Origin of the sequence: Neolewinella aurantiaca (genome assembly GCF_008014675.1) — a bacterium.
GTDB lineage: Bacteria > Bacteroidota > Bacteroidia > Chitinophagales > Saprospiraceae > Neolewinella > Neolewinella aurantiaca.
In genome coordinates, this window is sequence record NZ_VOXD01000005.1 from 57672 (window position 1) to 115342 (window position 57671).

A 57671-nucleotide genomic window follows, 5' to 3' on the forward strand; every position below is an offset into this window, starting at 1 on the left:
GCTGCTCCTTCCATCCCTTCTTCGCACCTGCTGCCGAGCCCTGATGCTGTCGGGAATAATTTTCGTTTTGTTTAACCTGAGCAGCTGTAACAAATGGCTGGGTAAAGGGCAGAACAACCTGGAATTAGTCTGGGCTGATGAATTCAAAGGCCAGGAACCGCCCAATGAGGACAAATGGACGTATGACATCGGTACTGGCAGTCAGGGATGGGGTAACGACGAGAAGGAGTACTACACCGACCGGGCTAAAAACGTGCGGTTGCTAGGCGGTAAACTGATTATTGAAGCCCACAAGGAGCAATATAAAGGAAGCGAATACACCTCCGCCAGGCTGGTCTCCCGTGGCAAGCAGAGTTGGGGCCCTGGCCACCGTATTGCGATCCGGGCAAAACTTCCCAGCGGCCGCGGCACCTGGCCAGCCATCTGGATGCTGGCGGATAACCTTACCGAAGTAGGCTGGCCGATGGGCGGCGAAATTGACATCATGGAGCACGTTGGCTACAGCCCGGATTCTCTTTTCGGGACCGTTCACACCCAGGCCTTTAATCACATCCTCGGTACTCAGGACGGAGGTTCGACCACGGCAAAAGACCTGGAAACGAATTTCCACATTTACAGCATAGACTGGTACGCAGACCACATCGATTTTCAGCTGGACGGACGCACCTATCATACCTTTCACAAACGCGAGAACGCAACTGTGGAACAATGGCCTTTCGACACGCCACAGCATCTTTTGCTGAACCTCGCAGTTGGCGGATCCTGGGGAGGCCGTAAAGGCATAGATGATACGATCTGGCCCCAGCGGATGGTCGTAGACTGGGTTAGGGTTTACCAGCACAAATAACACTGGTTCGGGTCAGCGGTAATGCTGATGCGCGTCTCACGCGAAACGAAACCCGCCTACCTTCCCGTGCCTTACCTTTACCCTGTGCTAAAAGACCAACACGGACGCCAATCTACTTACCTCCGCCTCGCGGTAACCGACCGCTGCAACCTGCGCTGCCGGTACTGTATGCCGGAGGAAGGCATTGATTTTGCGGCACGGAAAGACCTGCTCACGTTCGAAGAAATAATCTTCCTCAGTGAAGTCCTCGCTGAGCTGGGGGTCAACAAAGTTCGCCTGACCGGAGGAGAGCCGCTGTCGCGCAAAGGCCTGCCCAAGCTGGTAAAGGGCCTCGGCCGGATTTTCCCGGAAATGGCCATGACGACCAACGGTGTATTGCTCCCGCCGGTACTCGATGAATTGGCCGGCTACGGCCTCAACCATTACAACCTTAGCCTCGACACCTTGCGTGAAGACCGGTTTTTCCAAATCACCCGCCGCGATGAATTCAACGGCACCTGGCGCGCACTGGAAGCACTGCTGGAACGGGGTATCAAAACCAAGATAAACGTTGTGGTTCTTAAAGGTACCAACGACGACGAACTCGGCGACTTCGTCGCCCTGACCAAAGACCGTAAGCTCGATGTTCGGTTCATCGAAGCGATGCCGTTCAACGACGACGATGGCAACCATCACCTTTACCTTTCGCACGGGGAAATGCTGGCCAGCATCCGGGAGCGCTTCCCCGACATTGCCCCTGATGCGGGCGAAGCGCACAGCAGTTCCGTTGCTTACCGGGTGCCCGGTTTTACGGGCACGGTTGGTATCATCCCCGCTTACAGCCGCAGCCTCTGCGGCAGTTGTAACCGCCTGCGACTGACCCCGAAAGGAACCATGCTAAACTGTCTGTACTCCACCAAGGGGATCGAGCTTCTGCCCCTGCTGCGGCAGGGCATCGGCCGCCAGGACCTGGCGGATCTGATCACAGCATTTGTGATGGGTAAACACAAAACAGGGCATGATACCCAACGCCTCGAACAATCGGGTAATATCTTTGCGAGTATGACTTCCATCGGAGGATGAAAGCCCCGGAAGCCGGAGCATCCGCAGGCCCCAAAAAACTACTATTGCTATGGCATTATCACACATAAACAAAGAAGGTCTGCCCGAAATGGTAGACGTGAGCGACAAAGCAATAACCACCCGCATCGCCGAGGCGGAATGCACCGTCGTGCTCGGGGAAGAGATTATGTCCGAGCTTGGCGCGAACGACTTTTCCACGAAAAAGGGTTCGGTCACGCAGACGGCGATTATCGCCGGAACGATGGCCGTGAAGCAGACCTGGTCGGTGATTCCGTTGTGCCATGCGCTGGATATTTCTTCCGTCAAGTTCGACGTTCAGGGCGCAGACGCAGGTGCAATGAAGGTTAAATGTAAGGTCAAAACCGCCGGCCGCACCGGCGTGGAAATGGAAGCCCTCCACGGCGCATCCGTCGCCGCGCTCACGATTTACGACATGTGCAAGGCAATGAGCCACGACATCGAAATCACCGGCCTGCGGCTGGTATCCAAAACCGGTGGAAAAACCGATTACCAGGCCAAATAATTACTTCGCTGTCCTATTCCGCAACCAATGAACAGATACCAACGCCAGACCGTCCTCCCCGAAGTAGGTGAAGCGGGCCAGCAAAAGCTGGCCACAAGCCACGTTCTCATTATTGGGTGCGGCGGCCTTGGTGGTCCGGTTGCGGCCTACCTGGCGGGCGCGGGTGTTGGCACGCTTACACTGGTGGACGGAGATTCGCCCGAAGAATCCAACCTCCACCGCCAGGTATTCTTCCGGACCGGTGCGACGGACAACAAGGCGAAGCTGCTGGCTGAACACTGCTCTTTACTCAATCCCGGCACCCGCGTCCGCGCCCACGAAAGTTACCTGGAAGCCGGCAACGCGAAAGCCCTGATCGAAGCGGCCGACCTCGTTGTTGAATGCAGTGATCACGCCCTGACCAAACACCTCGTCAGCGATGCCTGTCACTTGCTCGGCAAACCGCTCGTTTACGCTGCCGTCCATAAATACGAAGGCTACCTCGCTGTATTTCCCAACGAAGACCGGGATGACCTCCACCTGCGCGACCTCTTCCCTGCCCCCGATCCTACCCTTCCCGACTGCGCCACCGTTGGGGCGCTACCCACCGCCGTTGGTCTTATCGCTATGATGCAGGCCAATGCAGCCCTTTGCTATTTGCTGCAAATTGGCACCCCGCCCGTTCGCCAGCTCCTGACCTACAACGCACTCGACAATCACCAGCATCGCCTCAAACTGAAAAAAAACTATACCCAAACCGTGCCCGAACCCTGGAAAAAAGCCCCGCTCACCCGCGCAGAACTGGAAACCGATGCAACCCTGGCCGACCTAGCCGACTACGATCTCGTCTTCAGCATGCTCGACGAGCAGCGCGAGCCGGAGCTCCCCGAAGGCGTCATCAGACTCACTAAGCGCAACCCCTTCGGGCAGTGCCTGGAACGGATGGAAGCCGGCGGCAAATACCTCATCTACTGTAACTCGGGCAAACTGAGCCTGATGCTTGCCTCCCAAATCAGGAAGCATGATGCTTCCATCGAAGCACTCAGCCTGCGAACGGGAAAACCGGTTTAAGGGCGGGCATTCACCCAATAGCTCCCGTCTTCCAGAAATTCTTTCTTCCAGATCGGGACGTGTTCCTTGAGTTCATCGATCACCTGCTCGCAGCCGGTAAAGGCGGCTTTGCGGTGGTGGCTGCTTACGGCGATGATGACCGCGATGTCACCGATGGCGAGGTTCCCGACGCGGTGGTGGAGCGTGACAGCCTGCAGTTTGTGCTCAGACTTAGCTTTTTCGGCAATCCGGGTCATCTCCTTAATCGCCATAGGAGCGTAGCTCTCGAAATCGAGGTGGGTGACAGTCTTGCCCTTATTGTGATTGCGGATGGTGCCGATGAAGAGTACGATGCCGCCGCAGGCAGGATCATGAACGGAAGCGTAGGCCGCGTCGATGCTCAGCTTTTGGTCGGATAGTTTGATGTCAGTCATAAAAGAACTTCAGAAAGAGATTATCCGCCGCTTACGGGAGGGATGATGGCCAGAACATCGCCATTTTCCACTACCTCATCAGGATCGGCGTATTCTTCGTTGCGGGCGATGGCGAAGCTGACCAGTTCCCCAAAAGCCGGATAATCAGCAATTAGCTGTTGGCGGACATCAGCGACCGAAGGGCGGGGCCGCAGGTGCAAAGAGACGTTTCCGGCACCGGTAATATCCCGGGCAACGCCGAAGCAGAGTAAGGTGATTTTTTCCATCGGGCCAAAGGTAGGCTGAAAGCCGCAAACTACTCCACCGTCTAACGGTCATTTCTCCGGGCCCGGTCGCCAAAGGACGAAAGGCGCATTTTACTTCACCCGGTGGTTACCACAGCCCGCTCACCTGTACCAACAGCCGGGCTCCCACAACGATAATGAGTACCGCCGCAACGCGGCGGATGGTGGTTGCCGAGAGACTCCTGAGCGTTAGCCGCGTACCGATCTGGCCTCCGATCAGGACCGCGACGGCCAGTACGCCAAGAAGCTGCCACGGAGGCTCAAAGCCACGGCTCACCTGCCCGAGTAACCCGCTCAGGGAGTTGACGAAGATGAACAGGCTGGTAACCGCCGCAATCGTCCGGGCCTCAGCCCATCGTTGCAAAAACAAAACCGGACTCAGAAAAATACCACCCCCGATGCTGACCAGCCCCGCCAGGAAGCCTAGCGCACCGCCCAAAATGCCGGCCTGCAGTTGTGTTCGCCGTGCTGCCTCCGGCAGCGGATCGTCGGCCAGGGGCTCCCGCTCCGCGCCCGGCCGCAGCCACATTGCCAGGCCGGCAAACAACAGCACCAGCCCCAGCAGGCCCAGGAACTGTTCGCGGGGCAGCTCGATTCGTCCGCCCAGATAGGCCGCCGGCACACTGATCAATACCAGCGGCAAGGCTCTTTGCCAGGGCATCGCGCCCGCTTTCCAGAAATGAAAAACACCACCGCCGGCCACAATCAGGTTGCAAACCAATGCAGTAGCCCGCATTTCGCCCGTTGGCAAAGCCGCCAGGGCAAGGACCGCCAGGTAGCTGCTTCCGCCGCCAAATCCTGCCGTAGCATAAGTCAGGGCGATCAGGAAGAAGACCGGAGGGAGGTATATTAGTTCAGGAGCCAGAGGGGAGAAATCAGAGTACAGAATGCAGAGGTTAGAACGCAGAAATCAGAGTACAAAAGGTAGTTGGCAATCTGTACTCTGATTTCTGCATTCTGCTCTTTGCCCTCTACTTATTTGGAAAGAACGTTATCGTAGACCTGAACCCGCTTGAATTTGGCTTCTTGTTCCTCAACGAATTTCAGATGGATGGGGTGTGTCTGATAAACATCGTGGCCGGCAACATCGTCGAACCACAGAATGAGGGCATAATCGAAGGAATTGTCGGTCACTCCGCGGGTAGGCGTAGAGGCTGCCGGGCCAAAGAAGAAGCGTTTAACGGTTGGAACGCCCTCCAGCCGGGAGACGCCCTCCTCGAAGTTCATCGCGGAAGCTTCGTCCACATCATCATTGAGCCAGAAGTAGACAGTATGGATGAGGCCGGGCTCCATATCGCCGTCAATAACGCGCTCTATCTCGATGACCTCCTCTTTTTCCTGATTACAGGTGGTGAGGAAGGTAAGAGACAAGAAAAGTAAGGGAAGAATAAAAAGTCTTTGCATGATGGGTTGCATTTAAAGGCTAAGATAAAAAACTACGGTCGGGTATATCCGGAGGATTTTCTGTTCAGTGCTGTCTCCCGGGCATTAACCCGGAAACCCCGGGTTTGCAGGAACAGAGAACGAACCTTCAGTTGCGACAGACCACGCCGAAGCGAGTTGAACAGCGGCGGCTGACCTTACAACGCAGATGAGTCGTACACCTTCACTACGGCAAACTTAGCAGCCTGCTCTTCGACAAATTTGAGGTGAACGGGATCGATCTGATAAGCGTCGTGGTCCGCTACGTCCTTGAACATCAGGTGGAGGGAGTAATCGAAGGAGTGATCTGTAACGTCGCGCTCGGGCGTGGCGGCCGGTGCACTTACGTAGCAGGCGGCTACGGTTGGGGCTTCAGCGAGGGCTTTTGCGCCGGCAACGAAGTTCTCTTTTTCGGCCTCTGAGAGGCCGGGAGTGAGCCAAAAATAAACGGTGTGGAGCATACCAATGGTCATAGTCAGATTGCTTTGGTTTGAATTGACCGCCAAGGTACCCCATCTTTACCGGTCTTAATCATGTTTACCCTAACGGACCACCGAACTAACAGACTAACGTACCAATTTAATGACTCCAATCATCACCTACCTCATCATTGGCATTACCGGCGTGGTGTCTTACCTGGCCTTCAACGATTCTTCTTTGCGCGCAAAGATGTTGTTTGTTCCCGCCATGGTAAAAAACAGGGGCGAGACGTACCGCTTCATTACCCATGGTTTTATCCATGCCGACTTCATGCACCTTTTGCTGAACATGTGGGCCTTGTACATTTTTGGTCCGTTTGCCGAGGTTTCCTTCATCATCATGTTCGGTCAGACTTTTGGCGGAGCAGCTTACCTTTTGTTTTACCTGGCGGCAATTGCGGCCTCGAGCTACATCACCTACACCCGTCATCAGGACAATTACGGCTATACTGCCTTAGGGGCATCCGGTGCGGTGGCAGCCGTAATGTGGCCATTCATCTTCTTTCAGCCGTGGGCCTGGTTTGTATTTCCTCCACTGCCGGCCATCATTCTGGGGCCGGCCTACATTGCCTACAGCCACTATGCCGACAAGCGGGGAACCGGCAACATCGGCCACAACGCTCACCTTTGGGGTGCTATTTTCGGCTTGGTGACGTTCGTCATTCTGGCCGCGACGTTTGCACCGTACATTCTTGCTGATTTTGCGGGCATGCTGATGCAGCCTACCATGCCGTTTTAACGACACCGGCTCACGGAAGGCGCGGCCGCAGGTGCAATAAACCGTTTAGGGCCCAGTCGCCAAACGGGCTCAATGTGCTGCTTTCTCCTCGCAGAAACGGTGCATTAACGGGTATCCACAGGTTCCTTGATTCTTTCCCTGCACCTGCGTTCGCGCCTAAATATAAATGCCGTACTTTTGCGCCCGATTTTCGGGTCAGTACTGCTGCCCGTCATCAATCTATTCTTCTATCAATCTTATCCTCCCATGGCTTTAAAGTGCGGCATCGTAGGCCTCCCCAACGTCGGTAAATCCACCCTTTTCAACGCTCTGACCTCGGCCAAGGCGCTGGCGGCCAACTACCCTTTCGCGACCAAAGAGCCCAACATCGGGGTAATTACGGTTCCTGATCCCCGTCTCGATAAGCTCTCCGAGCTGGTAAACCCACAGAAAGTTCAGCCGACTACCGTCGACATCGTCGACATTGCCGGCCTCATCAAAGGCGCCAGCAAGGGCGAAGGGCTGGGTAACCAATTCCTCGGTAACATCCGTGAAACCGACGCCATCATCCACGTTGTTCGCTGTTTCGACGACGACAATGTCGTTCACGTAGACGGATCGGTAGATCCCGTTCGCGACAAGATGATCATCGATACCGAGCTCATCCTGAAGGACATCGAGACCGTTGAGAAAAAAGTAGACAAGTTCCGCCGTACCGCTAAGTCCGGCGACAAGGACAGCAAGAAAATGGTAGAGGTGGGAGATGCACTCCTGGCTCACCTCGAAAGCGAGCAACCCGCCCGCAGTTTCGAGACCACAGAAGAAGGCCAGGAAATCGTGAACGACCTGTACCTGCTCACCGCCAAGCCGATCCTTTACGTTTGTAACGTAGACGAAGACAGCTTCCCCGACGGCAACAAGCACACCGAAGCCTTCAAGGCCGAAGCGGCAAAAGAGAAAGCGGAGGTTATCCTTGTCTCCGCCCAAATCGAAGCGGAGATTGCTGAACTCGACACCAAAGAGGAGCGCCTCGAGTTTCTCGGAGAGATGGGCCTCGAGGAGCCTGGCGTTAACCGCGTCATCCGGGCCAGCTACAAGTTGCTGAACCTACTGACTTACTTCACCGCCGGCGAGAAAGAAGTTCGTGCCTGGACGATCGTGGAGGGAACCAAAGCCCCCGGTGCCGCAGGTGTTATTCATACCGACTTCGAGAAAGGATTCATCCGCGCTGAGGTTATCCACTACGCAGACTACGTTGAATTCGGGTCAGAATCCGGAGCGCGTGACGCAGGTAAACTGGGCGTTGAGGGCAAAGAATACGTGGTACAGGATGGTGACGTAATGCACTTCCGCTTCAACGTTTAATACCGTTTACTGCCCGCAACAGCGGGAATTGATCTGGTGCCGTAGAAACGGTACACATTTGAAAACTTTAGCGCCCGGTACTCATTACAACATGAATACCGGGCGCTGTATGTGTGGTCGGAGGGCATCGTAAAGCCGATCTCTGCGGATTTTGCTTCGATTTTCGGATAAATGGCCGGTATATCCTGAAGTCTGGTATCGTTCATGTTCGTGTATTTTAGTGCAATCACAGGGATTTCGCACTGGAATACAAACGATCAGGCAACCCAAACTACGACCGGCAATGGCGTCTTAGCCGCTCAATTCCTGTTCCGACGTGAAAACTCAGCTTATTTAAGCTGAGCTTTCACGTCGGTCTCCTTTTTAGCCCGCACCATGCAGAAGGTTCCGGATTTTTCTCCGGCCAGGTCGTAGAGCAGTAATGCCCTGCGGAGCAGTCGTTGCCGGGTGCTGGGATCTTCCTCCCGACCAGCCCAGGCGGTCAAAACATCGCCCAGTTGGTCGTAGTGTTGTGGATGGAGGTGCAGCTCATCCAGCTTGATCATCAAATCGGCGGGGGGCAATTCGAGGACATCGTCGATCTCGAAATCAAATTCGTCCCGGAACTGATCCTGAGCAATCTCCCAGGCCTGGGCCGGGTTCATGTCTCCTCCCTCAGTATTGAACATCATGGCGACAAGCTTCCCCAGACCCCGGCCGAGTCGTTCGATTTCGTCTTTGATGATATCTCTTTGTTGCATAGCAGCAAGAACGGGCTACAATTTGCTCCGAAGAAATTAAATAGACCAAATTGAAGATCGGTACGACGAGCGGGCTATTCCTTCCGCAGGAGCCGCATGATTTCATTGACCGGGTAGCGGTCTTCGGGGAAAGCCCAGGTTTTCCGGTCTTTGGTTTGCACGAGTAATACCCGGCTGGAAGGCCCCAGTCCTCCGCTCTCGTAGTTCTCGAGCCGGACATTCGAGGCACTGGGCAACCGGTTACTTTCTCCGTTAATGATCATCTCGGTGTCCGAGATTTCCAGGGTCGGATATTTAAACAGCGTCCAGAAAGACCCCAGAAACCCCATCAGGGCCAGCAAGGCCATGAAGTAGGCGAGCATTGGCAATAATACCCTTTTGCGCGGGTCGGGATCTTTAATTTTGTTCAACCGGAAAGCCAGCCACACGAGGAGCACAAATATTGCTCCGCAAATGGCCAACATGCCGTGAATGTCTCCGAGTTGGGGACTGAATGTTTCAATTTTCTGCATTAGCGTTCTCCGGTTGATTTATCAGACTCTTCTCTCAGTTCACGCTGTTTCTCCAGGTTTTCGAGTAGTTCATCTAGTTGCTTTGCGGCGATTCGCTTAGATACGATTTCCTTATTCTCATCCAGAACATAGATCGTCGGCGTAGAGCGGACATCGTAATCCTTGAAAAACCGTTGGTAGCGGTCGGTGGCGTGGAGCCAATCCCCGATTTCGTTGTCATCGATGTATTCCCAGCATTTTTCCAGCTCGTTCTGCTTGGTACAGACCGAGAAAACCTCTACTCCTCTGTCTTTCCACTTCGCGTAGAAATCTTTCATGTACGGAGTGGACTTCTTACAGGAGGAGCAATCGTACTTCCAGAAGTAGAGTACGGTATACTTTGCGTCGATGTCATAGAGTTCCACGGGGGAGCCATCACGGCGGCTCATAGCAAGGTTGGGTGCTTTGCGGCCGATCAGAAGGGGACGAATCCGTTCAACGTCTTCGGTCATTGTCTCCAACTGTTCGGGATCAACCCAGTAGGCCAAACCGCTTTTGTAGTAAGCATCGACCATATGAACGTAGACGGCGTCCATACCAACGATCTTGCTCTTTGCGGCTTTATTGGTGAAGTGGACCACGTAGTACTTGAACAGTTCCGAGTTGGGGTCCATTTTTCCCAGAACTTTGTCGATAGCCATTGCCACCGTATCCGGGTGCTGAATGTGCAGACGGTCGACGTAATAATTGATGCGCTCGAAAAGGAAGGGGGTGCGCAGCAGCCGATCGTCTTTGAGGTCCAGCGGATCGAAGTAATGCTCGAGCAGCCATGCGAGGCGGGCGGGGTTTCGTTCTTCTTCGGCGAGGTGCTCATAGGCCGGAGGATCATTAGCGCGGTTGGCCTTAATGATTGCGGTGGTGAAGGATTGCGGGTACTCAGCCATTATTTTTTGCTGGTGGAGGTCTACTTCATCCGAGATTGCGTTTAGTTTTTCCATTAAAGGATCACGCTGCTCGTCGGTAAGGGTGGAATCCTGCAGGGCTTCGCGGGCTGGCCGGCTGGCTTCGCCCTGCCGGTCGAGGTAAGCGAGGTACTCGAAGAAGATTTCGTTTTCTTCACTGCTCTCCACCGTAGCTCCGGCAAGTTTGTCTTTCCTTGTTTTCAGGGTAAACACCTGGTCATCATCATCACCGACCACCATTTGGAAATAGCTGTTATCAGGTGCTAACACAACCAGATAAATACCGCGGGGTAAGGCACTTGTGTCGCTTTCGAAAACATAGGTACCCTCCGGAGACCGTGCGGCGGTGTCAACGATATACTGCTTATCCAGAACGTTGTTGGCGAGACTGAGGATCGGTTCTTCGTAGCCGTCAATTTCGATGGTGATTTTGTAGGATTCCTGGGCGCTCAAACCAAAGGTCAGGGCCATGAACAGAAAGAGATAGTACTTGCGCATATTTGTGGTTCGCTTTGTCGTAACGCAAAGGTAACGCCTCAGTCTGCGAAAGTATTAGAGCGGACGAAGGGTTTGCATTTTGTTTAACCTGAAGCATTTTCGTTTATCTTCGCCCCCCAAGCTCCTGCCCTACGGTATTATCATGACTCCACCCACTCCAAAAGACCAATTGAAGCTCCACGTAGCCGCCTTCGACCAGGTGAGCGAAGGAGCGTTGTGGGCCGATAAACAGGGACGGATCGTATACGCCAACGAATCGGCGTGTCGTCTTTTGGGCTACACCCAGAGTCAGCTCCTCCGGAGTTCTTACCTGGAGATCGACCCGAATTATAGTCTGCTGGGCTGGAAAAAGTTCTGGAAACAACTCGACCCGGCAGGAGCGACCCACCTGGAGACACAGTTTGTAAACAGTGGCGGCAACTTTTTTGGTGTCCGGGGGCACATCGGCTTCGATGCTGCGGCGGAAGACCAATCATTATGTCTGATTGTTTTTGGGTCGACAGAGGAAGGAAGCCGGGAGGCAGATTTGTTGGAAGCCGTTCAGCGCGACGGAAAAATCGGAAGCTGGGAATACCACCTTGGCACCGGACAGGTGTACGTGTCTCCGCTGCTGCGCGAATGGCTCGGCTGGTCGTTGGAGCGTGACTTTTACCCCTCCGGAGACCTGGCCGAAAAGCTTTCTTCGCACCTGCTGCCGAGCCAGAAAAAAGAAGCGGCTACTCTTCTCGGCCGGTTAGCCAATGCGGCACGTTCCGCCGAAGTAACCCTCGATTTGCAACTGAGCGACGGGCAGACGCGCAGCCTCTTGCTCCGTGGCCAATCGGTCGAAAATGAAGTAGAAGTACGTAAAATTTACGGATCGGCCGTGCGGGAAGAAGACCACCTTGCGGGCATGATTCCTGCCGGTGATGAGTCTACCTTTCAGTTTAGTCTCGACCAAAGCCGCGACGCCATCGTCTGGGCAGACCTTGCCGATGGCCACATTGCCTACGCCAACGCCCGCGCCCGCGAACTCACCCGTTATTCCCGCCAGGAAATAATTGGCCTGCCCGCAAACCTCCTGAGCCCGGATTACAGAGAAGCATTGGCCAAACTACGCTCCGAGCACTACCTGGAACTGAGCACCAACACGATCCGTAAAGACGGAACGCCCTACCCTACCCGGGCGGGCATGCACTTCCACGCAGCACCCGACGGAAAAGAGTACGCCGTGATCGTTAGTCACGACAGCGGACGGGAAACCGCTAACTCCGAAGACCTTCAACTTCATACCGCGACCCTGAACACCCTGCAGGAATGGGTCATCTGGCTCAACAACGATCAGTGCGTTGAAATGATGAACACCGCGGCGCGCAAAAAACTGAGCCGGCGGACCACCCGCGAACTGACCGGTTTGCCGCTGACCGAGCTTATGCCAGAGTTGGAAATACCCGCCCTCGCACAGGTACGTCAGGAACAACTCGACGGCCGGGTCCGCCCCGACACCGACTACGTTTACGCCGACACAAACGGCAAGGAAAGAACCCTGCAGGTGCGCTTTGTTCAGGTAGCCGCCGGAAGCCGGATGTACCTCGGCGTAATCTGCCGGGACGTAACCAACGAAATGGCCGGCCGCCGCCGGTTGCAGGAAGCAAAGCGCCGCGTAGACGAACTGCGCAAGCAACTGGAAAGCGAAAACGAAGCCCTGAAAGAAGAAATAGATACGGTTACCTCCTCCGGGCCGATCATTACGGTATCCAAAAAGTACATGAAAGTGCTCGGCCAGATCGGTCAGGTAGCAGGCACCGACGCCACCGTGCTCGTTACCGGAGAAACCGGAACGGGAAAAGAACTCCTGGCCCAGAGCATTCACAACTTCAGTAACCGGGGAACCCGCAGAATGGTAAGCGTTAACTGTGCCGCGCTGCCGGAAAACCTGATTGAAAGTGAGCTGTTCGGTCACGAGCGCGGCTCGTTTACCGGGGCATTCGCCCAGAAAAAAGGTAAGTTCGAGCTCGCCGATGGAGGGACCATCTTCCTCGATGAAATTGGTGAGCTTCCGCTCGAGATGCAGTCCAAATTGCTCCGGGCACTGCAGGAGGGAGAGATTCAGCGCATTGGTTCTCAGGATGTGATCAAGGTCGACGTGCGCGTAGTCGCCGCTACCAACCGTGACCTGGAGCGGATGATCGGAGAAGGCACTTTCCGGGAAGATCTTTTCTACCGCCTCAACGTATTCCCGATTCATAACCTGCCGCTCCGCGAGCGGCCCGAAGACATCCCCGTACTGGTGAAGCACTTCACCAAAATTTACGCCCAGAAGATGGGCCGGCCGGTAACGCAGATCAACCAGAAAGACCTCGAAAAATTAGTCGCTTACGACTTCCCCGGCAACGTTCGTGAGTTGATCAACCTGGTTGAGCGGGCGGTGATCACCTCTAAAGACTCAACGCTCAACCTCGGCGTATCGTTACGCGCACTGCGCCGTACCGACCGGGGAGACGGCAAGCTTTCGCTGTCTCCCAACGATCGCCTGGTTTCCTTCGAAGAAATGCAACGGCAGTACATTATGGAGGCTTTGCGCAGAACGAAAGGAAAAGTAACCGGCGCCGGAGGCGCCGCCGAACTGCTGGACGTAAACGGACGGACGCTGATGAGCAAAATGGTTAAGCTGGGGATCGACCGGGGAGACTTTACGTAAGGTATTTACCCGGCCGCATTCGCCTCCGATGAACAGCCGGAACGAACGACTTCAAGGCGCGTGAACCTGCCCGGAGACGATTTAAGCTGTGTGAAACTGCTACCGACACACTTAGATCAGGGCCTAAGTGGTTCAGGGATGAGGGGCGCGGCCGCAGGTGCGAGGTGCGTTTTTTGATAAAAGAACGGTCGGTAATAATTAGCACGCAAATGCCTCCCGCTTTGAAAACCATGCCTGCAAACTAACCCTGACAGGTAAGCCGACGGCTGAAGCCGTGCCTACTGAAAAGCTGTGATGTCCGTTCATCACAACAGAGTTACTGAGAGTTTAAACGGTATGTTTCGTACCTTCGCGATTATGAGCAGTTTTGTAGTATCCGCAAGAAAGTACCGCCCCGTCCGCTTCGATGAAGTTGTCGGGCAGCAGCACGTATCGCAGACACTCAAGAACGCTTTACAGACGGATCACCTCGCGCACGCCTTTCTCTTTTGTGGCCCGCGCGGTGTAGGTAAAACCACCTCGGCACGTATTCTGGCCAAGGTCCTCAACTGTCAGAACCGCACGGAAGACTTCGAGCCCTGTAACCAATGCCAGAGCTGCGTGTCTTTCGACAGCGACGCCAACATTTACATCAGGGAGCTGGATGCGGCGAGTAACAACTCCGTAGACCACATCCGCTCGTTGAACGAGCAGGCGCGCATCCCGCTGGACCAGGGCAAGAGCCGGGTATTCATCGTGGATGAGGTTCATATGCTCTCTCAGGCGGCCTTCAACGCCTTCCTGAAAACGCTGGAAGAGCCGCCCGAACGGACCGTCTTCATTCTCGCAACGACAGAAAAGCATAAGATCATCCCGACGATCCTGTCGCGCTGTCAGGTGTTCGATTTCAAGCGGATTCAGCCGAAGGACATCATTACGCACCTGCAGGGAATTTGCGAGCAGGAAGGCATTGATGCCGAAGAGGACGCCCTCCACATCATCGGCCAGAAAGCCGACGGCGCCCTGCGGGACGCCCTCTCCATCTTTGACCGGATGACGAGCGCCGACGCCAATAAGATCACCTACGAAGGCGTAATCGAAAACCTGAACGTACTCGACTACGACTACTACTTCAGAGCGGTAGACTTTCTGCTGACCGAAGACCGAGGTGGTATCATGCTATTGTTCGACGACATCCTCCGCAAAGGGTTCGACGAAGACCTCTTCCTCAACGGGCTGGCGGCTCATGTCCGCGACCTTCTGGTTTGCAAAGACCCCGAAACCCTGAAACTGCTGGAAGTAGGAGAACGCCTCCGGGCACGCTACCACCAACAAGCCGCTATTGCCCCAACGGATATTTTGCTGACGCTGCTCAACATAGCGAACGACTGTGACCTTGGTTTCCGGCTGGCGCGCAATAAACGGCTGCACGTTGAAATGGCGTTGCTCAAGATGGCCGCTGTTCAGCGGGCATTCAGGAACGAACCAGTCGCCATTGCGCCTTCAACTTCCCCCGCACCTGCGGCCGCGCCGGAAAAAAAAAGTCCTGACCCCACCACTACCGTAAACGCGGAGGGTCCGGCGGGCGGAGAACTCGCCGCGCCACAAGTCGCAAAGCCCGAACTCGAGTCTCCTCCGAAATCCGCAGAGACTCCTGCGCCGGCAGCCGTAACTCCTCCGGTAGCACCGACGGCCTTTGGCACCATCGACATTGGTGACATGATGGCTGAAATTGAATCGGAAGAATCGGAGCTTACCGCCGCTGAAGACCTGCCGGAGCTTACTGACGAAACACTCACAACTGCCTGGGAGACGTTCAAACGCAATAATTCCGGCACCACCCTTGCCGTTAATATGAAGCGTGCCATCGGTAGTGTTGCCGGCGAAGAGATCCACGTTCGCATTGGTAGCCAGCGCGTTATGGCTTCCTTCCGGGAGGACACCAGCCTCATCATGTTCCTCCGGGAAACCTTCAAGCGGCCCGACCTGGTGATGCTGTTGAAAGTCGACGAAAGCCTGAGGCCCCAGAAATCTGAGGTAAAGAAACGGCTGACCGCAAAGGACAAATTCCTGGCCATGCGCGAGAAAAACCCTGCGATAGACAGTTTACGCAAGCGGTTTGATCTCCGGCCGGAAGAGTAAGCATCTCAGATCGTAATTCGCCAAATTTCGTCGTTTTGCAACAGTTCCTGCCCCAGGTTGCACCACGCTCCTCCGTCATCAAGAATCCAACTGTCTGAAGAGACGATCACGTTTTCTGCGGGCATCGCGATGAGCTCTTTGTCCGGATTGTAGACTAACTCGACCTGCCAGTTGAAGGCATGCGTTTCGGCCATTTCCCTAAGCATCGTTTTCAGCCGGCCGGAGTTGGAAACCGGCTGGTCGAAATACCAGATCACCCGCGCTGCCACACGCAGCGCCTCCCCCACCCTGAGCAGGGCCGGCTCAGTATGGCGGACGTGCTTATAGGTGCCATGTACACCGGCCAGGTCACGATAAGTCCCGTCGCGGGACTCAAGGATGAGGCCTCCCCCAAACGCGCTTTCAAGCAGGATCAGCAGGTTAAAACCATCGATGGCTACCGTACGCCCGGCAATTTGTGTCAAATCTACCCGCCGCTCCTGCCGGGAAGCGATGGCTGCCTGCGAAGCGGAAGCCCGACCGACGGCCATCCGCTGCCGTTTGTTGAGCCGGTAGCGGTTACCAACCAGTTGCAGAGCAGAATCGGTTCCGTAATCTCTGCTAAGCAGCCAGCAAAGATCGTCGGTTGCGGCCCTCAGGGCCGGCAGGTACCGATCAGCAAACAGGGAAGGGTCGTTAGGTTGCGGGCCTCGGTTACGCATTGATGGTGGCAGTAGTTAGAAGTTGAACGGCAGGTTTAATCATTGCTCCGGCAGTTTCAACAGTTCTACGTTACGAAAGTCGATCGGATGGCTTTCGGCCTGCAGTGCGATGTAGCCCTTGGTGAGGATTTCGCCATCTCGGGCGATCCACTTGTCCGCAGCTTTACCGAGGCCCCATTTTCTGAGTTGTTTTGCATTCCCACCCCCAAGCTGAGGGTTTTGGAAACTCAGCACCGTATCTCCTTCGATCAGAAAGTGCATCGCTTCGCCGCCAAGGACAACCGCTTCGGCGTGTACCCACTGGTCTCCATCGTAGGTTTCAGACGAAGAGCTGATGCAGTGGCGGTTGTTCAGGGTATCGCCCATCATCACCGTCGTTCCCGGCGTACATACGTTTGCGGTGGTACGGGGTTTCCCGTCGTTGAGGCCACCCAGCAGTTGCAATTCCACCGATACGGGAAAGTGCTGGCCATACTCGTTGCTTGCCGCAGACTGGCTATGAAGCATCACACCACTGTTACGCACATTCCAGCTCGACCCGCCGGGTGTTTGCTCGCCCGTGAAGCGGTAGTCGAAGCGAAGTTTATAGTATGAATAAGGAATTTTATAATATATGTGGCCGAACAGGTCTTCGAACTCATCGTACTCATCGTATTTGATCCGGAGCATATCGTCCTCCCATACGAAGGTGTTTTGGAAGTTGTCGTTTACGTCTTTGCCGGCTATTTTGATGTCCCAGCCTTCGAGGTCTTTCCCGTTGAAAAGCGGAATCCAGTTTTCAGCGACAGCATCCGCTCCTACCGGTTCTTCCAGATTAGTGGAGTTTACGTCGGAGTTACCACAGCTCATAAAAAGCAGCAAAACAGGGAGGAGGCAGATCAGGTTTTTCATGCGGTGAATATAGCCCAAGGGGACAGATGTGCGGAAGGTTTCTTCCGGGAATCAACTTCGTGAAGGCAGAATGCCTTCTGGCTATTCTACCACAGCAACCGCCAAAGAATGTTACTCCGGCATCTGAAGGGCAAACAAATCACCTTATTATGTCTGATAAAAAGACGCGCCGGGAGTCTCCCGCCGTGAACGCCGGCTCTATGGCCGACATTGCCTTTCTGCTCCTCATCTTCTTTCTGGTTACGACCACTATTCAGGAGGACAAAGGCGTGCTTGTCCGGCTTCCCGTTTGGGACGATGCCCCCATTTCGGAGCCTATCAACGAGAACAACGTCCTCACCGTAATCATCAATAGTGCAGATCAGTTGTTGGTAGAAAACGAGCCAGCTACCATAGCCAGCATTCCGGTGTTACTTGCCGACCACGTAATTTCCCCGCTCCGTAAACCGACCAATGCCGTTGTTAGTCTCACCCACGACCGGGGTACCAGCTACGCCAGTTACCTGGCCGTATACGATGCTCTGAAACTAGGGTACAAAAACATCTGGGACGAAGCCGCCAACCGCGAATTCGGCAAAGCTTTCGACCTCCTCGAAATTGAGGATCAGCGTAATATTCGTAACACTCTGCCTATGGTAATTTCGGAGGCGGAACCGAGCGATATTCTGGGTAGTTAAGGCTTTGCGTACCTGCTACTAGTAGCACTGCTCAACTACTGCTTTGGCGAGTAATTTATAGCCCTGCTCATTGAAGTGAATCCCGTCGGTGCTGTACTTCAGCAGTTCGTCGCCTGGTTGTTTCTGGAAGTCTACCAAACAGAGGCCTTCGGCGGCGGCAATTGCTCTTACTTCGTCTGACAGGTCTTGCAGGCAGGCTTTCACGCCCTGAAATTCGTCGCTCACTGCATCATTTTCTGCGGCGGGGGGCGGGGTGATCAGTACAATGCGCGGCACTTCCTGACCACGGTCACTGAAGAAGGCGCGCGTCCGGGTAAGCAGTGTTTTCAGGTGGGTGGCGGGTTCGCTCCGCCGACCGGCGTATTCGGCTTTACAGTCGTTCGTTCCCAGGCTGATCAGGATTTCATCGATACTTCCCATTTCGGCGTATCCTTTGCGCAGGTAAGCAGTAAGGTTCTCCATAGTATTGCGGCGCAACTCGCCCATTCCGTTGAACCCGAAGGTATTGCCTCCGATGGCGGTATTCACCAGCGGGCCACCTCCCCGGAGCTCCTGCAGTTGAAAAACCCATCCTTTGCCCGCGCCGTTACTGTCGCCGATTACGAGTATATTTTTCTTATTCAGAGGAGTGGTACACGTCGTTAGGAAAAGAAAACCGAAGAGCACAAGAATACGCATAGCAAGATTGGGTTTGAGGGTTGCAAGGTAAAGCCTACGCACGACTAACGAAATTATCGTGCCAAAGCTTTTGTCGGCCCACCACTTCAGCAGGCTTTTGTCTTTTCCGTGCCGCACTTACTGTAAACACGGGTTGGGAAAATGGGAAAACACGACCAGAGAGGCTCCGGTCAGGAAGTGATTCGGGCGCGGCCGCAGGTGCCAAGTTTGTTTTGGGTACGTGGCCAACAGCGATGAAAGTATTTCAGCTCCTCGACCGGTGTACACAAAAGATGGAGCCACGGATACAATGTTCCCGTGGCTCCACTTCCTGCGGGTCGGTGTACCCGCTCTTCTTAAAAAACCGTTGTTGCACCTGCGGCCGCGCCCGTATACTTTACGCACGCGTGGGCTGGCATCAATTCCAGGGGAGATCGTTCACCCGCTGGCCGACGGTAAATCCGAGTTCGACGCCAGCGTCCGAATCGGACGCAAAGTGAACCCCGAGAGGAATCCGGCTGTAGCCATTCTCGATCGCCATTGCCCGGAAGGAAGTGAACGTTCTGGGCGTTCCGTTAAACTCCGTCCGGCCTTCGTGGCTCCGATCGGTAAACGTGTAATCGGCGCCAAAAATCTCTTCCAGAACCACAGCAGCAGCTCCTCCGAACGTAGCGTGACCAGAAGGGTAAGCCGGAAAACTGGGCGTAAAGAACCCTCCGGAACCATCAGGACACATAACCGTGTTCCAATCCGGCTCGCCCATGTGCTCACGGATATAATCGATGGGACGAAGGTAATTGTGGCGGTATTTTTCACTCCAGCACCTCACGCCCGCGTCCGAAATAGCCATGCTCACCTTTGCGTAGGCAGCAACCGTCTCCAACATATCGAGGCGTTCGATGGCAACGAGTTGGTTGGTGATGCTCAGCTGTCTTCCCGCAGGAGTGAAGGTGAGGATCGGGCAATCATCGCTCCAGAATTCACCAATCCAGTGTTCTTCGTGGCTTCCGCCAGCCTTGATGGAATTCACCAGGGTCATGACTTGCTCAGCCTCCTGGTACAGCTGCGAGCCACTGACCACACTGAAGACCGGCGGTGCTTCCACCACGTCTGTAGGCAGAGCTGCGAAAGTCATCGCTTTGCCCCAGTGCGGCAGCAGCGCCGGCGCATAATCCGGGTAGGTGGGTTTCCAGAGATGAGGCGCGACAGGCGGAACAAACTCAGGGTCGTTATTATTGAGGTAGCCTTCGTGGCCCCAGGTATCTGTTGCGGACCATTCGTAAATAGTTTCCGCGACGTAATTTCCGTACTCGACGGAACGGTAGAAAACTTCCGGCTCTCCGGACAGCTGGAGCTGCGCCCGAAGGTCACCACCAATATCCAGAATTTGAAACTGCTGCGCAGCGGGCGCCGTCGGGAACAAGTACTCGAAGCCTTTTTCGTAAGCTGCATTCACAACTACTTCCCAGTCGTACACTTCGGTAAAGTCCGGTTCGTCAATCTCAAGGCCATCAAAGTATCCCGAAAAACTCTGATAACGTCCTTCGCTGCCGTGAACGATGGCCTCGTAGGCCATCAGATTGATGAGCCCCATGCTCCTTGCCGAGACCGGTGGCCGGTAACCCGGGCTGTAGCGTTCTACTTCCAAAAAGAGTTGGTTCCAGATCAAAGGAACCCTGTGTGTGTGAAGTTCTTCGCAGCAGAACTTTGCTCCAAAACGACTTCGTCTTTCTGACAGGCACTAAGGGTCAGGGCCACAAAAAACAGAAAAATGTAATGCTTCTTCATGTGAATCAATTGGTGATTTGATTGAATATTATTTGCAATCTGCATCGATTACCTTCAGGTAATTTGCTTGTAATTCATGATAGACCTCTTTACCCTTTGTTCTTTTTATTTCGTCGAACAACGCCATCTTTTCATCCTCGATGCGCTGCTTTTCTTTTTTCATCGTTACCACTTTACTGGCCATTTCATCATCGTAGGCTTCTGTTTCGTCCAGCAATTGTTTAATCCCGCTACTCACCTCTTCAAAAGATTCGAACATCCTGATCAGGCTCGCATTTCTGACTTTCAACATATTTGCTTTCTCCGCTGCGGGCATACTCTCAGGAAGATTTTCTTCGAGAACCATATTGACTTTATCCCACTTTGCAGTGATGTCCTGTTTCATTGCCTTCAGATCGCAGAGCAATTCCTTTTCTTCATCAAACAATTGAATCAGTGCCATTTCGGCTTGAGCATCATTTCCGCATCCCATTGTCAGCAATAACAGCAAACCAGAAACGGAGGCTACGCATACAAATATAAACCTTTTGTAATCACCTGACACAATGGACCCTACGATATTTAAATTAAAGAGACGAATTTGTGTATTCATAATAACTACAGGGTGATTACACCCGATTTTAGAAGTTAAAAATATTCTTCTGTTAATCTGATATTTACACAGATAGTGTAAATATCTCCAGGCGAAACCGAACCAAATAAGTTCCGTGCTTCATCTGCTTAAAAGTACTGGCTAGAGCCAGGGCTGGCCACTCAGCTCCATTAAACCGATGTAAGCCTGAGTTTGCTCATATTCTGCCTGAGCGAGCCGGCGCTCAATGGCCAGGCGTTGAATGCGTACTTGCCGCAACTCAAACTGATTGATTACACCGCTACGGTATAGTTCGTCGGCCAGCGCGAAATTTTCTTCGGCCAGCATCAGGTTCTCCTGTTCTACCCTGGCCTGTTCAACGTAGTATTCGTACTGTTGGTAATTCAGGTACATTTCATTTTTCGTGGAGAGCGAAGCCTGGTCGTAGCCCAACCGGGCGACGGTGGCGCTAAATTTCGCCACCTCAATGTTTCTGTTTACGCGGTTACCGTCAAAAATATTCAGACTTGCGGACAGGCCGATAAAAGGGCTGAATGACCGGTTACTCGTCAGGAAGCCAGAGTTCGAGCTGAGGTAGCTGAAGTTGTATCCTGAACTCAGGTCGAGCGTAGGCTTACGTTCTGCTTCGGCGAGGGCGATCTCTCTTTCGGCGATGGCGACCTCCTTGGCGGAATACTGCAGATCAGGGTTTGACGCGAGAGCCAGTTCTGTCCATTGTTCGTAAGCCAACATCCCCTCCGGCATCAGGAAAGAGGTATCGACCGTTACCGGCATGGTAGATTCTCGGTTAAGGTCCCGGTTCAGTGAACCCGCCACGATATCATACTGCAAAAGTGCCAGGTTACGGGAATTGATTAACTCGTTGAGATCGGTCTTTGCCTGGAGTACATCGAGGCGGGTAGCAGATCCGATGGTCAGCTTAGCTTCGGTCAGTTCAAGTAAGTCCGTCAGGTAATTGAGATCCTCTTCAAGAATAGAAATCAATCGTGCCTGAAGGACGAGTTCCTGATACGCGCGGGAAATGTCGGCGGTAAGCTGCAGTGCTTCTCGGTTCCGGGCCAGAACGGCCAACTCGAATTCGTCCTGGAGCTGATCTTTCCGCAGAAACATCGCCTTACCGTCGTACAACGTCCAGTCTGCCTGAATGCTGGCGTTTAGTCTTTTATCAACCCCACCGGTAATCACGTTTTCCCGCCCGTCGAGGAACGTCTGGGTTGCATTATCCAGGCTAAAGGTTCCACCTCCGGCGGCAGTGATGGAGGGGAGCATTCCCGCAGCCCCTGCTCCGGTATTGGCTTTAGCCGATAGCGCAAGCGCGTCCGCGGTCATGAGGCCGAGGTTTTCTCTCAGGCCAATTTCCACGGCTTCTTCCAGGCTGAGGTACTGAGCACCGAGTATTGTTGGCAACAAACCGAGGCAAGCTGCGAGAAGCAGCCGTGAGACAATGGTCAGACGTCTGAATTTTAATATCATTACGCTTGGCTTTCTCCCACTTTTTTACGGGAAATCAATAAATACATAGAAGGGATCAGGTACAGGGTGAGCAACAGCGAGAACATCAACCCACCAATGATGGCAACCCCCATAGGAATCCTCGATGTCGACGCGGAACCCAAAGCGAGGGCAATCGGTAGTGTTCCCAGCACCGTTGCCAGTGAGGTCATCAGGATGGGCCGCAAACGGGAAGCCGATGCACTCAGGATCGCCTCTCTTTTTGAGGTGGCGGTCTCTAGCTGCTGGTTGGCGAATTCAACGATCAGGATGCCGTTTTTGGTTACGATACCGATAAGAACAATGATTCCAATCTGAGAGAAAATATTCAGGGTATTGCCCAACAGGTGCAGGCTCAGCAACGCTCCCAGAATAGCAAGTGGTACCGTGACCATAATGATGATCGGGTCGACGTAAGATTCGAACTGAGCGGCCAGCGTCAGGAATACCAGCAATAAAGCCAGGCCGAAGGCAAAGAGCAGGCCACTGGAGCTTTCCTCTAATTCTTTCGAACTTCCGGAAAGAGAAGTGGAGAACGACTCGTCCAGCAGGTCATCGGCAATTTTGTCCATTTCCGAGATACCCATCCCAATGGTGTAACCATCGTTCAGGCCGGCGTTGATTGTAGCAGACACGTAGCGGTTGTAACGGAACAACTGTGGTGGAGAGGAAGTCTCTTCCAGGTTAACCACTTCCGAAAGTTTCACCAGCCGGCCATTGTCGGCACGGACATTAGACGTGGTCAGGTCAAGCGGTTCATCCCGGAACAGCCGTCCGGCCTCACCGATGACTTCGTACTGTTTACCGTCACGAATGAAATAACCGTAGCGCTGCCCCGCAAAGAAGAGTTGCAGGGTACTGGCAACGTCGAGCACGGAAACTCCAAGCGTCCGTGCTTTTTCGCGATCGATCGTAACCGTTAACTCCGGTTTCGTGAACTTGAGGTTTATGTCCACTACGCTGAAGGCGGGGTTATCCTCAGCTTTGCTGAGGAAATCCGGGAGTACTTCTTTAAGCTTTTCCAGCGTGGGTGCTTGTAGTACGTACTGTACCGGAAGGGCTCCACGAGACCTGGTGACCTCAATGGTTTGAGCCTGAACGGCAAACGCGCGGGCAAAGTTTTTCTCGGCCAGCAAGGGTGCTACACTGCTGACGATTTCCTGCTGCGAACGCTCCCGCTCTCCCGGACTCGTCAGGTTCGTGAATACAAACCCGGAGTTTACGGAAGTGGAAGACCCGAAGCCGGGGGAAGTAACGGAAATGTAAGCTCTGATTTCCGGAATAGTATCCAGAATATTGAGCAATTCCAGCATGTACTCATCCATTAATTCATAGCTGGTTCCCTCAGGTGCGGTGGCAATTACCCGGAAAGCTCCCTTGTCTTCCATCGGTGCGAGCTCAGACGGGATGGCCATGGCTACGAAGTAAATCCCCACGAAGGCAGCAACGATGACCAACGGAGAAATCCACTTCACCCGCAGGTAGGAAGCAAGACTGGATCGGTAGATGCTGGTCATCCCCACAAAGAACCGTTCCGTGACGCGGTAAAAAGCGTTGTGCTTTTCCCTTTTCTTCAGCATCCGCGAAGAAAGCATCGGAGTCAGCGTCAGGGAGACAAAAGTGGATATTACAATGGCCCCGCCCACCACAAAGCCAAACTCCCGGAAGAGCCTTCCCGATAAACCGGAAAGGAAAATCACCGGCATAAACACCGCAATCAACGTAACGGAAGTAGCTATAATCGCAAAGAAAATCTCCTTGGCTCCTTCGTGTGCGGCAGCCATCGGTTCCATTCCTTCTTCAATCTTCTGGTAAATATTTTCCAGCATTACGATGGCATCGTCTACCACCAATCCTGTGGAAAGTACGATACCAAGCAGGGTGAGAATATTGATCGAATAATCCATCACGTACAGGACGAAGAAGGCGCCCAACAGGGAAATCGGCATCACGAGAACCGGAATGAGCGTTGTCCGCCAATCCCGCAGGAAGGCGAAAATCACCAATACTACCAGACCAAAAGCGATGAAAATGGTGTTCTGAACTTCGTCGATCGCAGCTCTGATGGGTTCTGTATTGTCGAATGCATATCCAACCCTGATGTCCTCTGGCAACTCTTTTTCAATCCGGGCGACCCTCTCGTAGATGTCATCGGCGATTTCAATATAGTTGGCACCTGGCTGCGGGGTGATCGCAACTCCAACCATGGGGATGATTCCCTTGCCCCGCAATACCGTTCTTTTGTTCTGTGCTTCGATCTTCGCAACCCCGACGTCTTTGAGCCGAATGATTGTTCCTTCCCGTTCGGTGATGATCAGATCGTTGAACTGCTCCTCGGTTTCCAACCGGCCGTATGTTCTGATGGTCAGTTCCTGGCGGTAACCTTCAATTTTACCGGTCGGCAACTCTACATTTTCCCGGCTCAGTGCGTCGCGTATATCTGTGGGTGCGATCTCCAGCGCAGCCATTTTACCGGGGTCCAGGTTCAACCGCATCGAATACACTTTCGAACCCCATATTCTGATGCTTGCAATTCCCTTCACGGTCTGCAGCCTTTCCTTAAAAAGCTTATCGGCCATATCCGTAAGGTCGAGCAACGATCGGTTATTAGACTGAAGGGTCAGCGCCATAATGGTTGTTGCATCCGCATCCGCTTTATTTACGATGGGAGGTTCCACATCCGGAGGTAAAGACCTGATGGCGCGGGAGACCCGGTCACGCACGTCGTTAGCGGCTGCTTCGAGGTCAACGTCCAGTTCAAACTCCACAGTTACCGTAGAGCGGCCGTCGGAGCTCACCGAAGAGATTGTACGGATTCCGGAGATACCGTTGATGTTTTCCTCGAGAGGCTCCGTAATCTGCGATTCCATCACGTCTGCATTCGCTCCCGGGTAGTTGGCGACGACAGAAATAATGGGCGGATCTACAGAAGGGTATTCCCGGACTCCCAGGTAAGTGAAACCGATGAAGCCAAAAATGATCACAACGATCGATAAGACGGAGGAAAGTACCGGCCTTTCGATATTAAGGGAAGAAAGATTCATCAACGGGCTTCTTTTAGTTTGGCTTTAACCTGCATTCCGTCCGTAGCCCCCAGAATTCCGGTGACCAGTACAGAATCTCGTTCGGTGATACCGCCAAGAATTTGAACTGAAGTAGAAGTACGCATCCCGACTTCAACCGGCCGGGATTTCACCAGTCCGTTTTCGACCACCAGTACTTTCTGCCCTTCCAAAACCGGAATAATGGCTTCAGCCGGGATGAGCAATGAACCGCCTTTACTCTGGAGGCTGTACTGGACTTCGGCGTAACCGCCGGGCAAAAACAGGTTCTTTTTGTTCGACAAACGACACCGCATCCGCAACGAGCGGTTTTGCTCGTCCAGCGTCGGTGACACCAGGTAAACTTCAGCCCGGAAGGTATCCTTACTGGCGGGGATGGTGAAGGTTATCTCATCTCCGGTGGTAACCGTACCTGCCTGCTTTTCGGGAATAAAAAACTCCAGTTTTATGGGGTCCAGGCGGTGTAATTCCGCCATTCCTGTGCCCGGAGACACATAGGCGCCCTCACTCAGCATTTTAACCCCTACCCTGCCGGAAAACGGGGCATAAACATTGGTTTTGGCAATCTGGGCATCCATCACCATGATGTCGGCAGCAATTACATCCGCAGCATTCTTCAGCCGGTCTACTTCCTCTGCCCTGATGGCCTGCAGGTCGCCCAGTTTCCGGGCTCGGGCGAGCTCAGATTTGGCGTAATCCAACTCTACTTCCAGTTTCTTTTTTTGCGCCTGAAGTTCCGCGTCGTTGATCTTGGCGAGCAACGCCCCTTTGGCTTTGTAAGCCCCTTCGGTGAAGTACAGTTTCTTGAGGTACCCCGAAGTCTCCGACGAGATCTGCACCTGATCTTCCGCTACAAAAGTTCCCGTAGAAGTCGACTGTTGTTGCAGGTCAGAGACTTCTGGCAAGACAACTTCGGCAACCAGGGTTGCCGGGCCCTTTTTCTCCGGTGCCGCAGTTTTGGCATCCTCGCTGCCGCAGGAAACCACTGCCAGCAGCCCCGCATACATCATCAGTAAACAAACTATTCTGGTAGTCATTGGATGTCGTTTTTAATAGCATCATTCAGTAGATCAACTGACGGCAAAGCGCTGGAACAAGGTTTTCTTCCGGGATGTTTAAGCCAAAAAACTGAAGGCCGGAATTTTCGCCGTGTATCGCTGACATTTTGGAGTCGCGCCAAGGTATTCAACTTATTGGCTTTGTACCGTAGTGCTAAAAAAAATAACAACACGTTTGCAATATGACCACCACAACGTCAGCAAATCCTGCTTGATATTACCTGTCTGAACAGGCATTGCTGACCCGGAAGCTGCAGGTTCCTGTTCGAACATCTTGCTTCAGGAGGCGCAAACGCAGGTGCAAAGAAAGGTTACGTCAAAACCACATTAACCATCCAACAATACGTACACTTGCCTGTCCTTACGCCCCGGCTAAGTAACTTTTACCTCCCACAACGCTCCAATGGGAGTGATTACAGGGTGCCATTCATCCGTCGGTTACGGGCGATCAAACGGTGACGTGAGTCATAAACGTCTTCCACTTAGGCGGTTTTGACGGTGTAAATGCGGGGCTAAAATTTACCGGTCTCTGCTGCACACTCATGCAACTTTCACCTTAGGATTTGTTGTGATGCCTCCGCCGCCGGAGCGGCAATAATTACATCTGTTCTTTCAGCCATCCTTCAGTAAAACCTCTAATTAAATTCCGACATGGAAGACAATCTGACTTTTGCAATAACTGTGTTCACAGGCTTCTTTGCCATCACTAATCCTATATCAAACATGACGATCTTCTTATCGCTCACCGAAGGCGCAGATAAGGAGACCAAGCGAAGCATCAATAAAAGAGCGAACATAACCGCTTTCATGATCGTGGCCATCTTCGTTCTGCTGGGGAAATTCATCTTCGAGATGTTTGACCTCAGTGTGCCTGCATTCAAAATAGCCGGAGGCATTCTCGTGTTTTTCATTGGCTTCGAAATGCTTCAGTCTAAAAAGTCCAATGTTAAAAACCTGAAAAATGTGAACGTCGACGAGAACATAGCTTTTTCCCCATTGGCCATCCCAATCCTGGCCGGACCAGGCACCATTGTTACGGCCATGAACTACGTCTCTGATCCGACCTTCCTGAAAATCTGTATTGTTATCTGTATTTTTGGTCTCTTGTCTCTGACTACCTACTTCACGTTCCGCCTAAGCGATTTTGTAGTAAAGACCCTGGGGACCAACGTCATTTCGGTAATCGGTAAGGTGATGGGTCTCATCATTGCTATTATCGGTACGGGAATGGTAATTGCCGGAATAAAGATCGCTTTCGATCTCTCAAGCTAAAGCAACCACCGCGCCTCTCTCCCCCTACAGGAAGTTTAGCTCCTTCCCCTAATTCTATCGTAAACCAGCCTGCTGATGAAAAGAATATTAATCCTGTTTGCACACCCGAAATTCGAACAGTCGCGGGCAAACAGAATGCTCGTAAACAAAATCCAGGGGGATAGCACGTTGACCTTCCACGATTTGTACGAACGGTACCCCCATTTTCACATCGACGTGAATTTCGAAAAAGAACTCCTGCTCGAGCATGACGTAGTAATCTGGCATCACCCGTTGTACTGGTACAGTTGCCCGCCGCTCATGAAACAGTGGATAGACATGGTACTGGAATACGGCTGGGCTTACGGCCCCGGAGGCGATGCACTACAGTCTAAAAAGTGCCTTCAGGTCATCACCACCGGCGGCACCAAAAAAGTGTACTGTTCCGAAGGGAAAAACGTTTACTCTGTCAACCAGTTCCTGCGCCCCTTCGAGCAAACCGCCCGACTCTGCGGCATGCAATACCTCCCTCCTTACGCCGTAATGGGAACCCATAGCCTCTCCGAAATCGAACTGGAATCTCACGCCGATCAGTACCTGCAAATCATAGATTGCCTGAAAAACGGTCAGCCCGTAGCCAACCTGAGCGAATGTGTCTTTCAGGACGATATCCCCCAGTTTAACTCCAATACTTTATCATGACCGGCAGCATACTTTTCGAAGCAATCGTTTTCCTCGCCGGCGCCGTCATCTGCGTTCCTCTCGCCAAGCGATTCGGCCTCAGTTCCGTGCTCGGTTACCTGATTGCGGGGATCGTGATAGGGCCATTCCTCTTAGGCTTCGTCGGGGAAGAAGGTGAAAACATCATGCACTTCGCAGAATTCGGAGTAGTCATGATGCTGTTCCTAATCGGACTCGAGATCGAGCCTAAGAACTTCTGGCAGATGCGAAAAACGATCGTAGGAATGGGCGGAGCCCAGGTCGGCGGAACCATGCTGGTCTCTTTTCTTCTGTTTCAGTTATTTGATTTCGACTGGACGGTCTCTCTGACTTTTTCCATGGCTGTTGCCCTGTCATCCACCGCAATAACGCTGCAAAGCCTCAAAGAGAATGGTCAGTTCAATACGACCTACGGTGCATCGTCTTTCTCGATACTACTGTTTCAGGACATTATCGTTATTCTGATGCTCGGTATGCTTCCCCTGCTGGCCGATACTGACAGCAATACTGTTACCGACGACCATGGCACGGCTTCCAGTTTGCTCGACAACCTTCCTATGGGCTTCCAAACCCTGGCCATCGTTGCCTCAGTGATCATTGTAGTTCTGGCTGGCCGGTACCTGTTCGTTCCTATGCTGAGAGGAGTAGCTAACACCAGAGTCAGAGAGCTCCTCACCGCATCTGCTTTGCTGATCGTACTGGGGATTGCCTTTCTGATGGAAATGGTGGGGCTGAGCCCTGCCCTGGGGGCTTTCCTTGGGGGTGTAGTACTGGCAAACAGCGAATTCAAACACGAGTTGGAGAGCACCCTGGAACCCTTCAAGGACCTGCTGCTCGGTCTCTTCTTCATGGCGGTAGGTGCTTCGATCAATTTCATCGTGATCAGCGAAAACCCCGTAATGGTAACCAGTCTCGTTATTGGGGTGATCGCCCTGAAAGCAATTGTACTGTACGCGGTCGCGGTAATCTTTAAACTGAAAATGGACCAGCGGCTGCTCCTTACCGTCGGCCTTGCCCAAATCGGTGAATTCGCCTTCGTGCTGCTTTCCTTTGCTTTTCAGATAAAAATCCTCGATAAGGTTCAGTTAGATCTCATGTCGGTAGTTACAGCAATTACGATGACCCTCACACCGGTACTTGCGATTGTAAACGAACGTTTCATCCTTCCCCACTTCGGGACCAAAGCCATAGACGACCGGCCGATGGACGAGATCGGAGAAGCAAACAAGGTAATTCTCGTAGGTTTTGGTCACTTCGGGAGCACCGTAGGCAGATTCCTCAGAGCGTACGGTGTTGAGCCTACCATTTTGGATTTCGACTCCAACCGTGTTGACCTCCTCCGGAAAATGGGCTTCAAAGTCTATTACGGTGACGCTACCAGGCTCGACTTGCTGAAATCAGCAGGAATTGAAAATGCGGATATCCTGATCAGTGCTGTAGACAGCCCTGAGATAACGTTCAACCTGGTTAAGGGTGTCAAAAAATATTACCCCAACGTAAAACTGATGGTTAGGGCAAAAAACCGCTACGACGCCTACGAATTACTGGACCTCGGCGTAGAAAACATCTACCGGGAGTCGCTCGACACCTCCGTCAAAATGGCAAGCGACGTTCTGGCACAAATGGGATTCAGAAGGTACACCATATCCCGACAGGCTGAAATCTTCAAAACCCAGGATGAAGAAAGTATGAGAAGACTTGCCGCGCTGCCCAACGACGGCGAATCCTACATATTCAAGGCCCGGGAAGAAATGGCCCAGCAGGAAAAGTTACTCGAAGAAGACCTCAAGCGCGGGCAGATCACCAACGATAACCACTGGGACAGCGAGCAAATGAGGATGATCATAGAATAAACACCCACCATTGCCGGGGGGCTCCGCCGGCGGATAAAGCGAAAAGCTGCCTTGCCCGGAAACAGCAACACAGCGGTTACTATACCTAAGTCAACCCCTACCGGATCAATCGAAAACCAAGGTGATTCAACCCGCTGTCGGCGGGAGTGAACTGGCGTTGTTTAAAGTCAAATCCGGTACAATAGCTGGTGCTGCACAGAAAAGAACCTCCCTTAATAACCGATTCCTGAGTGGCCGTTTTTTTGGTTGCGGTCCACTCCCACACGTTTCCGCTGATATCGTATAGCCCGTTCGCTGCCGGAGGAAAAGATTTCACCGGAGCAATTCCCGGAAAGCCATCCAGCACATTGTCTTCGTAGGGAAACGGTCCTTGCCACCAGTTACCGGGGTATTTGCCGTCTGGCACCATTTCCTCTCCCCAGGGGAAGCTGGGGTACTGCCCCCCCTGGCTGGCCGCCCAGATCCATTCTTCTTCGGTGGGTAACTTTTTACCGATCCAGTCGGCGTAAGCATTGACGTCGCGCAGCGAGAGCTGAGTAACGGGGTGGTCGGGGGCAGCAGGCATCGAGTCCGGCCCCAGCGGAAAGCGCCAGGTTGCACTGTCGACCGGCATCCAGCTGAGGCTGTCTTTATTGAACACCCCGGACCATCCGAAGTCTTCTGCTTCGGTAACGTACCCCGTTGCGTCCACGAATTTCGCGAACGCGGCCGTAGTTACTTCGGTAGCATCCATCAGGAAGCCGGGCTGATCTGCGCCGTCGCCTGCAATCCAAACCATTCCTTCGGGAACATCCGCCGGAGGCAGCTTTTTCACTGCTCCTTCGCAACCAGTTATTGTACCTGCGGCCGCGCCCAAAATGACGCACATCGTAACAAGCCTTATGCTGTATTTAATGATTTTCATAGCGCAAAGTTAGCAATTTGAGAAGTGCCGTTAAGCATCGAACGGCTACAACACTCAACCAAATCTACCCTAACATAAGCACTGCACCACAGCACAGAATCCAAAAACAAAAGACAAAAACGAAACCTGGCCGACAAACTATTTATTCTATAAAATCCGAATCATACCCAAGTTTTATTTGTCTAAATGACAAATTTCACTACATTAGCCCTTACAGGGCGTCAATCACGAAACATCCCAAATTATTTGGCGCAAATAAACCTAGCTTCTTCTCATATTATTACACATACTTTTTATGCTAAGATTTTTACTCCTGGCGGCCGCGTGCCTCCTATGGACTTCCACGTCCTTTGCCCAGAGCCAGCACTACTTTGTTGACCAACAGAAAGTGAACCTCGCTCCCACCACCACCCAATTCATCGTAACTGCCGACGAAAGCATAACCCTTCAAAGTGTCAAGGCCGACGACATCAAGAAATACGAAAGCTGGCCTTACAAACCATACGCCGTGCTGGAAACCACCCGTGCCATGACTACTGACGAAGTAGTGGCCAGCCTTGGTTTCGATACCGACGAAGTACAGGTGAGCACAGCCTTCTCACTCGACGACGGCTTTGTCATCTACCCCACCCGCAACATTGCCTTCAAAACAGGAGACAAGAACGACATCGTTGCTATCCAGCAAATTCTCGGCCAGTACGGCATCAAAAGCATCGAGAAAAAATACGGTACCTACCGCGTGGAGCTCAACGAATTAGCGCAGGTATTCGACGCCTCCAATGCACTGTACACCAGCGGATTAGTTGAATTCTCCCACCCTGATTTCTACGCTCCGATTCAACGCTTCCAGATCAACGATCCGCTTTTCGGAGAGCAATTCCAGATGCATAACACGGGGCAAACCATCGATGGCGTTTCGGGAGGAAACGACATCGACTGTAATGCACTCGAGGCCTGGGGCCTCACCCTGGGCTCCTCTTCCATCACCGTAGCGGTGATCGATGACGGACTCGAGGATCACGAAGACCTCGAAACCGCCAGCGGCGTTAGCCGCTATACCAATGGTTTCAGCCCGGTGAACAATGGCAACGGCGACGCCGTCAGTGGAAGTGCTCACGGTGTAAGTTGTGCCGGCTCTATTGCGGCGAGCCACAACAACATTGGTGTGCGCGGAGTAGCTCCCCTCGTCAATCTGATTTCCGTAAACATCTTCGTCGGCGGAGAGTCCAATCAGGACCTGGCCGACGCTATCAGCTGGGCCAAAAATAATGGCGCTGACGTGATGAGTAATTCCTGGGGTTTTGGTTCCTGTACATACAGCATTTCTGTGCTGAACAACGCACTTGCTGATGCTAACAGCAACGGACGGGGTGGACTTGGCTGTGTGATCACCTTTGCTTCCGGCAACGATTACCAGAGTTGTGTAAGCTACCCCGGTGACAATGTAAACGTAATCGGTGTTGGCGCAATTGCCAATACCGGTGCGAGATCAGCCTACTCTAACTATGGCCCGGCTCTCGACATCGTCGCACCTTCCAACAACGTCGGCGGCCCCGGCGCCGGAGTTCGGACTACCGACCGCATGGGATCCAACGGCTACAACGGTACTAACTATACCAACACCTTCGGTGGTACTTCTTCCGCCACACCGGTTGTTTCCGGAGTAGCTGCGCTGGTACTCGGGTTCAACCCCAACCTTACTTCTTCCGAAGTAAAATCCATCCTTTATTCCACAGCTACAGATATGGGAGCCAGCGGGTACGACACCCAATTCGGGAACGGACGAGTTAACGCTCTGGCGGCCATTCAGGCTGCCGGTGGCACCGGCGGTCCTACCTGTAGCGATGGCATTCAGAATGGTCAGGAAACCGGAGTTGACTGTGGTGGCCCTACCTGCCCGTCTTGTCCACCGGTTGGCTGTAACGGCACCGACGTAACGCTCAGCATCACCCTCGACAACTACCCTGAGGAAACCAGCTGGACGCTGACCAACGACGCAGGCGTCACCGTCGAATCTGGCGGAACCTACGGCAGCCAGGCCGACGGAAGCACGGTTACCATCGACCTCTGTCTGGTCGATGATTGTTACACCTTCACCATCCTCGATGCCTACGGCGACGGCATTTGCTGTAGCTACGGTAGTGGCTCTTACACCCTCTCCCAAGGCAGTACCGTTCTTGCTTCCGGCGGATCATTCGGCTCCAGCGAAGCAACCGATTTCTGTATCGGAGGCTCCCCAGCGGACACCGCTCCCCCAAGTACCCCAACCGGCGTTTCGGTGAGTAATGAGGCCGAGACCAGCGTACTGCTGAGCTGGAATGCTTCCAGCGACAATGTAGGCGTTACCGGCTACAACATTTTTGTAGACGGCGCGTCCGCAGGTTCAGTGAGCGGTACTTCAGCCACCATCAACGGCCTGACTGCGTGTACAACTTACAGCTTCAGCGTTTCAGCCTTTGATGCCGCGGGGAACACTTCCGGCACAGGATCAGCCACCGGCACCACCACCGGCTGCTCTTCCGGCGGTGGTGACCCCATTGATATTGACGGGGCTTATTTTGAATCCGGTCTCGACGGCTGGACCGACGGAGGTAGCGACTGTTTCCGCTACAGCGGCACACGTAGTTATGAGGGCACCCGCTCTATGCGTTTACGCGATAACAGTGGCGTGGCTTCATCGATGACTAAAGGTTTCAATCTCAGCGGACTGAACAACGTAGAAATCAGCTTCATCTTCTACCCTAACAGTATGGAGAACGGAGAAGATTTCTGGGTGCGTTACAACAGTGGTAGTGGCTGGCAAACAGTGGCTACTTACGCAGCGGGCTCCAGTTTCAGCAACGGTAGCTTCTACTCTGCCACCATCGTTCTTGATGCAGCGCAGTACAGCCTGAACGCCAACAGTCAGTTCCGCATCCAGTGTGATGCCAGTGCCAACGGCGATCAGGTCTACATCGACGCAGTAACAGTTCGTGGTAACGTAGCCACCACCACCAGCCCGGGCCAACTCGACCTTCAGCAACTCCCAACGGTCACTCTCTTTGACGAAGGTCCGGAAAGTGAGCAGGAGGTACGCATTGCTCCGAACCCGGCTGACGACATCATCATGGTTAGCGCAGACGAACCGATTCTTGAGGTAAGTGTACTGACCATCGACGGCAAGCAACTCATGGTTCGCACCTTCGAAGGGGTTGAGCAGGCTACCCTACGGGTAGACGATCTGCCTACCGGGCTGTACCTTATCAGCGTACTCACCAACGAAGAACGAAACGCCGAACGGGTCGTAATCCGCCGGTAAACACTGTTCCTGGTTTTTGATTTAAAGCAAACAGGCTGTCGCAGATATCTGCGACAGCCTGTTTGCATTTTACCATAAATGCCCCCCCGACTCACACTACTCCTGAACGGCGAGCTCGTTTACTGCCCCCCACATCCGGTCGAAGTCTGCATAACCCCTTGCGATAGCGTATAACTTGTCTCCATTACGGTAAATCACCGTTGGGTAACCGGTTACGCCCCACTGGCGGTTGGTTTGGAAGTCCGCCAGGGTTTCAGCCTTGATGGCGTCGCTGGCAAAGAGTTCCGAAAACCGCTTAAAGTCTAATCCCAACTCCTTACAAATCGGTTCGTAGAAACTGGTCTCCGCCGGATCCTGATTTTGTACATAGAAGTGGTGTTGGGTAAGTTCGAAGAAACGGCTTTCCGCCTCCGGCTTCATCTTACGGGCCGCTACAACCGCCCGACAGCTTGGCTCGGTATTGTACTGAAAGTGCTCGCGCTCGAACAGGTCGTATCCGAAAGGTTGTCCACTACGCTTCGTCACCTCTTCCCAGTGATGCTTGAGAAAACCCCTGAATTGTTCGTTCCACTCCTCCGAATCATCGGGCCGGAGGCCACCGAGGACGATGCGGTAGGAAATTCCGTTGGCCGCTGCTGCGCGCTCAAGGCGGTTCAACTCAGGTGAAATGCCCCAGCACCAGGAGCACATCGGGTCACCAACATAAATAATTTCCTGATCGTCGGAGAAGTTGATAGGGTTCGCGGTCTCCGCTACGGGGGCGGGAGTACAGAGTCCGGTTTCGGGATCGCAGAAAGCGCCGGCAGGTGCAGTCATTTTTTGAGCTTTTGCGGTCACTGTCAACAAAACAGTAACCAGAATTAGAAGGATGCGTTGCATGCTTCCCCCAACCCGTCAGAAACATCTTTAGTTGAAATGACTGTTGCAATTTGTTGGAATAGGGTCGTCTCGCGTCGTTTTATCGGACATCTGCAAGTTCTGCCCAAAGGCGATGTCAATGAACGAAAAACCGGCTGACACTTTACCTCTGAGTTTGTGGTACAAGCCCTGAGCCAGCCCCAAACTAAAAATCCACGCCTTTGGCGTGGATTTAACGTCCGTAACGCGAGGAGAGGACAGTTCTCTTCCTCCGGAACGATAGTAATAAAACGCAAAAAGCCACCCCCGAAGGAGTGGCTCTTGTGCGGTCTGGACGGGACTCGAACCCGCGACCTCCGGCGTGACAGGCCGGCATTCTAACCAACTGAACTACCAGACCAGTAGTTCTTGCTTTTCAGGATGTTTACTGCGTTTCAGTAACCGTGTTCCCAAATGCTGCGCAAATATACATGCATCGCAACGACCCTTGCAAGTGTTTGGGCAAATTAAATAGATCGTTTTTGGGCTCTTTTTCCTTATCCACTTGATTATCAACGTGAAGGAGCAAAAACTTTTTTTCCTTATTCGAGCATAAATTTCACCGGGAGGTTAAAACGGACCCTAACCGGGCGTCCGCCCTGGATTCCCGGCCGGAACCGTTTTCCTTCATTATTGATCGCCAGAACCGCTTTTATAGCCGATTCCGTACAACCAGCGCCTACCTCCCGGGCGGGAGAGACGTCTGTAATCGTTCCATCTTTCTCTACAATGAAGGAAATGACAACCGTCCCCTGGATTCCGTTCTCGCGCGCCAGCGCGGGGTACCTGACCCGTGATTGCACAAAACTCAGCAGTGCGCGGTCAGAACAAGCCTTTCGTTCATCCCCGGACAAGGGAAAACATTCTTCTCCAAAAACCGGCATTCGCTCAGCAAACAGCAGTGGTCCTTCATCGACAGGAGGAGGTGGTGGCGGAAGAGGTGGCGGCGGAGGCGGGGCCGCAGGTGCAACGGGTGTTGGAGGAGCAAGGTCACGGAGGATCGGCTCATCGGCGGAGATATCCTGGCTTTCGAAAGTTTCCGGCTCGGATTCAGGTTCGGCGACCGTCTCAATCACCGGCGGGGGCGGCGGGGGCGGTGGCGGTGGCGGCGGATGATTGGTTGGGGGAATCACCTCGTTGATTTCCAGGTCCGGCTCAATCGTGTAGCCCGCTAACACTTCCTGCGGTTGAAACTCGGTGAAGTTGATGGTAATAATGCTTGCGGCGATGGCAAGACAAAGGGAGAGACCATGTAAAGGAGTCGTAAAGCGAAAGGCGGCGTTTTTAGGGCGCTTGCCTTCGGGGGTGTTTGAACGGAGCGCACGGCGGAGAATCAAAACCGTTAGCCCTGCCAGCAAGCATAAGCCACCCAGCCCCAGCAGCACAACTGTGCCACTGAAAATAAAGATCAGCATAATGGTAAAGTTGAGGAAAAACCTCAGTGGGTTTTCCCGGATGGAGAATTCACGGCCGGCCGGCTCGTCTGCTGACAAGATGCCAGCGTGGTGCTTTTTGGTGGTTGGTCCGGACTTTGCTGTTCAGGACATATTATTCAAAAGAACACTACTTTGCACCTGCGCTGCGGCGCCCGGATTAGCCGTATGTACATCTCCCTGGCTAAAGCCAGCATGTTATGCCTCGGTCTGCGTCGAAATACTGCTTTTGATCAAAGCGATGATTTCCTCCCGGTTGGGGAAGTGCTCCACCTTACTCAACAAACCCACTGCCTTCTGCAAGTTCATGTTACGTTCGGCATTTTCTGCTTTGCAGCGCTCAGCGATACTTTTCTGCTTTTCGTTGTCGGCAATAGCCTTTTCGATATGGCGGTAGAGGCTCGAGATATTATCCTTCAGGACGTAGCCATTGGCGCCCTGTAAAATTGCGGCGGCAGATTTCTCCTCACTGTTCAAGGTCCCGGTGAGAAAAATGAAGGGTAAATGAGCAAAGTGTTCTCTGACGTGCAACAGTGCCTGCAGGCCATTATAATCCGGCAGGTTGTAATCGGCAATCACCAAGTCATAGGTCGACCAACTCAGTTTTTCCAAAAACTCAGCTTCATCGGCCGCTCGGGTAAACATGGCGTTCGGGATTTCCCGTAGAAGGTGCCTTTTACAAAGTTCAAAATCGGCTTTCCTATCTTCAAGCACAAGGATTTTGAGTAAGCGATCCATCTTTTAAAATTTAACAGTGTTTTTGGATTCAACGTTTACAGGCCGGCAGGAGGTATGTCGTTTCGGCCGTAAACAGTTGCAATATATAGTTGAATTTGCAACTAAGTACAGAACCGATAATAGTATGCTGTTAATCGCTTTCTCTGACTATACACTTACGTATCGTTTTTATTTTCAACTTAAAGATGGCGTGCCATCCTGGCCGAAAGTTTTCGGCGTGGTAAGATTCCGTTTATGTGGTCAACGACTTCGTGGTCTCTGAGCATAATTATGGAAGGAATCTGGTTGATCCCAAAAGAGAGTGAGAGGTCCTTATTGGACTCAACATCTACCCAATACACCTGAACCCCAGGCATTTCGATCAAAATCTTATCGATAAATCCTTTAAGAATAGCTACACCTCCGGCCCAGTCTGCTTTAAACACAACTAAGACTAACTGTTGGTCACTCTGATTGAGCCATAGATTTAAAGAAGAATCGCTCAAGGATTTATGTTCAGATAGATGGGACACTGGGGGGAAATGATGTGGCTATAATGCGGCCTTAATTACGCAACGGAGTATTTGGAGACAATGTTTGGTCTTTGGGGTGAAAATCCTTGACTAAGTGCTCTCGGAGAGCTTTCCGGACAGAACTTCGGCGCTTGAAAGTACGCCTGTACCATCGAAATTATCGGCTTTATCATTCATAGGCCTTGAGGTAATCGATTTTTTTGATGTCGAGTTTTCTCATCTTCGAGACAAGAGTCCGGTCGTTGAGGCCAAGGATCACACCTGCTCCGTTCGGCCCTGTAACCCGGCCTTCGGTCATGATGAGCGCGTTGATGATGTGCTGGCGCTGCATTTCCTCGAACTGCAGGAACGGAGCTTCGCCCTTCACTGTTTTTTCCTGTTGAACATTCAGCGGAATCGACAGGGTTTCGGAATTACAAAGCACGACCGCCCGTTCTACCAGGTTTTCGAGTTCCCTGATGTTGCCGGGGAAAGAGTATTTCTTGAGTTTTGCCAGATCGGAACTGTTGATCTTGGTCACCTTCTTATTCTGCCGCTTGGCGAACTTTCTGGTGAAGTGTTCCACCAGGACAGGAATATCCTCGGGGCGTTCCCGCAGGGCCATGTTCTCGATCGGAAAGACGTTGAGCCGGTAGTACAGGTCTGCCCGGAAGCTTCCTTGCCGGACCATTTCCTGCAGGTTCCGGTTCGTCGCGGCCACCAACCTTACGTCTACGTTTAGGGTTTCGGTACCTCCCAATCGCTCGAACTCACCTTCCTGAAGAGCACGGAGTAATTTAGACTGGAGATCTAGAGGGAGCTCGCCAATTTCGTCGAGGAACAGGGTTCCGCCGTCGGCCATTTCAAAACGGCCTCTTTTGCGCCCCACGGCTCCGGTGTAAGCTCCTTTTTCGTGTCCGAACAACTCGCTCTCGATCAGATTTTCGGGCAAAGCGGCGCAGTTCACTTTGATCAGGGCCTGATCTGACCGCTCACTCAGCTGGTGGATCGCACGTGCGAGTAACTCTTTTCCCGTTCCGGTCTCTCCCGTAATGAGAACGGTTGTATCTACGTCTGCGACCTGGCCAATCTGGTGCAACACCTTTTTGTACTTGGGGCTGACGGTAATGATGTTGTTTACGTTATAACCTGATCCTACTTCTTCGCGCAGGGTTACGTTTTCATCCTCGAGGTTATCTTTTAACCTTCTGATTTCTTCATAGGCTGTTTCGAGGCTTTGTTCCCGTTCTCGCTGCCCGGTCATGTCCCGGCCTACCAGCATGAAAAAAGATTGGTTATTATCTGTTATCCGGCTCACGTTGAGGTTTATCGTGAGTTCTTCGCCGGAGTTCGAAATGACATCGATGTTTAGTGTCTGCTCTTCGAAAATACTTTTTTGGTCCAGCTGCGGAAACACCTTCGAGTATTTAGCCCCGATGATGTCTTCTCGTTTACGACCAATGAGGTCGAGGAGCGTACCGTTGATGTAATTGATGCGCAAGTCGACGTTCAGCCAGAGGATACAATCAGCAGCAGAATCGAGCGCCTCGGCCGACAACTTCAACTGTATATCGCGCTCGCGCTTGGCCGTCATGTCCTGCAGGTAAATACAGCTGTACACTTCTCCTCCGTAGGTGAGGTTACTGATTCTGATTTTTACCGCCAGTTTTTTGCCTGACATCAGCTTTAGCTCCATTTCCCCGGTCAGGGTTTCTCCAGATTCAAGCCGGGCTTTCGCTTCCTGACGGATATGCTCATCGGGCAAGTCCAAGAACATGCTGATGTGTTTGCCTTCGATATCGCTCAAATCCGCTCCGGTTCTTTCCAGGAAGGTTTCGTTGACGAAGTGAATGGTTCCGTCCTCCTTCAGCCACAGGATAAGTTCCTTGGAGTGGTCCAGGGTGAATTCCAGAATGGCCTGCCTGCGGCGGGCGATCTCAAGCTCTGTGATGTTACGACAAAAGCCGACGGTGTACTCTTCTTTCCCAAACCGGAGGTAAGTAATACTGGCATCCAGCAAATAGTGGTTCCCTTCTTTATCGACGACTTCCCAGATAGACTGATCGGCGCGTTCGCTGCGCATTTTCTCCCACCAGGCTTCGACTCTTTCACCTTTAAAGCCGATGGTATACGCCCCGGCGTGCATTTTTTGCAGCTCTTCGCGGGTATAGCCTAGCAGGTCACTGGCTGCCTGATTGGCGTAGGGTACCGTACCGTCCGGCCGGGTCCAGAAAATGAGGTCTTTTGCCTGGTCGATACTGAAGGCAGCGAGCTCTCCGGAGATGGAGTCAACGTGGTCCGTCGCAATCAGGTCGTTTTCCTGGCGAATCATGCCAAAAAGCCTGGTAACGTGCAGGGCATTACCAGACGACTGAGCGAAAAACCGGAGGTTCATAGTGCCTCTGCTTCCGGTAAAATGCAGGAGTTGATCGAATGCGCCGGCTTCATCAAGCAGTTCTTTCACCTGTGGGCGAATCCGGTCCCAGTCTGATGGCAGTATTCTCTCCTGAAGCTGGTAAGCTACTTCCCGGGCCGATTTACTTTCGTCCAGGCCTGCCAGTTCCCTCAGATACGGAGACATATAGAGGACATCATCTACCCGGTTGTACATCCAGAAGCCGACGTTTCCATCATTGCTCATCAACTCCAGATCCGCTTCGTCGATTCCTTCGGCGAGCAGATTATGGAGGTAGATAAGGGTTAGCCCCTCTCCTGTGCGCACCATTTCCACTTCAACCGGGCGCAGCAGCTCATCGGAAGTGACGAGGTCTGTGTTATAAACGAAACTGCCTTTATCCTCCAGTTCACGGAGGCGTTTTTTCCAGATGATTTGGTTCAGTTGCCCGTCGAGGCCCGACCAGAACTGGCCTTCGAGCTCTTCTGGCTCCATCTTGAACAGTCGCGCAGCTGCCGGATTAAGGGCAATTACTCTGCTGCTGTCCTCAATCAAGAGCATCGGGACGGACAGCTGGCTAAACAAGCCATTAAAATCTAAAGCAACTGTTTGTTTCTCCACTAGGGGGCTTAAAGAATTATCGTACCTGTGGCAAGGTAACGCAAATGTATGGAAATATGCAGCGTGCTTCCCGCTTGAACAAATAAGCAGCTAAACACGTAAATTTAAACAATCAATAGCTTTGCGGGGTACACCCAGCTGTAAAATCTGCGTTAACCACAAATAAACTACCTTGCAATATGCGCTGGTTTCTCTACTTCCTCCTCTTCCCTTTGTTCTTACTTACTCAGTCACAGGTAAGTATCTCGGCGCAAAAGGTCCTGGCACCACAGCCGGTTTCGCTGATTCCTGCTTCCGGTTACCCTTCTTACCCGGAATACATAGCGATAATGGAAGGCCTCGCAAAGCGCTATCCAGACAAATGCGCGTTGGAGATATGGGGAACATTACCTTCTGGCCGTCAAATTTTAACATTACATTTAACCAAAGAAATTGATAGTCCGATGGCGCGGCCGCAGGTGCTGTGTTCCGCTACCATGCATGGCGATGAGACGGCGGGCTACTGGTTGCTGCTCCAGCTGGCCGAGCAACTACTGATGAACAACCCCGGTAACGTTCTTGAAGACCTCGACATTTTCATCAATCCGCTGGCAAACCCCGACGGAGCCTACCGCCGCGGCAACGAAAGCCTCCGCGGCGCCAGCCGCGGCAATGCCGCCAACGTTGACCTGAACCGCAATTACCCTGACCCCGACGACGGCCCCCACCCCGATGGCTTCGACTATCAGCCGGAAACCCGAATATTCATGCAAGCCGCCCGGGAACACAGCTTTGACCTTGCCATCAACCTGCACGGAGGAGCGGAGGTATTCAATTATCCCTGGGATACTTACCGCGAGCGCCACCCCGACACGGAATGGTGGAGCCGCATCAGCCGCGATTTTGCCAGCAGGGCCCAGACCGCCAGTGGCCGTAGCGGGTACTTCAACGACCGCCACAACGGAGTTACAAATGGTCATGACTGGTACCCCATCGCCGGCTCCCGGCAGGATTACATGAACTACTACCATCGTTGCCGCGAAGCCACCCTGGAGGTAAGCGACCGCAAACACTTCCCACCCGATGACCTGCCCCAGCTCTGGGACTGGATTTCGCCAGGCCTCCTGGGCTTCATCAATGAGGCACGCCTGGGCCTCCACGGCGTAGTAACCGACCGGGAAACCGGCAACCCGATTGCAGCTCAGCTGACTGTTCCTGGTCATGACCGGTCAAACTCCGACGTCTTCGCCGATGGGGCCTACGGCAACTTCCACCGCTACCTGGCCGAAGGCGACTATCAAGTGCTTTTCTCGGCTCCCGGCTTTGTACCACAGTGGCGAAACGTTACCATCCGTAATGGCCGGCGGACAAATATTGAGGTGAAGATGGAACGCCTGGAAGCCACCAGAAAATAACCTCGTTGCTAAGGCCGAAGAGCAGTCCCTCCGAAACCCCTCTTTGCACCTGCGGCCGCGCCTCAGTCTCTCTCAATTCAGAAGTAAAGATGGCAAGGACGAAGCTCATCACTGCCCTCAGCCGCCAACGATGGGCTGAATTAAAGCGCCCATCAATCAACCAATTGCCTGCTCAAGGCATTCGCCTTACATTCGCACCAACCAAATAACCACCAATGTCTAACGCCATTTTCAATATAGCCGTGCCCTACAATGAGCCCGTGCTGAGTTACGCCCCGGGAAGCCCGGAAAAGAAGGCCCTGCTGGCCGCCATCCATAAAGCCAAATCGAAACAATCTGAACTGCCCGCTTTCATTAACGGAAAGCGCGTGCTCGACGGAGAAAAAGTCAGCGTTCATCCGCCCCACGAACACGCCCATACCCTTGGCCACTTTTACCGGGGCACAAAGGAGCACGTTCACCAGGCTATTGACGCAGCCCTGGCGGCCAAGCAAAGCTGGGCCGACACGCCATGGCACGAACGTGCCGCTGTTTTCCTGCGTGCAGCCGACCTGCTGGCCGGCCCTTATCGTGCCCGTATGAACGCCGCCACGATGCTCGCTCAAAGCAAGAATGCTTACCAGGCAGAGATCGACGCCGTTGCTGAGATGTGTGATTTCTTCCGCTTCAACGCATACTTCCTGCAGGAAATCTACCGCGAGCAACCTCTCATTAGCCCTGCTACCATCTGGAACAAGCTGGAGTATCGTCCGCTGGAAGGCTTTATTCTCGCCATTACGCCGTTCAACTTCACCAGTATTGCGGCCAACCTGCCCGCCGCTCCTGCGATGTGCGGCAACACCGTTGTCTGGAAACCAGCCGAAACTCAGATTTACAGTGCCGTCGTGATTATGGAACTGTTCGAAGAGGCTGGCCTTCCCCCCGGAGTTATCAACCTCATCTACACCGATGGCCCCGAAGTGGGAGACATCGTATTTAAGCACCGCGACTTTGCGGGTCTGCACTTCACCGGCAGCACCGGCGTTTTCCAGCACCTTTGGAAAGAGATCGGGACGAACATCGACAAGTACCGCTCCTACCCCCGCGTGGTTGGGGAAACCGGCGGTAAAGACTTCATCATCGCCCACAAAGATTCCGACGCGGAGCAGGTCGCTGTCGCGATGTTGCGCGGCGCTTTCGAATTCCAGGGGCAGAAGTGCTCTGCAGCCAGCCGAGCGTACATCTCCGCCGGCCTCTGGCCGGCCGTCAAAGAACGCTTGCTTAAAGATATGAACACCCTGAAGATGGGTTCCGTCGAAGACTTCGGCAACTTCGTCAACGCCGTCATCGACGAGCGCTCGTTCGATAAGATCGCCAAGTACATCGACGGCGAAAAGAAAAATCCGGATGCCGAAATCATCGCAGGCGGAGGCTACGACAAATCTGAAGGCTACTTCATCGAGCCAACCGTGATCGTAACTAAAGACCCCCACTCCACTACCATGGAGGAGGAAATCTTCGGCCCTGTCCTTACCGTCTACGTCTTCGAAGACAACTGCTGGGAAGAAGCACTTCACCTCGTAGACACCACCAGCCCATACGCGCTGACCGGTGCCGTCTTCGCAACCGACCGCAACATCATCGACCACGCAACGAAGGCCTTGGCCAACTCTGCGGGTAATTTTTACGTGAACGACAAGCCCACCGGCGCAGTTGTTGGCCAGCAGCCCTTCGGCGGAGCCCGTGGCTCCGGTACAAACGATAAAGCAGGCTCGGCCCTCAACCTCACCCGCTGGATGTCGCCACGCCTGATCAAGGAGAACTTCAACGCTCCGCGTGATTACCGCTACCCTTTCCTGGGGGAGTAAGTTGTGACGTTGCCGAGTCCCTCGGTTATTTCCTTCAGAACAACGGCCCTATCCGGATTTTCCGGATGGGGCCGTTGTCGTTTCTAAACGTCGAAGAAAAAATATATGCGTCAGTAGCACCACAAACGGACCACATCAGGCAATTAAACAACAATACGAGGCCATTAACACGCATAATAATTCCGTCAATTGATTACATTACCGAAGAATTATGTTAAGACTTAAAGATCATGCCAACACCAACAAATGAAAATCAATCCATCCGGACTGCCTATTGGCGGGAGAACCTGACCTATTTAGTTGTTCTCCTTTTCGTGTGGTTCATCGTCAGCTATGGCTGCGGGATTCTGTTCGTTGACCAGCTCAACAACTTCAGAATTGGAGGAGCCAAGCTGGGTTTTTGGTTCGCGCAACAGGGGTCGATCTACGTCTTCGTGGGGCTCATCTTTATCTATGTCTGGCTAATGAACCGGCTGGACAAGAAGTACGGCTTCGAGGAGTGAGTTGGGGGGTGTTGGGGTCACTGAGTTGCTACCGCACGAGGCAGGCACAACAACGCCTGCCAAGCCTCCGACGCCTCCAACATGCGGCAGCAACTCACCAACTCAGTAACTCAACAACTCACCTTTTGATATCATGACCGTACAAACCTGGACTTTCCTTATCGTCGGCCTGACCTTCGCCCTCTACATTGCTATTGCCATTTGGGCCAGAGCGGGATCTACCCACGAATTCTACACTGCCGGCGGAGGCGTTCACCCCATAGCCAACGGCATGGCTACTGCGGCCGACTGGATGAGCGCGGCGAGCTTTATTTCCATGGCCGGCATTATCAGTTTTGCCGGTTACGATGGTTCTGTCTATCTGATGGGCTGGACCGGAGGCTACGTTTTACTGGCCCTCCTGCTTGCGCCCTATCTGCGAAAATTCGGCAAATTCACCGTTCCGGACTTCATCGGAGACCGTTACTACAGCAACACGGCCAGAACTGTGGCGGTCGTTTGTGCCATCGTGGTCAGTTTCACCTATGTTGCCGGTCAGATGCGCGGGGTAGGTCTGGTTTTCAGCAGGTTTCTTGAGGTGGAAATCAATACCGGCGTGTACATCGGAACGGCCATCGTGTTCTTCTACGCCATCATTGGCGGGATGAAGGGTATTACGTACACCCAGGTCGCACAATACTGCGTGCTCATCTTTGCGTTCATGGTTCCTGCGATCTTTATTTCGTTGAACATGACCGGTGAAATCATCCCTCAACTCGGTTTCATCGGAGAGATGAGCGACGGGAGCGGAATGAGCCTGCTGGACAAACTCGACGGATTGCACCGCGAACTGGGCTTCGAAGAATATACGAACGGTACCAAGTCGACGATTGATGTTTTCGCGATCACCTTCGCCCTCATGGCCGGCACGGCGGGTTTACCGCACGTAATTGTTCGTTTCTTCACGGTCCCGAAGGTGAAAGACGCCCGCATTTCGGCGGGCTGGGCGCTCCTGTTCATCGCCATCCTGTACACCACCGCTCCGGCGATTGCGGCCTTTGCCCGTACCAATCTGATCGACACGATGCACAACCAGCCTTACTCCGAAATGCCGGAGTGGTTCAAAAAGTGGGAAGAAACCGGCCTGATTGCCTTCACCGATAAAAACGCAGACGGCCTCATCACCTACGGTCCGGGAGCAATGACGGACGCCACGACCGCCAACGAAGTTTATATCGACAACGACATCATGGTGCTCGCCAACCCCGAAATTGCCGGCCTGCCCGACTGGGTGATCGCCCTGGTGGCAGCGGGTGCCCTGGCTGCGGCACTCTCTACCGCAGCGGGGCTGCTGCTCGTGATCTCTACGGCCATTTCGCGCGACCTGATGAGAATGCAGGTGAAGCCCGACATGAGCGAAAAAGAAGAATTGTGGTGGGCACGGGGCGGGGCCGCAGGTGCAGTGATCATTGCGGCATACTTCGGGATCAATCCTCCGGGTTTCGTTGCGGCGACGGTGGCACTTGCCTTCGGCCTTGCCGCGGCAAGTTTTTTCCCGGCCATTGTGCTTGGCATCTTCGATAAGCGGATGAACCGCGAAGGAGCCATCTCCGGAATGGTCATCGGCATACTGCTCATGTTTGGCTACATGGCCGTCTTCAAGCTCGGCTGGTTTGTTGATGAGGTTCCACCAAGCTCCAGCTGGTGGTTTGGCATCTCGCCCGAAGGCTTCGGGACGGTAGCGATGATGGTCAACCTCGTCGTAGCGGCCACCGTGAGCCGCATGACCTCGCCGCCACCGGCGGCGGTCCAATCCATTGTCGAAGACATCCGGATCCCGAAGGGGGCCGGAGCAGCAATAGACCACTAAACGAGAAACCATTTATTCCTGCTCTCGTAACCAGTCTGCTACTACGTCTTCCAACTCCCCGATGAGGTCTTCGTCCATGTACTTATACTCGTCGGGGATGTCGAGCACTTCGATATTGAGGTACTTTGTTTCGCCCGGAAAGCGTGAAAGAAGGTAGTGGTGGTGTTTCTTCTCCATCACGAACACAACGTCTGCCCACCTGAGCAACCCGCCGTTTACCCGAACCCGGGCTTTAGCGACCGTTCCGGCAGACCTGACGGAAATGTCATCACGTTTCCGGAAGATCGTTTCAGCGGTAAGGCTCCGCCACTGGTTACGGCTACAGATGAAAAGGAGGTTTTGCATAGGAACCGGAAAACGCTTTTCGGTCAGGAACAGTTCCTTAAACATTCATTGCACCTGCGGCCGCGCCTTTTAGCCTCTTTCCGAACCCCGTTGGCAACGTACTCTCGTTGCGCAACTTCCCCGAAGACGCTACTTTCCGTCTGGTTGACACCAACGGACGCATCCTTCGGCAGGGTGCATTGAAGCCGCAACTGGAAATATCCGATTTGCCCGCCGGAGCGTACCAGTTTACAGCTACCGGCCATAACTGGCAAGTGAACCAACGGGTAATCAAGGAGTAAGGTGTTGCAGTGGCTTCAGCGTTTAGTTGGGGCCACTCTAAATCATTGGCGGAATTGCAGGCGCGGACGCAGGTGCAAGGGAAGTTTTTTAAGAAGCAAAGAACGTCCTGGTACACTTACTCGTTCTCCACCAGACGAGCAAAATTCACCAACTGCTTTTTCCAGCTACTTCAAACCTCCTGAATGGACATCCTCCAACAAAAACTACAGTTACCCAACGGATCAACTTTAAGCAACCGGATCGCTAAGTCTGCCATGAGTGAAAACCTTTCGGACAAGGATCACCGGCCTTCCCCTACCCTGATCAGGGCCTACAAGGAATGGGCCCGGAGTGGTGCTGGCTTGCTGATGACGGGTAACGTGATGATTGATTCAGCAGCCATCGGGGAACCGAGGAACGTGGTCGTTGAAAACCGCGACAATTTCGAACTTCTCAAGCAATGGGCAGCAACCACCAGCGGTACCGATACCCAACTGTGGGTTCAGGTGAACCACCCCGGCCGCCAGGCGATGGAGCAGATCAACAGCGTTTTAAAGGCTCCTTCCGCCGTTGCTCTGAAGATGGGTGGCCGAAAAGACGCAACGGGTAAAATCCCCGAAGCCCTGACCGAAGCTGAGATTCTTGAGATCATCGATCGCTTTGGCACCACCTCACTCATCCTGAAAGAAGCCGGCTTTGCCGGAGTCCAGATTCACGGAGCGCATGGTTACCTCGTAAGCCAGTTCTTGTCTCCCAATGCGAACGTAAGAACCGACAAATGGGGCGGCAGTCCGGAAAACCGTTCCCGATTCGTCGTTGAAGTGTACCGAAAGATCAGAGCTATGGTAGGTGATGACTTTCCCATCGGGATCAAGCTCAATTCTGCTGACTTTCAAAAAGGCGGATTCTCCGAAGAAGAATCGATGGAGGTCGTCAAGATCCTTTCCCGTGAAGGCATCGACCTGATCGAGATCTCCGGTGGAACCTACGAAGCCCCCGCGATGATGGGGGCCCGTAAGGCCAGCACGGTAAAGCGCGAGGCGTACTTCATGGACTATATCGAAAAGGCCCGCAAGGTCACGGATACCCCCCTGATGCTGACCGGCGGGTTCCGAACCGCCGCAGTAATGCGGGATGCAGTTGCTTCAGACCAACTCGACGTCGTTGGCATCGCACGTCCCTTCACTATTTACCCGAACATTGGCAACGATATTTTCGAGGGGAATCGCGCGGAGTTCCCGACCGACACCACAAAAACAGGCGTCAAAGCCATCGATGGCTTCATGAATATCATCTGGTATGAAGCCCAGATCAAACGGATAGGCCAAGGAAAAGCACCTGCTCCGCAGCTGAGTGCCTGGACCGTCTTCCTGAAGTATTTCTGGTTGATCATCAAGCACAAAATTGGCATCTAACGCCTCTGACTGCCGCCGGGCAAAATATTTTTCTTCCGGAAATACAAAAGGGCACTACCAGATCAGCTGATCCGGTAGTGCCCTTATTTTCGAAGCAGGATTGATCCTTATTTGTATTCAGTTACAAACTCCTCTTTGGGGTTGCGCACTTTTTTCATGCTTGCCAACCAATCACCTTCTTTTGCCCGGTAGCCCAGGTAAAGCAGGGTAACACTTCTGAGTCCTTTTTCCCTGAGGCCAAGTGCCTCATCGACCAAAGCGGGGTCAAAGCCTTCGGCCGGAGTGGCATCAACTTTGAGCTCGGCAGCCTGGGCGATGGATAGCGCGAACCCGATGTAAGACTGGCGCGCGGTATGATCGAAATTCTCTTCAGCAGACTGATTGAGGTACATTTCCTTCAGCTTATCTGTGTAGCTGCTGAAGCGGCCCTGAGGCAGTCCTCTTTCCTCGGTCGTCCGGTCGTAGATAGCGTCGATGCGCTCTTCGGTATAACGATCCCAGGCCGCAAATACGAGTACGTGGGAGCAATCCACCATCACCTCAGGATTGAGCACCTTCGGAGCCAGTTTCTCTTTAATTTCCTGGTTGCTTACCACCAGAACCCGAAACTGCTGTAATCCGGAAGAAGTTGGTGCCAACCGGGCAGCCTCTACGATCTTGTCGACGTCTTCCTGGCTGACCTTCTTAGTGGGGTCGTAAGCCTTAGTGGCGTAACGCCACTGTAAATCATCTAATAATGCCATAATATTTTTATTTAGTGTTTGCGGAAGCAGAAGCCGGGTATTTATAAAACCCTTCGCCAGTGGCTACTCCTAACTTTCCTTTGTCGATATAATTTTCTTTCAGGTAATCAACAACCTGCTGCTTCAGCGGATCACCTGTTTTCTCCGCTGATATCTTGTAGATGTTATAGGCCGTCGTGATTCCAACTACGTCAAGAATCCTGAATGGCCCTGCGGGAGCACCGGTTCCCATTACCCACGTTTTGTCGACGGTTTCGATATCCGCTACGCCTCTGACCAGCAGGTCCAGCGCTGCGCCCAGGAAAGGAACCAGCAACGTGTTGATGATATAGCCGGGTTGTTCCTTGTGGAGAGGCAGAGCGACCATCCCGATAGATTTTGCGAACGCGACCAGTGTATCGAACACTTCGGCATCCGTTCCGGGGTGGCCCATGATTTCAGCCGTATTGTGCTTCCAGATTTCGTTGGCGAAGTGAAGCGCAGCGAACTGCGCCGGGCGGCCCGTTGAGTCAGCAAACTGGCTGGGCAGCATCGTCGATGAGTTCGTAGCGAAGATGGTCTTCGCGGGAGCTACGCCGGCCAATTTCTCGTAAAAACCAATCTTGATGGAAGGGTTCTCAGGGATCGATTCGATCAGCAGATCGGCATCAGCGACCGCTGTTGCCAGGTCAGCCGAAAGGCTCAGACGGTCAATGGCGTCATCTACCTCTTGTTGCGAGGCTTCAAGGTCTGCTTTGAATGCTTCTCCCAATTTCAGGAAGGTGGCTTTCGCCTTCTCCAGCACCTCATCGCTGATGTCGTAAACCGTAACAGCGTAGCCGTGGAATGCCGTCTGGAACGCAATCTGCGCTCCCAAAACCCCACTGCCCGCTATAGTTACATTCTTGATGTCCATGGATTTGGTTCTTAGTTGTTGGTTACGGATAATTCCACATCAATATTGCCGCGGGTGGCGTTGGAATAGGGGCATACCTGGTGGGCCTTTTCAACCAACTCCTGCGCTTGCTCCGTGCTTACACCCGGAACGTTTACGGCCAATACTGCAGCGAGTCCGAATCCGCCGTTGTCGGTTTTACCGATGCTTATTTTAGCATTTACGCTCGTTTCACCGGTTTCTACCTTGCTCTGTTTGATGACAAGATTGAGGGCACTGTCGAAGCAGGCAGCATAACCCGCTGCGAAGAGCATTTCGGGGTTTGCGTAGTCATCGTTCGCTCCGCCGAGAGCCTTTGGCATTCTGACTTCGAGGTCCAACACCCCGTTATCGCTTTTTACGTGGCCGTTACGGCCACCGGTTGCAGTTGCTTCTGCAGTGTACATCGCTTTCATAATATTGTTGTTTTACTGGTTTGCCACCCGTTGCGGCAGCGTTGATTTGATTATTTAGGGATTGTTCAGGAAGGACGAACCGCTTTTTCGACGGGTGCGTCTCCTGAGACAATTTCGAATGTTTCGTTGTGCATCACGTCATCATCAAGAACTTCGACCAGCGTTCTGGCAACGTCGGCCCGGGGGATGCTTCCCTGAGAATCCAACTTTTTCCTGAGGGTGATTTTCCCGCTACCGGACTCGTCCGTCAGGCTGCCCGGGCGGACGATAGTGTAGTTCAGGCCAGTAGCCCGCAGATGCTCATCGGCATTATGCTTTGCCTCCAGGTAATCCTGGAGTTCGTCGCTGGCCGAGGGGTTATCGGCCCCCATAGAACTGAGCATCACAAACTTTCGGCCTCCGGCTTTTTTGGTGGCGTCGGCCAGTTTCTTCGCTCCGTCCTGGTCTACGGCTTTTAGCTTCTTACCTTTCGATCCTGCAGCGAAAATCACTTTATCTGCGTTTTCGACGGCGTGGCTGAGGTCTTCCGTCAAATCTGCGAGAACGGTGTCTACCTGATCTTTCTCGAACCGGTCCTTTTGTTCTTGTTTACGGACCATAGCGATGGGGTTATAATTGGCTGAGTCTTTCAGTAACTGAACGATTTGTCTTCCGGTGGTTCCGTTGGCTCCGGCGATCAGTACATTTTGCTTATCGGCATTCATAATTGATGGTTTTAAATTGGTCTCTTAAAAAATGATTCGGCTGAGGAAGCAGTAAGTTTACGGCCTCCGCCTTCAGACCTATGACCGGCAGCAGTTATGGAATGTTCGTTCTGAAAAGTATCAATTCTCTTTCACCGGCCTGTCTGACAGCACCTTGATCCATTCATCGAGCTTTTCTTTGAGTTGGAGTACATCGGCCAATTTTATATTGTCGGCGACCAACCCATCGAGCAACTTTTGGGGGACAGACTGGGCTTCAACCTTCAACTGCTTCCCTTTTTCGGTGAGCTGAACGATAACGCTCCTTTCGTCCTCAGCAGACCGACGGCGACTCAGAAGTTCCAACTTTTCCATCCGTTTCAGTAAGGGAGAGAGCGTATTGGTGTTGAGAATCAACCGGTCAGTTATTTTGCTGACCGCCACCCCATCCTCTTCCCAGAGCACCAATAGCACCAGGTACTGCGGGTAAGTAAGCCCCAGCTTATCCAGAAAGGGTTTATAGGCTTTCGTGATCAGTCTCGAGGCCGAATAGATCGGAAAACAAACCTGATTTTCCAGCTTTAATTTTGCATCATCCATGGGTGAGTTGTTTTTCGTTATTGCGTGTCCGCCAGGCCTTCCATGCTCCGGAAGACCACAAAGCCCAAACGATAAGCACGGGTTGAAAGAACAGACGAATCAAACGGGCCCGGTCTGAATCCAAAGCACCAAAGGCATCCTTCCCGTCCATATACTGCGCTATGTTACCGGGAAATATGAGGACAAAAAATATCGCCAGAGCCCAACCGAAGTTGACCCTTTGGTTCTTCCAGAGTGCCAGCCCCAGTCCAAGCAGCATTTCTACGATACCAGACAAGATTACCACCAGGTCTTTACTCAGCGGTACCCAATCGGGTACTTGCGCCTGAAAGTCGACCCGGTTGAACGTCAGATGACTGAAGCCAGCATAGATCATAAATACCGCCAACAGGATGCGGAATACGTTTTGAACGATCGTTGTATCGACGTGAGGCTTCATAGTAAATTTAAATCGTGCAAGTTTATATCGTGAACGATACAAATAGTCAGAAGGTTCAGAAAATGATGGTTTTTATCTCCGATGCTGATGGCCAACCCGATAGACAATAATCCAAGAATTGAGGAATTTGGCAACTATCCTCTCATATCGTCCAACAATCTTCCCAAAACCGCTCTTTGCACCCGCGTTCCCGCAAAAAAATCAAAGACAAACCCTACATTGGTACCCGCAATTAAAGTTTAAAGATCCAAATCATGCTACCTACCCAAATCAGCTCTTTTGAGCATTACCAGTCAGAATACGCCCGCTCAGTCGAAAACCCCGAGGGCTTCTGGGCCGGAGAGGCGGAAACCTTCACCTGGCATAAAAAGTGGGACAACACCCTGACCTGGAACTTCGAAGGCCCTGAGGTGAAGTGGTTTGAAGGAGGCAAGTTGAACATCACCGAAAACTGCCTCGACCGGCACCTCGCGGAACGCGGCGACCAAACCGCCATCCTTTTCGAGCCCAACGAGGCTGGTGACCCGGCACGTCACTTCACTTACCGGCAGCTTCACTCCCACGTTTGTAAAGTGGCCAATGCCCTGCGCGAACTCGGCATCAACAAAGGAGACCGGGTCTGTTTTTATATGCCGATGGTGCCGGAGCTGGCTTTCTCGGTACTGGCCTGCGCCCGCATCGGCGCCATCCATTCCGTCGTCTTCGCCGGCTTCAGCGCCCAGGCGCTGGCGGACCGGGTGAACGACGCCGATTGCAAAATGATTATCTGCTCGGACTTCAATAAACGCGGTAGCAAAAACATTGCGGTTAAAGAGGTCGTCGACGAAGCGATGGCCATTGGCTGCCCCTCCGTCGAGACCGTTATGGTGCACAGAAATACTGGCGAAGACATCGGTTGGGACGAGAGCTACGACGTCTGGTACCACGAAAAAGTAGATGGTCAACCCGAGCAGTGCGAAGCCGAAGTGATGGACGCCGAAGACGTTCTTTTCATCCTCTATACTTCCGGATCGACGGGCAAGCCCAAGGGGGTTGTCCATACCTGCGGAGGCTACATGGTGTACGCTGCGTACAGCTTCCTCAACGTATTTCAGTACAAACCGGGAGACGTGTACTGGTGTACGGCCGATATCGGCTGGATCACCGGACACAGTTATATTCTGTACGGTCCGTTGTTGTGCGGCGCGACAACGATGATGTTTGAGGGCGTGCCGACCTACCCCGACGCCGGCCGGTTTTGGGAAATTTGTGCAAAGCACAAGGTGAACCAGTTTTACACCGCTCCAACCGCCATCAGAGCCCTGATGGCCAAAGGAGATCACTTCGTGGAGGGCCACGACCTGAGCAGCCTCAAGGTGATCGGATCGGTCGGGGAGCCCATTAATCTGGAGGCCTGGGAATGGTATAAAGAACACGTTGGCAAAGGCGAAGTCCCTATTGTGGACACCTGGTGGCAAACGGAAACCGGTGGAATCATGATTACCGGCGTTGGTGGCCACAGCCCCCAGAAAGCAACTTTTGCCGGGTATCCGTTGCCGGGCATTCAACCGTGCCTAGTCGATAAAAACACCCTGAAAGTAGAGACAGAAAATCCCGCTGCGGGCCTCCTTGCGGTCAAGTTTCCGTGGCCGGGCATTCTGCGTACGACCTGGGGCGACCACGTGCGCTGCAAGAACACCTATTTCAGCACCGTTCCGGGTATGTACTTTACCGGCGACGGAGCGCGGCGCGACGAGAATGGCATGTACCGGATCGTCGGCCGGGTCGACGACGTCATCAACGTGTCCGGTCACCGGATGGGGACTGCGGAGGTGGAAAATGCGATCGACGAGCATCCGCAAGTAGTGGAATCGGCCGTCGTTGGTTACCCGCACGACATCAAGGGGCAGGGCATTTACGCATACATCATTCTGGGCCCGGAGGCAGGTGCAAACGATGCTTTGAGAGCAGAGATCGTGGCGACGGTTCGCCAGGAGATCGGCCCCATCGCGAAGCCCGACAAGATCCAATTCGTCTCCGAACTGCCCAAAACCCGGTCGGGTAAAATCATGAGGAGGGTTCTGCGCAAGATCGCCGCCGGCGAAGGAGATTCTTTGGGGGATGTGTCTACCTTATTGAACCCTGAAGCCGTCCGGACTATTATTGAAGGTAGAGTTTAGAGGTACCGAGACGGTCCCCGTTCACCGACCCCGTTGCGCAACCGGTATCTTCTGTAAACGTTGCTGCTTTGCCTGCATTCTTACCTCCCGGAGAAAGCACAACTACCCTGAACGAGGGTTCAGGAGCTGTGCTCTGCTGAGTCCGCGCAGCAGAATACACGGTAAAGGGGTTTTGCTTCAAAACAAGATACTATGCTGAAAGTAAGCCTTCCCGTCGGAGACGACCTTCTTGAAATCCACCACAACATGTGGAATGGCAAGGATCAGGTATTCTGGAACGGAGAATCGGTAAGTCGTAAGAACCGCTTTTTTGGCAGCACGCATGTTTTTCGGGTAGCCAACAGCATTACTGGTCGGGAAGACGTGTTCCGGGTGAGGGTCGGGATGGGATTCAACGGTACAACTTACAGCGTGAAGCGCAACGAGCGCGTTTTGCTGGGAACATGGCGGGACCAACTCACCCACGACTCCCGCCGGCAGATGCCAACCGATGACAGCCTGGACCTCAACAATCCCCCACCCCGCCACCGTCCTGATCCAGAGCCGGCTCAGCGCCGAAACTGGTCTGATGAAGACCTGATTGTTTGAGTTGTTCGGCAAGCAATGCCCATCAACCGTCCTGGCACCTGCGGCCGCGCCCGTTAGCTACTTCAGGCTATCATAGATTGTTTTGCCACCGTAAATTCCCGGCAATCCCGGGCTGGAAACTTCTTTTACCGCACCCTGCTGCGTTAACTTTGCCGCCCTCAAATATATTTACGTTTCCCCTGGTGACCGTAATTCAACGACGCACCAACTCCCAAACTTACTCATGGCAGGCAGTTCTCACGGCAAACTCTTCCGCATCTCTACTTTCGGCGAAAGCCACGGCGTCGGCCTTGGCGTCGTCATCGATGGTTGCCCGGCCGGGCTTGATTTCGATCTCGATTTTATTCAGTCCGAGCTGGCCCGCCGCAAACCCGGCCAGAGCCGTATTGTTACCCAGCGCAAAGAAGAAGACGGAGTTAAGGTGCTTTCCGGTGTATTCGAAGGCAAAACCACCGGTACGCCCATCGGCATGGTAATCATGAATAAAGATCAGCGGAGTAAAGATTACGGTCATATTTTCGATAAGTTCCGTCCCAGCCACGCAGACTATACCTTCCACGCCAAGTACGGTGCCCGCGATTACCGCGGCGGCGGGCGCTCCAGCGCCCGCGAAACCGCGGCGCGTGTAGCCGCCGGCGCTGTAGCCCAACTGCTCCTGCGGCATTACGGCATCAGCATCAAAAGCTACGTTTCTCAGGTAGGCAGCATCGTGCTCGACAAATCATACAAAGACCTTGATCTCAGCCAGATCGAAGCCAACGACGTTCGCTGTCCGGACGCAGAGATGGCTGCAGTAATGGAACAGGAAATCCTGACGGTACGTAAAGCGGGCGACACCATCGGTGGTGTTATCACCTGCGTCGCCACCGGCGTACCCGCAGGTTGGGGAGAACCCGTTTTCGATAAACTTCACGCCGACCTGGGCAAGGCGATGCTCAGCATCAACGCATGCAAAGGCTTCGAATACGGCTCCGGCTTCGCCGGCGTGACCATGCGCGGCAGTGAACACAACGACGAGTTTTACACTGAAGAAGACGGAACGGTCCGGACCCGCACCAACCGTAGTGGCGGCATCCAGGGAGGCATCTCCAACGGTGAAGACATTTACTTCCGGACGGCCTTTAAATCAGTCGCTACCATTATCCAAGACCAGGCTTCGGTCAACGAAGCGGGCGAAGATGTAACCGTTACGGGTAAGGGCCGACACGACCCCTGTGTACTGCCCCGGGCCGTAGCCATTGTGGACAATATGGCGGCCCTCGTTCTCGCTGATCATTGCCTGCGGGCGCGGGCGAACCGGTTGTAAAAAGGAGAGACTAAAGGCTGTTTTGCTTCCGGGCTTACAGCCTGAAGGCTTCCGAACAGCGCGTTATATAGTTGCCTCGGCCACCCGGGTATTTTTTGGCGGCTGAGGTAACTATAGCTTCCCGATACATTCTTTCAGTGCCTCCCGCCAGTTGCGGGGCACACCGACTACATTGCTGATTTTTCCGGTATCCAGTACACTGTAACTCGGTCGCTTCGCCGGTGTGGGGTACTGTTCCGTTCTGATCGGCTTCAGGGCACATTCCGTTCCTGACATCTCGAAAATGGCGTGGGCAAAATCATACCAAGAGCATACTCCGCTATTAGCGAAGTTGTACACGCCGGGTTCAGCCTTCGCTTCCACGAGCGCCAGGGCGGCGGCAGCCAGGTCTGCAGCGTACGTAGGGCTACCCACCTGATCCGCTACAATCGATAACTGATCCCGCTCTCCGCCAAGACGCAGCATTGTGCGGACAAAGTTCTGGCCGTATTCGGCGTACACCCAGCTGGTGCGAAGTACGAAAGCATCAGGATGATGCTTCATTACCGCATTTTCGCCTTCAAGCTTGGTCTTTGCGTAGACGCTGGTTCCCATCGTACTGTCGTCTTCTCTCAGCGGACGGTTGTAGTTGTCGGCGTAGACGTAATCTGTACTGAAATGGACGAAGCCGATGCCGGCATCGTAGCAGGCAGCGGCCAGGCGCTTGGCGCCTTCTACGTTTACGAGGCTACACTTTTCGGGCTCCGCCTCCGCTCGGTCTACGGCGGTATAGGCCGCGGCGTTAAAACAGATGTCCGGTTTGGCTTCCGCGAAAGCGGCCCTGAGGTCCGCAGGCTTCGTTATGTCTAACGACGAGCGGTTGTACGCGAAGATGCGTACGCCTTCGAGCGCGCGTGCGGCACCAATTAGTTTTTGGCCCAACTGGCCGCCTGCTCCGCAGATCATTATTCTTTTCATGGGATTGGTTGACATGATGGCGTTGCCATCACAGAGCTAAGATTCAGCGTGTACGCAGAACCCTTCGTAACGTCAGATGC

52 protein-coding genes and 1 tRNA gene (1 of these 53 only partly in view) are annotated in these 57671 nt (G+C 53.3%); 22 read left to right on the top strand and 31 right to left on the bottom strand.

The features are described from left to right. From FUA23_RS04630 to FUA23_RS04645, 4 genes are all read left to right on the top strand, one after another. Nucleotides 1-847: the 3' portion of a glycoside hydrolase family 16 protein gene (locus FUA23_RS04630; protein ID WP_246144023.1), read on the top strand. 14 nt of this gene lie to the left of the window's left edge; the window shows 847 of its 861 coding nt (coding positions 15-861); its start codon lies beyond the left edge, outside the window; it ends in the stop codon at nucleotides 845-847. A gap of 84 nt (nucleotides 848-931) precedes the next feature. Further along, nucleotides 932-1909 (top strand): GTP 3',8-cyclase MoaA, encoded by a 978-nt coding sequence (gene moaA / locus FUA23_RS04635; protein WP_187270885.1) that lies wholly within the window; start codon nucleotides 932-934, stop codon nucleotides 1907-1909. 49 nt (nucleotides 1910-1958) lie between these two features. Beyond that, the gene (moaC, locus tag FUA23_RS04640; protein WP_147929561.1) at nucleotides 1959-2432 is read left to right on the top strand and encodes a cyclic pyranopterin monophosphate synthase MoaC; all 474 of its coding nucleotides are present in this window, start codon (nucleotides 1959-1961) and stop codon (nucleotides 2430-2432) included. A 27-nt stretch (nucleotides 2433-2459) separates the two neighbouring features. Continuing rightward, nucleotides 2460-3482, top strand: coding sequence for a HesA/MoeB/ThiF family protein (locus FUA23_RS04645; protein ID WP_147929562.1), 1023 nt, complete (start codon nucleotides 2460-2462; stop codon nucleotides 3480-3482). On the opposite strand, the gene FUA23_RS04650 is transcribed toward FUA23_RS04645, so the two are convergent. The 5 genes from FUA23_RS04650 to FUA23_RS04670 all read right to left on the bottom strand — a co-directional run bounded on the left by FUA23_RS04650 (nucleotide 3479) and on the right by FUA23_RS04670 (nucleotide 6074). After that, nucleotides 3479-3895 carry a molybdenum cofactor biosynthesis protein MoaE gene (locus FUA23_RS04650; RefSeq protein WP_147929563.1) on the bottom strand — a complete coding sequence of 139 codons (417 nt, stop codon included), beginning with the start codon at nucleotides 3893-3895 and terminating at the stop codon, nucleotides 3479-3481. The two genes, FUA23_RS04645 and FUA23_RS04650, sit on opposite strands and share 4 nt — an antisense overlap. Before the next feature lie 20 nt (nucleotides 3896-3915). After that, nucleotides 3916-4161 (bottom strand): MoaD/ThiS family protein, encoded by a 246-nt coding sequence (locus tag FUA23_RS04655; RefSeq protein WP_147929564.1) that lies wholly within the window; start codon nucleotides 4159-4161, stop codon nucleotides 3916-3918. A 106-nt stretch (nucleotides 4162-4267) separates the two neighbouring features. Beyond that, nucleotides 4268-5086, bottom strand: a complete 819-nt coding sequence (locus tag FUA23_RS04660; protein ID WP_147929565.1) for a sulfite exporter TauE/SafE family protein — start codon at nucleotides 5084-5086, stop codon at nucleotides 4268-4270. A 68-nt stretch (nucleotides 5087-5154) separates the two neighbouring features. After that, on the bottom strand, nucleotides 5155-5583 hold the full coding sequence (locus FUA23_RS04665) for a Dabb family protein (RefSeq protein ID WP_187270886.1): 429 nt from the start codon (nucleotides 5581-5583) through the stop codon (nucleotides 5155-5157). Between the two features lie 176 nt (nucleotides 5584-5759). After that, on the bottom strand, nucleotides 5760-6074 hold the full coding sequence (locus FUA23_RS04670) for a Dabb family protein (RefSeq protein WP_147929567.1): 315 nt from the start codon (nucleotides 6072-6074) through the stop codon (nucleotides 5760-5762). 109 nt (nucleotides 6075-6183) lie between these two features. On the opposite strand from FUA23_RS04670, the gene FUA23_RS04675 reads away from it, so the two are divergent. Then, the gene (locus FUA23_RS04675; RefSeq protein ID WP_246144026.1) at nucleotides 6184-6819 is read left to right on the top strand and encodes a rhomboid family intramembrane serine protease; all 636 of its coding nucleotides are present in this window, start codon (nucleotides 6184-6186) and stop codon (nucleotides 6817-6819) included. 246 nt (nucleotides 6820-7065) lie between these two features. After that, nucleotides 7066-8163: a redox-regulated ATPase YchF gene (ychF, locus tag FUA23_RS04680; protein WP_147929568.1), complete on the top strand. Its 1098-nt coding sequence runs from the start codon at nucleotides 7066-7068 to the stop codon at nucleotides 8161-8163. Between the two features lie 329 nt (nucleotides 8164-8492). On the opposite strand, the gene FUA23_RS04690 is transcribed toward ychF, so the two are convergent. The 3 genes from FUA23_RS04690 to FUA23_RS04700 all read right to left on the bottom strand — a co-directional run bounded on the left by FUA23_RS04690 (nucleotide 8493) and on the right by FUA23_RS04700 (nucleotide 10854). Next, nucleotides 8493-8903 (bottom strand): hypothetical protein, encoded by a 411-nt coding sequence (locus FUA23_RS04690; RefSeq protein ID WP_147929569.1) that lies wholly within the window; start codon nucleotides 8901-8903, stop codon nucleotides 8493-8495. A gap of 74 nt (nucleotides 8904-8977) precedes the next feature. Continuing rightward, nucleotides 8978-9415, bottom strand: a complete 438-nt coding sequence (locus FUA23_RS04695; RefSeq protein ID WP_147929570.1) for a hypothetical protein — start codon at nucleotides 9413-9415, stop codon at nucleotides 8978-8980. Then, complete coding sequence (locus FUA23_RS04700) at nucleotides 9415-10854, bottom strand: TlpA family protein disulfide reductase (RefSeq protein WP_147929571.1); 1440 nt, start codon at nucleotides 10852-10854, stop codon at nucleotides 9415-9417. The genes FUA23_RS04695 and FUA23_RS04700 overlap by 1 nt, the downstream gene beginning before the upstream one ends. Nucleotides 10855-10996: 142 nt before the next feature. On the opposite strand from FUA23_RS04700, the gene FUA23_RS04705 reads away from it, so the two are divergent. Together FUA23_RS04705 and dnaX are read left to right on the top strand one after the other, a co-directional pair. Next, nucleotides 10997-13534 (top strand): sigma 54-interacting transcriptional regulator, encoded by a 2538-nt coding sequence (locus FUA23_RS04705; RefSeq protein ID WP_147929572.1) that lies wholly within the window; start codon nucleotides 10997-10999, stop codon nucleotides 13532-13534. 357 nt (nucleotides 13535-13891) lie between these two features. Continuing rightward, nucleotides 13892-15655, top strand: a complete 1764-nt coding sequence (gene dnaX / locus FUA23_RS04710) for a DNA polymerase III subunit gamma/tau (RefSeq protein ID WP_147929573.1) — start codon at nucleotides 13892-13894, stop codon at nucleotides 15653-15655. Between the two features lie 5 nt (nucleotides 15656-15660). Here the strand turns inward: dnaX and FUA23_RS04715 are convergent, their stop codons facing one another. Next, entirely contained in the window at nucleotides 15661-16356 is a 696-nt protein-coding gene (locus tag FUA23_RS04715) for a DUF434 domain-containing protein (protein WP_147929574.1), read from the bottom strand. A gap of 39 nt (nucleotides 16357-16395) precedes the next feature. After that, entirely contained in the window at nucleotides 16396-17247 is an 852-nt protein-coding gene (locus FUA23_RS04720) for a 3-keto-disaccharide hydrolase (RefSeq protein ID WP_246144028.1), read from the bottom strand. 149 nt (nucleotides 17248-17396) lie between these two features. Between FUA23_RS04720 and FUA23_RS04725 the strand changes: the two genes are divergently transcribed. Then, a complete protein-coding gene (locus tag FUA23_RS04725) occupies nucleotides 17397-17924 on the top strand; it encodes an ExbD/TolR family protein (protein ID WP_147929575.1) in 528 nt (175 codons plus the stop codon). Nucleotides 17925-17942: 18 nt separating this feature from the next. Here FUA23_RS04725 and FUA23_RS04730 read toward each other — a convergent pair whose 3' ends face one another. From FUA23_RS04730 to FUA23_RS04755, 6 genes are all read right to left on the bottom strand, one after another. Next, on the bottom strand, nucleotides 17943-18602 hold the full coding sequence (locus FUA23_RS04730) for an SGNH/GDSL hydrolase family protein (RefSeq protein WP_147929576.1): 660 nt from the start codon (nucleotides 18600-18602) through the stop codon (nucleotides 17943-17945). A gap of 397 nt (nucleotides 18603-18999) precedes the next feature. Beyond that, complete coding sequence (locus FUA23_RS04735; protein ID WP_147929577.1) at nucleotides 19000-20229, bottom strand: vanadium-dependent haloperoxidase; 1230 nt, start codon at nucleotides 20227-20229, stop codon at nucleotides 19000-19002. 168 nt (nucleotides 20230-20397) lie between these two features. Continuing rightward, on the bottom strand, nucleotides 20398-20961 hold the full coding sequence (locus tag FUA23_RS04740; RefSeq protein WP_147929578.1) for a hypothetical protein: 564 nt from the start codon (nucleotides 20959-20961) through the stop codon (nucleotides 20398-20400). Between the two features lie 141 nt (nucleotides 20962-21102). Further along, nucleotides 21103-22368, bottom strand: a complete 1266-nt coding sequence (locus FUA23_RS04745; RefSeq protein ID WP_222706992.1) for a TolC family protein — start codon at nucleotides 22366-22368, stop codon at nucleotides 21103-21105. Nucleotides 22369-22433: 65 nt separating this feature from the next. Further along, entirely contained in the window at nucleotides 22434-25496 is a 3063-nt protein-coding gene (locus FUA23_RS04750) for an efflux RND transporter permease subunit (protein WP_187270889.1), read from the bottom strand. After that, entirely contained in the window at nucleotides 25496-26551 is a 1056-nt protein-coding gene (locus FUA23_RS04755) for an efflux RND transporter periplasmic adaptor subunit (protein WP_147929581.1), read from the bottom strand. The genes FUA23_RS04750 and FUA23_RS04755 overlap by 1 nt, the downstream gene beginning before the upstream one ends. A 672-nt stretch (nucleotides 26552-27223) precedes the next feature. On the opposite strand from FUA23_RS04755, the gene FUA23_RS04760 reads away from it, so the two are divergent. The 3 genes from FUA23_RS04760 (at nucleotide 27224) to FUA23_RS04770 (ending at nucleotide 30396) form a co-directional block, all read left to right on the top strand. Continuing rightward, nucleotides 27224-27844 carry a MarC family protein gene (locus FUA23_RS04760; RefSeq protein WP_147929582.1) on the top strand — a complete coding sequence of 207 codons (621 nt, stop codon included), beginning with the start codon at nucleotides 27224-27226 and terminating at the stop codon, nucleotides 27842-27844. Between the two features lie 75 nt (nucleotides 27845-27919). Beyond that, nucleotides 27920-28525: a glutathione-regulated potassium-efflux system oxidoreductase KefF gene (kefF, locus tag FUA23_RS04765; protein ID WP_147929583.1), complete on the top strand. Its 606-nt coding sequence runs from the start codon at nucleotides 27920-27922 to the stop codon at nucleotides 28523-28525. Then, a complete protein-coding gene (locus FUA23_RS04770) occupies nucleotides 28522-30396 on the top strand; it encodes a monovalent cation:proton antiporter-2 (CPA2) family protein (RefSeq protein ID WP_147929584.1) in 1875 nt (624 codons plus the stop codon). The genes kefF and FUA23_RS04770 overlap by 4 nt, the downstream gene beginning before the upstream one ends. Nucleotides 30397-30493: 97 nt before the next feature. Here the strand turns inward: FUA23_RS04770 and FUA23_RS04775 are convergent, their stop codons facing one another. Then, nucleotides 30494-31300 carry an SUMF1/EgtB/PvdO family nonheme iron enzyme gene (locus FUA23_RS04775; protein ID WP_147929585.1) on the bottom strand — a complete coding sequence of 269 codons (807 nt, stop codon included), beginning with the start codon at nucleotides 31298-31300 and terminating at the stop codon, nucleotides 30494-30496. 295 nt (nucleotides 31301-31595) lie between these two features. Here FUA23_RS04775 and FUA23_RS04780 point away from each other — a divergent pair, with 295 nt between their 5' ends. Further along, nucleotides 31596-34598: a S8 family serine peptidase gene (locus tag FUA23_RS04780; protein ID WP_147929586.1), complete on the top strand. Its 3003-nt coding sequence runs from the start codon at nucleotides 31596-31598 to the stop codon at nucleotides 34596-34598. A 96-nt stretch (nucleotides 34599-34694) separates the two neighbouring features. Here the strand turns inward: FUA23_RS04780 and FUA23_RS04785 are convergent, their stop codons facing one another. The 6 genes from FUA23_RS04785 to FUA23_RS04810 form a co-directional block, all read right to left on the bottom strand. Continuing rightward, on the bottom strand, nucleotides 34695-35414 hold the full coding sequence (locus FUA23_RS04785) for a DsbA family protein (RefSeq protein WP_246144031.1): 720 nt from the start codon (nucleotides 35412-35414) through the stop codon (nucleotides 34695-34697). Nucleotides 35415-35782: 368 nt separating this feature from the next. Then, nucleotides 35783-35856: transfer RNA gene (locus FUA23_RS04790), tRNA-Asp, on the bottom strand. A 181-nt stretch (nucleotides 35857-36037) separates the two neighbouring features. Beyond that, nucleotides 36038-36910, bottom strand: coding sequence for an energy transducer TonB (locus FUA23_RS22895; protein WP_147929588.1), 873 nt, complete (start codon nucleotides 36908-36910; stop codon nucleotides 36038-36040). Nucleotides 36911-37126: 216 nt separating this feature from the next. Continuing rightward, entirely contained in the window at nucleotides 37127-37666 is a 540-nt protein-coding gene (locus FUA23_RS04800; protein WP_147929589.1) for a response regulator, read from the bottom strand. Nucleotides 37667-37845: 179 nt separating this feature from the next. Next, nucleotides 37846-38178: a thioredoxin family protein gene (locus FUA23_RS23060; RefSeq protein ID WP_147929590.1), complete on the bottom strand. Its 333-nt coding sequence runs from the start codon at nucleotides 38176-38178 to the stop codon at nucleotides 37846-37848. A gap of 169 nt (nucleotides 38179-38347) precedes the next feature. Continuing rightward, entirely contained in the window at nucleotides 38348-41137 is a 2790-nt protein-coding gene (locus FUA23_RS04810; protein WP_147929591.1) for a sigma 54-interacting transcriptional regulator, read from the bottom strand. Nucleotides 41138-41352: 215 nt separating this feature from the next. Between FUA23_RS04810 and FUA23_RS04815 the strand changes: the two genes are divergently transcribed. The 4 genes from FUA23_RS04815 to FUA23_RS04830 all read left to right on the top strand — a co-directional run bounded on the left by FUA23_RS04815 (nucleotide 41353) and on the right by FUA23_RS04830 (nucleotide 46766). Further along, a complete protein-coding gene (locus FUA23_RS04815; RefSeq protein ID WP_147929592.1) occupies nucleotides 41353-42567 on the top strand; it encodes a M14 family zinc carboxypeptidase in 1215 nt (404 codons plus the stop codon). 215 nt (nucleotides 42568-42782) lie between these two features. Then, nucleotides 42783-44414 (top strand): L-glutamate gamma-semialdehyde dehydrogenase, encoded by a 1632-nt coding sequence (gene pruA, locus FUA23_RS04820; protein ID WP_147929593.1) that lies wholly within the window; start codon nucleotides 42783-42785, stop codon nucleotides 44412-44414. 230 nt (nucleotides 44415-44644) lie between these two features. Then, on the top strand, nucleotides 44645-44917 hold the full coding sequence (locus tag FUA23_RS04825; protein ID WP_147929594.1) for a DUF4212 domain-containing protein: 273 nt from the start codon (nucleotides 44645-44647) through the stop codon (nucleotides 44915-44917). A 133-nt stretch (nucleotides 44918-45050) separates the two neighbouring features. After that, a complete protein-coding gene (locus FUA23_RS04830; RefSeq protein WP_147929595.1) occupies nucleotides 45051-46766 on the top strand; it encodes a sodium:solute symporter family protein in 1716 nt (571 codons plus the stop codon). Between the two features lie 12 nt (nucleotides 46767-46778). Here FUA23_RS04830 and FUA23_RS04835 read toward each other — a convergent pair whose 3' ends face one another. Then, complete coding sequence (locus tag FUA23_RS04835; RefSeq protein ID WP_246144033.1) at nucleotides 46779-47156, bottom strand: low molecular weight protein tyrosine phosphatase family protein; 378 nt, start codon at nucleotides 47154-47156, stop codon at nucleotides 46779-46781. Nucleotides 47157-47158: 2 nt separating this feature from the next. Between FUA23_RS04835 and FUA23_RS04840 the strand changes: the two genes are divergently transcribed. Together FUA23_RS04840 and FUA23_RS04845 are read left to right on the top strand one after the other, a co-directional pair. Further along, nucleotides 47159-47392: a T9SS type A sorting domain-containing protein gene (locus FUA23_RS04840; protein WP_147929596.1), complete on the top strand. Its 234-nt coding sequence runs from the start codon at nucleotides 47159-47161 to the stop codon at nucleotides 47390-47392. Between the two features lie 183 nt (nucleotides 47393-47575). After that, a complete protein-coding gene (locus tag FUA23_RS04845) occupies nucleotides 47576-48787 on the top strand; it encodes an NADH:flavin oxidoreductase/NADH oxidase family protein (RefSeq protein ID WP_147929597.1) in 1212 nt (403 codons plus the stop codon). A 107-nt stretch (nucleotides 48788-48894) separates the two neighbouring features. Here the strand turns inward: FUA23_RS04845 and FUA23_RS04850 are convergent, their stop codons facing one another. The 6 genes from FUA23_RS04850 to FUA23_RS04875 all read right to left on the bottom strand — a co-directional run bounded on the left by FUA23_RS04850 (nucleotide 48895) and on the right by FUA23_RS04875 (nucleotide 52581). Then, nucleotides 48895-49530: an NAD(P)H-dependent oxidoreductase gene (locus tag FUA23_RS04850; protein WP_147929598.1), complete on the bottom strand. Its 636-nt coding sequence runs from the start codon at nucleotides 49528-49530 to the stop codon at nucleotides 48895-48897. Nucleotides 49531-49537: 7 nt separating this feature from the next. Further along, nucleotides 49538-50425, bottom strand: coding sequence for a 3-hydroxyacyl-CoA dehydrogenase (locus tag FUA23_RS04855; RefSeq protein WP_147929599.1), 888 nt, complete (start codon nucleotides 50423-50425; stop codon nucleotides 49538-49540). A gap of 11 nt (nucleotides 50426-50436) precedes the next feature. Continuing rightward, complete coding sequence (locus FUA23_RS04860; protein WP_147929600.1) at nucleotides 50437-50859, bottom strand: organic hydroperoxide resistance protein; 423 nt, start codon at nucleotides 50857-50859, stop codon at nucleotides 50437-50439. Nucleotides 50860-50924: 65 nt separating this feature from the next. After that, entirely contained in the window at nucleotides 50925-51563 is a 639-nt protein-coding gene (locus FUA23_RS04865; protein WP_147929601.1) for an SDR family oxidoreductase, read from the bottom strand. 120 nt (nucleotides 51564-51683) lie between these two features. Beyond that, entirely contained in the window at nucleotides 51684-52142 is a 459-nt protein-coding gene (locus tag FUA23_RS04870; RefSeq protein WP_147929602.1) for a MarR family winged helix-turn-helix transcriptional regulator, read from the bottom strand. Beyond that, on the bottom strand, nucleotides 52135-52581 hold the full coding sequence (locus tag FUA23_RS04875; RefSeq protein WP_147929603.1) for a DoxX family protein: 447 nt from the start codon (nucleotides 52579-52581) through the stop codon (nucleotides 52135-52137). The genes FUA23_RS04870 and FUA23_RS04875 overlap by 8 nt, the downstream gene beginning before the upstream one ends. A gap of 254 nt (nucleotides 52582-52835) precedes the next feature. Here FUA23_RS04875 and acs point away from each other — a divergent pair, with 254 nt between their 5' ends. The 3 genes from acs to aroC all read left to right on the top strand — a co-directional run bounded on the left by acs (nucleotide 52836) and on the right by aroC (nucleotide 56634). Continuing rightward, nucleotides 52836-54740: an acetate--CoA ligase gene (gene acs, locus FUA23_RS04880; RefSeq protein ID WP_147929604.1), complete on the top strand. Its 1905-nt coding sequence runs from the start codon at nucleotides 52836-52838 to the stop codon at nucleotides 54738-54740. 192 nt (nucleotides 54741-54932) lie between these two features. Further along, complete coding sequence (locus FUA23_RS04885) at nucleotides 54933-55328, top strand: hypothetical protein (RefSeq protein ID WP_147929605.1); 396 nt, start codon at nucleotides 54933-54935, stop codon at nucleotides 55326-55328. 223 nt (nucleotides 55329-55551) lie between these two features. After that, a complete protein-coding gene (gene aroC / locus FUA23_RS04890; protein WP_147929606.1) occupies nucleotides 55552-56634 on the top strand; it encodes a chorismate synthase in 1083 nt (360 codons plus the stop codon). 111 nt (nucleotides 56635-56745) lie between these two features. Here aroC and rfbD read toward each other — a convergent pair whose 3' ends face one another. Further along, a complete protein-coding gene (rfbD, locus tag FUA23_RS04895; RefSeq protein ID WP_147929607.1) occupies nucleotides 56746-57591 on the bottom strand; it encodes a dTDP-4-dehydrorhamnose reductase in 846 nt (281 codons plus the stop codon). Nucleotides 57592-57671 lie beyond the last annotated feature (80 nt).

Bases quoted from the DNA above. Each gene is read 5' to 3' on its own strand.
- FUA23_RS04760 (WP_147929582.1), top strand. From the start codon at position 27,224: ATGGAAGACAATCTGACTTTTGCAATAACTGTGTTCACAGGCTTCTTT.
- aroC (WP_147929606.1), top strand. From the start codon at position 55,552: ATGGCAGGCAGTTCTCACGGCAAACTCTTCCGCATCTCTACTTTCGGC.
- FUA23_RS04775 (WP_147929585.1), bottom strand. From the start codon at position 31,300: ATGAAAATCATTAAATACAGCATAAGGCTTGTTACGATGTGCGTCATT.
- FUA23_RS04830 (WP_147929595.1), top strand. From the start codon at position 45,051: ATGACCGTACAAACCTGGACTTTCCTTATCGTCGGCCTGACCTTCGCC.
- FUA23_RS04875 (WP_147929603.1), bottom strand. From the start codon at position 52,581: ATGAAGCCTCACGTCGATACAACGATCGTTCAAAACGTATTCCGCATC.
- FUA23_RS04885 (WP_147929605.1), top strand. From the start codon at position 54,933: ATGCTGAAAGTAAGCCTTCCCGTCGGAGACGACCTTCTTGAAATCCAC.
- FUA23_RS04780 (WP_147929586.1), top strand. From the start codon at position 31,596: ATGCTAAGATTTTTACTCCTGGCGGCCGCGTGCCTCCTATGGACTTCC.
- FUA23_RS04770 (WP_147929584.1), top strand. From the start codon at position 28,522: ATGACCGGCAGCATACTTTTCGAAGCAATCGTTTTCCTCGCCGGCGCC.
- dnaX (WP_147929573.1), top strand. From the start codon at position 13,892: ATGAGCAGTTTTGTAGTATCCGCAAGAAAGTACCGCCCCGTCCGCTTC.
- FUA23_RS04700 (WP_147929571.1), bottom strand. From the start codon at position 10,854: ATGCGCAAGTACTATCTCTTTCTGTTCATGGCCCTGACCTTTGGTTTG.
- pruA (WP_147929593.1), top strand. From the start codon at position 42,783: ATGTCTAACGCCATTTTCAATATAGCCGTGCCCTACAATGAGCCCGTG.
- FUA23_RS04645 (WP_147929562.1), top strand. From the start codon at position 2,460: ATGAACAGATACCAACGCCAGACCGTCCTCCCCGAAGTAGGTGAAGCG.
- FUA23_RS04850 (WP_147929598.1), bottom strand. From the start codon at position 49,530: ATGGCATTATTAGATGATTTACAGTGGCGTTACGCCACTAAGGCTTAC.
- moaC (WP_147929561.1), top strand. From the start codon at position 1,959: ATGGCATTATCACACATAAACAAAGAAGGTCTGCCCGAAATGGTAGAC.
- FUA23_RS04845 (WP_147929597.1), top strand. From the start codon at position 47,576: ATGGACATCCTCCAACAAAAACTACAGTTACCCAACGGATCAACTTTA.
- FUA23_RS04835 (WP_246144033.1), bottom strand. From the start codon at position 47,156: ATGTTTAAGGAACTGTTCCTGACCGAAAAGCGTTTTCCGGTTCCTATG.
- FUA23_RS04650 (WP_147929563.1), bottom strand. From the start codon at position 3,895: ATGACTGACATCAAACTATCCGACCAAAAGCTGAGCATCGACGCGGCC.
- FUA23_RS04800 (WP_147929589.1), bottom strand. From the start codon at position 37,666: ATGGATCGCTTACTCAAAATCCTTGTGCTTGAAGATAGGAAAGCCGAT.
- FUA23_RS04665 (WP_187270886.1), bottom strand. From the start codon at position 5,583: ATGCAAAGACTTTTTATTCTTCCCTTACTTTTCTTGTCTCTTACCTTC.
- FUA23_RS04750 (WP_187270889.1), bottom strand. From the start codon at position 25,496: ATGAATCTTTCTTCCCTTAATATCGAAAGGCCGGTACTTTCCTCCGTC.
- FUA23_RS04740 (WP_147929578.1), bottom strand. From the start codon at position 20,961: ATGAATACACAAATTCGTCTCTTTAATTTAAATATCGTAGGGTCCATT.
- FUA23_RS04785 (WP_246144031.1), bottom strand. From the start codon at position 35,414: ATGACTGCACCTGCCGGCGCTTTCTGCGATCCCGAAACCGGACTCTGT.
- FUA23_RS04720 (WP_246144028.1), bottom strand. From the start codon at position 17,247: ATGAAAAACCTGATCTGCCTCCTCCCTGTTTTGCTGCTTTTTATGAGC.
- FUA23_RS04670 (WP_147929567.1), bottom strand. From the start codon at position 6,074: ATGACCATTGGTATGCTCCACACCGTTTATTTTTGGCTCACTCCCGGC.
- FUA23_RS22895 (WP_147929588.1), bottom strand. From the start codon at position 36,910: ATGCTGATCTTTATTTTCAGTGGCACAGTTGTGCTGCTGGGGCTGGGT.
- kefF (WP_147929583.1), top strand. From the start codon at position 27,920: ATGAAAAGAATATTAATCCTGTTTGCACACCCGAAATTCGAACAGTCG.
- FUA23_RS04705 (WP_147929572.1), top strand. From the start codon at position 10,997: ATGACTCCACCCACTCCAAAAGACCAATTGAAGCTCCACGTAGCCGCC.
- FUA23_RS04690 (WP_147929569.1), bottom strand. From the start codon at position 8,903: ATGCAACAAAGAGATATCATCAAAGACGAAATCGAACGACTCGGCCGG.
- FUA23_RS04855 (WP_147929599.1), bottom strand. From the start codon at position 50,425: ATGGACATCAAGAATGTAACTATAGCGGGCAGTGGGGTTTTGGGAGCG.
- FUA23_RS04730 (WP_147929576.1), bottom strand. From the start codon at position 18,602: ATGCGTATTCTTGTGCTCTTCGGTTTTCTTTTCCTAACGACGTGTACC.
- FUA23_RS04865 (WP_147929601.1), bottom strand. From the start codon at position 51,563: ATGAATGCCGATAAGCAAAATGTACTGATCGCCGGAGCCAACGGAACC.
- FUA23_RS04655 (WP_147929564.1), bottom strand. From the start codon at position 4,161: ATGGAAAAAATCACCTTACTCTGCTTCGGCGTTGCCCGGGATATTACC.
- FUA23_RS04815 (WP_147929592.1), top strand. From the start codon at position 41,353: ATGCGCTGGTTTCTCTACTTCCTCCTCTTCCCTTTGTTCTTACTTACT.
- FUA23_RS04695 (WP_147929570.1), bottom strand. From the start codon at position 9,415: ATGCAGAAAATTGAAACATTCAGTCCCCAACTCGGAGACATTCACGGC.
- FUA23_RS04725 (WP_147929575.1), top strand. From the start codon at position 17,397: ATGTCTGATAAAAAGACGCGCCGGGAGTCTCCCGCCGTGAACGCCGGC.
- ychF (WP_147929568.1), top strand. From the start codon at position 7,066: ATGGCTTTAAAGTGCGGCATCGTAGGCCTCCCCAACGTCGGTAAATCC.
- FUA23_RS04675 (WP_246144026.1), top strand. From the start codon at position 6,184: ATGACTCCAATCATCACCTACCTCATCATTGGCATTACCGGCGTGGTG.
- FUA23_RS04715 (WP_147929574.1), bottom strand. From the start codon at position 16,356: ATGCGTAACCGAGGCCCGCAACCTAACGACCCTTCCCTGTTTGCTGAT.
- FUA23_RS04755 (WP_147929581.1), bottom strand. From the start codon at position 26,551: ATGACTACCAGAATAGTTTGTTTACTGATGATGTATGCGGGGCTGCTG.
- FUA23_RS04870 (WP_147929602.1), bottom strand. From the start codon at position 52,142: ATGGATGATGCAAAATTAAAGCTGGAAAATCAGGTTTGTTTTCCGATC.
- rfbD (WP_147929607.1), bottom strand. From the start codon at position 57,591: ATGAAAAGAATAATGATCTGCGGAGCAGGCGGCCAGTTGGGCCAAAAA.
- FUA23_RS04860 (WP_147929600.1), bottom strand. From the start codon at position 50,859: ATGAAAGCGATGTACACTGCAGAAGCAACTGCAACCGGTGGCCGTAAC.
- acs (WP_147929604.1), top strand. From the start codon at position 52,836: ATGCTACCTACCCAAATCAGCTCTTTTGAGCATTACCAGTCAGAATAC.
- FUA23_RS04825 (WP_147929594.1), top strand. From the start codon at position 44,645: ATGCCAACACCAACAAATGAAAATCAATCCATCCGGACTGCCTATTGG.